General features: G+C 62.0%; 50 protein-coding genes and 13 pseudogenes (2 of these 63 only partly in view). 22 read left to right on the forward strand and 41 right to left on the reverse strand.

The annotated features are described in order from the left end of the window. Both ACVJGD_RS26170 and ACVJGD_RS26175 read right to left on the reverse strand, forming a co-directional pair. A pseudogene (locus tag ACVJGD_RS26170) lies at positions 1 to 369 on the reverse strand (ABC transporter permease) (it extends 435 nt beyond the left edge of the window). Between the two features lie 3 nt (positions 370 to 372). Continuing rightward, positions 373 to 1761 carry an ABC transporter substrate-binding protein gene (locus tag ACVJGD_RS26175; RefSeq protein ID WP_456637003.1) on the reverse strand — a complete coding sequence of 463 codons (1389 nt, stop codon included), beginning with the start codon at positions 1759 to 1761 and terminating at the stop codon, positions 373 to 375. 437 nt (positions 1762 to 2198) lie between these two features. Between ACVJGD_RS26175 and ACVJGD_RS26180 the strand changes: the two genes are divergently transcribed. Next, positions 2199 to 2954 (forward strand): Crp/Fnr family transcriptional regulator, encoded by a 756-nt coding sequence (locus ACVJGD_RS26180; RefSeq protein ID WP_456637004.1) that lies wholly within the window; start codon positions 2199 to 2201, stop codon positions 2952 to 2954. On the opposite strand, the gene ACVJGD_RS26185 is transcribed toward ACVJGD_RS26180, so the two are convergent. The 17 genes and pseudogenes from ACVJGD_RS26185 to ACVJGD_RS26265 form a co-directional block, all read right to left on the reverse strand. Further along, positions 2955 to 3917, reverse strand: a complete 963-nt coding sequence (locus ACVJGD_RS26185; protein WP_456637005.1) for a HEAT repeat domain-containing protein — start codon at positions 3915 to 3917, stop codon at positions 2955 to 2957. A 1-nt stretch (position 3918) separates the two neighbouring features. Continuing rightward, a pseudogene (locus ACVJGD_RS26190) lies at positions 3919 to 4151 on the reverse strand (4Fe-4S dicluster domain-containing protein). A gap of 15 nt (positions 4152 to 4166) precedes the next feature. After that, positions 4167 to 5903, reverse strand: a complete 1737-nt coding sequence (locus ACVJGD_RS26195; RefSeq protein WP_456637006.1) for a fumarate reductase/succinate dehydrogenase flavoprotein subunit — start codon at positions 5901 to 5903, stop codon at positions 4167 to 4169. Between the two features lie 9 nt (positions 5904 to 5912). After that, positions 5913 to 6206, reverse strand: a complete 294-nt coding sequence (locus tag ACVJGD_RS26200) for a gamma-butyrobetaine hydroxylase-like domain-containing protein (RefSeq protein ID WP_456637007.1) — start codon at positions 6204 to 6206, stop codon at positions 5913 to 5915. A gap of 21 nt (positions 6207 to 6227) precedes the next feature. After that, positions 6228 to 6683 carry an ABC transporter permease gene (locus tag ACVJGD_RS26205; protein ID WP_456637008.1) on the reverse strand — a complete coding sequence of 152 codons (456 nt, stop codon included), beginning with the start codon at positions 6681 to 6683 and terminating at the stop codon, positions 6228 to 6230. A gap of 195 nt (positions 6684 to 6878) precedes the next feature. After that, on the reverse strand, positions 6879 to 7040 hold the full coding sequence (locus ACVJGD_RS26210; protein WP_456637009.1) for a hypothetical protein: 162 nt from the start codon (positions 7038 to 7040) through the stop codon (positions 6879 to 6881). A gap of 28 nt (positions 7041 to 7068) precedes the next feature. After that, positions 7069 to 8445: an NtaA/DmoA family FMN-dependent monooxygenase gene (locus ACVJGD_RS26215; protein WP_456637010.1), complete on the reverse strand. Its 1377-nt coding sequence runs from the start codon at positions 8443 to 8445 to the stop codon at positions 7069 to 7071. Further along, entirely contained in the window at positions 8442 to 10199 is a 1758-nt protein-coding gene (locus ACVJGD_RS26220; RefSeq protein WP_456637011.1) for a dipeptide ABC transporter ATP-binding protein, read from the reverse strand. The genes ACVJGD_RS26215 and ACVJGD_RS26220 overlap by 4 nt, the downstream gene beginning before the upstream one ends. Before the next feature lie 37 nt (positions 10200 to 10236). Further along, on the reverse strand, positions 10237 to 11136 hold the full coding sequence (locus ACVJGD_RS26225) for an ABC transporter permease (protein ID WP_456637012.1): 900 nt from the start codon (positions 11134 to 11136) through the stop codon (positions 10237 to 10239). Then, positions 11133 to 12056: an ABC transporter permease gene (locus ACVJGD_RS26230; protein ID WP_456637013.1), complete on the reverse strand. Its 924-nt coding sequence runs from the start codon at positions 12054 to 12056 to the stop codon at positions 11133 to 11135. The genes ACVJGD_RS26225 and ACVJGD_RS26230 overlap by 4 nt, the downstream gene beginning before the upstream one ends. 62 nt (positions 12057 to 12118) lie before the next feature. Then, a complete protein-coding gene (locus ACVJGD_RS26235) occupies positions 12119 to 14227 on the reverse strand; it encodes a UPF0149 family protein (RefSeq protein WP_456637014.1) in 2109 nt (702 codons plus the stop codon). A gap of 29 nt (positions 14228 to 14256) precedes the next feature. Next, positions 14257 to 14409 (reverse strand): annotated as a pseudogene (locus ACVJGD_RS26240) (transposase domain-containing protein); the annotation flags it as partial. A gap of 114 nt (positions 14410 to 14523) precedes the next feature. Next, positions 14524 to 15525, reverse strand: coding sequence for a tyrosine-type recombinase/integrase (locus ACVJGD_RS26245; protein WP_456637015.1), 1002 nt, complete (start codon positions 15523 to 15525; stop codon positions 14524 to 14526). Further along, positions 15522 to 16010: a tyrosine-type recombinase/integrase gene (locus ACVJGD_RS26250; protein ID WP_456640375.1), complete on the reverse strand. Its 489-nt coding sequence runs from the start codon at positions 16008 to 16010 to the stop codon at positions 15522 to 15524. Before ACVJGD_RS26250 ends, ACVJGD_RS26245 begins: the two co-directional genes overlap by 4 nt. Continuing rightward, a complete protein-coding gene (locus tag ACVJGD_RS26255; RefSeq protein ID WP_456637016.1) occupies positions 16000 to 16449 on the reverse strand; it encodes a hypothetical protein in 450 nt (149 codons plus the stop codon). The genes ACVJGD_RS26250 and ACVJGD_RS26255 overlap by 11 nt, the downstream gene beginning before the upstream one ends. Beyond that, positions 16446 to 16874 carry a tyrosine-type recombinase/integrase gene (locus ACVJGD_RS26260; RefSeq protein WP_456640376.1) on the reverse strand — a complete coding sequence of 143 codons (429 nt, stop codon included), beginning with the start codon at positions 16872 to 16874 and terminating at the stop codon, positions 16446 to 16448. Before ACVJGD_RS26260 ends, ACVJGD_RS26255 begins: the two co-directional genes overlap by 4 nt. Continuing rightward, positions 16804 to 17688 (reverse strand): annotated as a pseudogene (locus ACVJGD_RS26265) (tyrosine-type recombinase/integrase); the annotation flags it as partial. The gene ACVJGD_RS26260 and the pseudogene ACVJGD_RS26265, both read right to left, overlap by 71 nt. Before the next feature lie 121 nt (positions 17689 to 17809). Here ACVJGD_RS26265 and ACVJGD_RS26270 point away from each other — a divergent pair. The 4 genes and pseudogenes from ACVJGD_RS26270 to ACVJGD_RS26285 form a co-directional block, all read left to right on the forward strand. Further along, a pseudogene (locus ACVJGD_RS26270) lies at positions 17810 to 17962 on the forward strand (transposase domain-containing protein); the annotation flags it as partial. A gap of 44 nt (positions 17963 to 18006) precedes the next feature. Then, positions 18007 to 18582 carry a YecA/YgfB family protein gene (locus ACVJGD_RS26275; protein ID WP_456640377.1) on the forward strand — a complete coding sequence of 192 codons (576 nt, stop codon included), beginning with the start codon at positions 18007 to 18009 and terminating at the stop codon, positions 18580 to 18582. A 504-nt stretch (positions 18583 to 19086) separates the two neighbouring features. Next, positions 19087 to 19801 (forward strand): annotated as a pseudogene (locus ACVJGD_RS26280) (LuxR family transcriptional regulator). A gap of 411 nt (positions 19802 to 20212) precedes the next feature. Continuing rightward, complete coding sequence (locus ACVJGD_RS26285; RefSeq protein ID WP_456640378.1) at positions 20213 to 21130, forward strand: LysR substrate-binding domain-containing protein; 918 nt, start codon at positions 20213 to 20215, stop codon at positions 21128 to 21130. On the opposite strand, the gene ACVJGD_RS26290 is transcribed toward ACVJGD_RS26285, so the two are convergent. The 12 genes from ACVJGD_RS26290 to ACVJGD_RS26345 all read right to left on the reverse strand — a co-directional run bounded on the left by ACVJGD_RS26290 (position 21094) and on the right by ACVJGD_RS26345 (position 31149). Then, positions 21094 to 21351, reverse strand: coding sequence for a DUF2274 domain-containing protein (locus tag ACVJGD_RS26290; protein WP_456637017.1), 258 nt, complete (start codon positions 21349 to 21351; stop codon positions 21094 to 21096). The two genes, ACVJGD_RS26285 and ACVJGD_RS26290, sit on opposite strands and share 37 nt — an antisense overlap. Continuing rightward, the gene (locus ACVJGD_RS26295; RefSeq protein ID WP_456637018.1) at positions 21348 to 22550 is read right to left on the reverse strand and encodes a TrbI/VirB10 family protein; all 1203 of its coding nucleotides are present in this window, start codon (positions 22548 to 22550) and stop codon (positions 21348 to 21350) included. Before ACVJGD_RS26295 ends, ACVJGD_RS26290 begins: the two co-directional genes overlap by 4 nt. Continuing rightward, positions 22541 to 23620 carry a P-type conjugative transfer protein TrbG gene (gene trbG, locus ACVJGD_RS26300; RefSeq protein ID WP_456637019.1) on the reverse strand — a complete coding sequence of 360 codons (1080 nt, stop codon included), beginning with the start codon at positions 23618 to 23620 and terminating at the stop codon, positions 22541 to 22543. Before trbG ends, ACVJGD_RS26295 begins: the two co-directional genes overlap by 10 nt. Next, the gene (gene trbF, locus ACVJGD_RS26305; RefSeq protein WP_456637020.1) at positions 23620 to 24306 is read right to left on the reverse strand and encodes a conjugal transfer protein TrbF; all 687 of its coding nucleotides are present in this window, start codon (positions 24304 to 24306) and stop codon (positions 23620 to 23622) included. Before trbF ends, trbG begins: the two co-directional genes overlap by 1 nt. Positions 24307 to 24309: 3 nt before the next feature. Then, complete coding sequence (trbL, locus tag ACVJGD_RS26310) at positions 24310 to 25671, reverse strand: P-type conjugative transfer protein TrbL (RefSeq protein ID WP_456637021.1); 1362 nt, start codon at positions 25669 to 25671, stop codon at positions 24310 to 24312. Beyond that, positions 25668 to 25988: a putative entry exclusion protein TrbK-alt gene (trbK-alt, locus tag ACVJGD_RS26315; RefSeq protein ID WP_456637022.1), complete on the reverse strand. Its 321-nt coding sequence runs from the start codon at positions 25986 to 25988 to the stop codon at positions 25668 to 25670. The genes trbL and trbK-alt overlap by 4 nt, the downstream gene beginning before the upstream one ends. A 10-nt stretch (positions 25989 to 25998) precedes the next feature. Then, entirely contained in the window at positions 25999 to 26757 is a 759-nt protein-coding gene (gene trbJ, locus ACVJGD_RS26320) for a P-type conjugative transfer protein TrbJ (protein ID WP_456637023.1), read from the reverse strand. After that, positions 26754 to 29192, reverse strand: a complete 2439-nt coding sequence (gene trbE / locus ACVJGD_RS26325; protein WP_456637024.1) for a conjugal transfer protein TrbE — start codon at positions 29190 to 29192, stop codon at positions 26754 to 26756. Before trbE ends, trbJ begins: the two co-directional genes overlap by 4 nt. A 7-nt stretch (positions 29193 to 29199) precedes the next feature. Next, entirely contained in the window at positions 29200 to 29475 is a 276-nt protein-coding gene (locus ACVJGD_RS26330; protein WP_304486681.1) for a VirB3 family type IV secretion system protein, read from the reverse strand. Then, positions 29475 to 29816: a TrbC/VirB2 family protein gene (locus tag ACVJGD_RS26335; protein ID WP_456637025.1), complete on the reverse strand. Its 342-nt coding sequence runs from the start codon at positions 29814 to 29816 to the stop codon at positions 29475 to 29477. The genes ACVJGD_RS26330 and ACVJGD_RS26335 overlap by 1 nt, the downstream gene beginning before the upstream one ends. Beyond that, the gene (trbB, locus tag ACVJGD_RS26340; protein WP_456637026.1) at positions 29813 to 30811 is read right to left on the reverse strand and encodes a P-type conjugative transfer ATPase TrbB; all 999 of its coding nucleotides are present in this window, start codon (positions 30809 to 30811) and stop codon (positions 29813 to 29815) included. The genes ACVJGD_RS26335 and trbB overlap by 4 nt, the downstream gene beginning before the upstream one ends. Before the next feature lie 182 nt (positions 30812 to 30993). Further along, complete coding sequence (locus tag ACVJGD_RS26345) at positions 30994 to 31149, reverse strand: hypothetical protein (protein ID WP_456637027.1); 156 nt, start codon at positions 31147 to 31149, stop codon at positions 30994 to 30996. A gap of 153 nt (positions 31150 to 31302) precedes the next feature. On the opposite strand from ACVJGD_RS26345, the gene ACVJGD_RS26350 reads away from it, so the two are divergent. Both ACVJGD_RS26350 and ACVJGD_RS26355 read left to right on the forward strand, forming a co-directional pair. Continuing rightward, the gene (locus ACVJGD_RS26350) at positions 31303 to 31575 is read left to right on the forward strand and encodes a hypothetical protein (RefSeq protein ID WP_456637028.1); all 273 of its coding nucleotides are present in this window, start codon (positions 31303 to 31305) and stop codon (positions 31573 to 31575) included. A 185-nt stretch (positions 31576 to 31760) separates the two neighbouring features. Further along, positions 31761 to 32027, forward strand: coding sequence for a hypothetical protein (locus ACVJGD_RS26355; protein WP_456640379.1), 267 nt, complete (start codon positions 31761 to 31763; stop codon positions 32025 to 32027). Between the two features lie 51 nt (positions 32028 to 32078). Here the strand turns inward: ACVJGD_RS26355 and ACVJGD_RS26360 are convergent, their stop codons facing one another. Further along, on the reverse strand, positions 32079 to 32570 hold the full coding sequence (locus ACVJGD_RS26360) for a calcium-binding protein (RefSeq protein WP_456637029.1): 492 nt from the start codon (positions 32568 to 32570) through the stop codon (positions 32079 to 32081). A 490-nt stretch (positions 32571 to 33060) separates the two neighbouring features. Here ACVJGD_RS26360 and ACVJGD_RS26365 point away from each other — a divergent pair, with 490 nt between their 5' ends. Then, entirely contained in the window at positions 33061 to 33660 is a 600-nt protein-coding gene (locus ACVJGD_RS26365) for a hypothetical protein (RefSeq protein ID WP_456637030.1), read from the forward strand. Here the strand turns inward: ACVJGD_RS26365 and ACVJGD_RS26370 are convergent. Next, the gene (locus tag ACVJGD_RS26370; RefSeq protein WP_456637031.1) at positions 33609 to 33902 is read right to left on the reverse strand and encodes a hypothetical protein; all 294 of its coding nucleotides are present in this window, start codon (positions 33900 to 33902) and stop codon (positions 33609 to 33611) included. The genes ACVJGD_RS26365 and ACVJGD_RS26370 overlap by 52 nt on opposite strands. 255 nt (positions 33903 to 34157) lie before the next feature. Here ACVJGD_RS26370 and ACVJGD_RS26375 point away from each other — a divergent pair. From ACVJGD_RS26375 to ACVJGD_RS26385, 3 genes and pseudogenes are all read left to right on the forward strand, one after another. Further along, positions 34158 to 34394 (forward strand): annotated as a pseudogene (locus tag ACVJGD_RS26375) (transposase); the annotation flags it as partial. Continuing rightward, positions 34306 to 35361 (forward strand): IS701 family transposase, encoded by a 1056-nt coding sequence (locus ACVJGD_RS26380; RefSeq protein ID WP_456637032.1) that lies wholly within the window; start codon positions 34306 to 34308, stop codon positions 35359 to 35361. The pseudogene ACVJGD_RS26375 and the gene ACVJGD_RS26380, both read left to right, overlap by 89 nt. Beyond that, positions 35256 to 35750, forward strand: coding sequence for an avidin/streptavidin family protein (locus tag ACVJGD_RS26385; RefSeq protein WP_456637033.1), 495 nt, complete (start codon positions 35256 to 35258; stop codon positions 35748 to 35750). The genes ACVJGD_RS26380 and ACVJGD_RS26385 overlap by 106 nt, the downstream gene beginning before the upstream one ends. Before the next feature lie 18 nt (positions 35751 to 35768). Here the strand turns inward: ACVJGD_RS26385 and ACVJGD_RS26390 are convergent, their stop codons facing one another. The 5 genes and pseudogenes from ACVJGD_RS26390 to ACVJGD_RS26410 all read right to left on the reverse strand — a co-directional run bounded on the left by ACVJGD_RS26390 (position 35769) and on the right by ACVJGD_RS26410 (position 39701). Further along, complete coding sequence (locus ACVJGD_RS26390; RefSeq protein WP_456637034.1) at positions 35769 to 37538, reverse strand: oleate hydratase; 1770 nt, start codon at positions 37536 to 37538, stop codon at positions 35769 to 35771. A 176-nt stretch (positions 37539 to 37714) separates the two neighbouring features. Beyond that, positions 37715 to 38644 carry an oleate hydratase gene (locus ACVJGD_RS26395; protein ID WP_456637035.1) on the reverse strand — a complete coding sequence of 310 codons (930 nt, stop codon included), beginning with the start codon at positions 38642 to 38644 and terminating at the stop codon, positions 37715 to 37717. 64 nt (positions 38645 to 38708) lie between these two features. Continuing rightward, positions 38709 to 38951, reverse strand: a pseudogene (locus tag ACVJGD_RS26400) (recombinase family protein); the annotation flags it as partial. Then, positions 38948 to 39334, reverse strand: coding sequence for a hypothetical protein (locus ACVJGD_RS26405; protein WP_456632667.1), 387 nt, complete (start codon positions 39332 to 39334; stop codon positions 38948 to 38950). The pseudogene ACVJGD_RS26400 and the gene ACVJGD_RS26405, both read right to left, overlap by 4 nt. Continuing rightward, on the reverse strand, positions 39309 to 39701 hold the full coding sequence (locus tag ACVJGD_RS26410; RefSeq protein WP_456637036.1) for a recombinase family protein: 393 nt from the start codon (positions 39699 to 39701) through the stop codon (positions 39309 to 39311). Before ACVJGD_RS26410 ends, ACVJGD_RS26405 begins: the two co-directional genes overlap by 26 nt. 368 nt (positions 39702 to 40069) lie before the next feature. Here ACVJGD_RS26410 and ACVJGD_RS26415 point away from each other — a divergent pair, with 368 nt between their 5' ends. From ACVJGD_RS26415 to tnpC, 9 genes and pseudogenes are all read left to right on the forward strand, one after another. Further along, the gene (locus tag ACVJGD_RS26415; RefSeq protein WP_456637037.1) at positions 40070 to 40288 is read left to right on the forward strand and encodes a hypothetical protein; all 219 of its coding nucleotides are present in this window, start codon (positions 40070 to 40072) and stop codon (positions 40286 to 40288) included. A 63-nt stretch (positions 40289 to 40351) separates the two neighbouring features. Then, positions 40352 to 41020 (forward strand): annotated as a pseudogene (locus tag ACVJGD_RS26420) (reverse transcriptase domain-containing protein); the annotation flags it as partial. A 175-nt stretch (positions 41021 to 41195) separates the two neighbouring features. Continuing rightward, entirely contained in the window at positions 41196 to 41900 is a 705-nt protein-coding gene (locus ACVJGD_RS26425) for a reverse transcriptase domain-containing protein (RefSeq protein WP_456640380.1), read from the forward strand. 1033 nt (positions 41901 to 42933) lie between these two features. Further along, entirely contained in the window at positions 42934 to 43074 is a 141-nt protein-coding gene (locus tag ACVJGD_RS26430) for a hypothetical protein (RefSeq protein ID WP_456637038.1), read from the forward strand. Between the two features lie 9 nt (positions 43075 to 43083). Next, entirely contained in the window at positions 43084 to 43374 is a 291-nt protein-coding gene (locus ACVJGD_RS26435; RefSeq protein ID WP_456640381.1) for an IS3 family transposase, read from the forward strand. A gap of 518 nt (positions 43375 to 43892) precedes the next feature. Next, positions 43893 to 46940, forward strand: coding sequence for a Ulp1 family isopeptidase (locus ACVJGD_RS26440; RefSeq protein ID WP_456637039.1), 3048 nt, complete (start codon positions 43893 to 43895; stop codon positions 46938 to 46940). 461 nt (positions 46941 to 47401) lie between these two features. Continuing rightward, the gene (tnpA, locus tag ACVJGD_RS26445) at positions 47402 to 47848 is read left to right on the forward strand and encodes an IS66-like element accessory protein TnpA (protein WP_456637040.1); all 447 of its coding nucleotides are present in this window, start codon (positions 47402 to 47404) and stop codon (positions 47846 to 47848) included. Then, a complete protein-coding gene (gene tnpB, locus ACVJGD_RS26450; RefSeq protein WP_018270214.1) occupies positions 47829 to 48182 on the forward strand; it encodes an IS66 family insertion sequence element accessory protein TnpB in 354 nt (117 codons plus the stop codon). The genes tnpA and tnpB overlap by 20 nt, the downstream gene beginning before the upstream one ends. A gap of 100 nt (positions 48183 to 48282) precedes the next feature. Continuing rightward, a complete protein-coding gene (gene tnpC, locus ACVJGD_RS26455) occupies positions 48283 to 49881 on the forward strand; it encodes an IS66 family transposase (RefSeq protein ID WP_456637041.1) in 1599 nt (532 codons plus the stop codon). Positions 49882 to 50258: 377 nt separating this feature from the next. Here the strand turns inward: tnpC and ACVJGD_RS26460 are convergent. The 3 pseudogenes from ACVJGD_RS26460 to ACVJGD_RS26470 all read right to left on the reverse strand — a co-directional run. Then, a pseudogene (locus ACVJGD_RS26460) lies at positions 50259 to 50441 on the reverse strand (transposase); the annotation flags it as partial. After that, a pseudogene (locus ACVJGD_RS26465) lies at positions 50423 to 50833 on the reverse strand (ATP-binding protein); the annotation flags it as partial. The pseudogenes ACVJGD_RS26460 and ACVJGD_RS26465, both read right to left, overlap by 19 nt. Then, positions 50830 to 51267: pseudogene (locus tag ACVJGD_RS26470) on the reverse strand (IS21 family transposase); the annotation flags it as partial. The pseudogenes ACVJGD_RS26465 and ACVJGD_RS26470, both read right to left, overlap by 4 nt. 576 nt (positions 51268 to 51843) lie before the next feature. On the opposite strand from ACVJGD_RS26470, the pseudogene ACVJGD_RS26475 reads away from it, so the two are divergent. Continuing rightward, positions 51844 to 52568: pseudogene (locus ACVJGD_RS26475) on the forward strand (IS701 family transposase); the annotation flags it as partial. A gap of 727 nt (positions 52569 to 53295) precedes the next feature. Continuing rightward, a protein-coding gene (locus ACVJGD_RS26480) for a Ulp1 family isopeptidase (RefSeq protein ID WP_456637042.1) crosses the window boundary here: on the forward strand, positions 53296 to 55847 show its 5' portion. It continues 415 nt past the right edge of the window; 2552 of the gene's 2967 nt are visible here — the first part of the coding sequence; its start codon is at positions 53296 to 53298; the stop codon falls past the right edge of the window.

The following is a 55847-nucleotide window of genomic DNA, read 5'->3' on the forward strand; positions in this document are numbered from 1 at the left end:
CAAGGGTATCCAGGCCACCGCCGGGATCGGTCGCAGCAGTTCAAGAGGCGGAAGCAACAGATCGCTGGCGGCGCGTGAACGGCCGATCGCAAAGCCGAAGGCGATCCCGAACACGACCGCCGCGCCGTATCCCGCGAACACCCGCGACAGACTGCTGCCGACATGGGCCAATAGCTTGGGTGATTTGAGCAAAACGATGGCGGACTGCAGGACCTCCGTCGGAGGCGGTACGTTACGGAACGTGACAATGCCCAGGTTCAGATGCTGCGACGAGGCAAACTGCCACAACGCGATGCAGGTGACGATCGACAGGCCGCGAACCAACCAGCGCGCTCCCGGCAACCGGTCGACGGTGCGCCCGATGGTCATTGCTCATCGGCTCGCCACAAGAGATTCGCGGGCACCAGCATAATCGACCACGGTACCGCCGTGCTCCTTCGACCATTTTTCCGCTCCATCCTTGAGGAGGAAAGCGCTGAGCTCACCCTCCGGCGAATGCACGAACCAGGCCTGGCTCGCAAAAAGCTTGATGCCTGTTTCACGGTCCTGGGCATAGACGACGCGAACCACCTTGCCTTCCTTGTCCAGTGTAGCAAGCGCCTTCAAGGCATTCTCAGGAGAGCTATAGTGACGAACGAGCGGCTCATCCTTGACCCAAATCTGCGCGGTCCGGCTGAAGTCCGTGATTTCGGCTCCAGTCGTCGCGTCATTTGCCTTCAAGGCGAGCTGATCGTAATTCTTCAACTGCGCATCATAGTCGCGGCCGGATTCGGCGGACGCGGTGCGGATGTACTTGTCGGTCACGAATTGATTGACATCGAGGTCGCTGTCGGTGCGCTTGAGGAACTTCAATGTCTTGATCGAGGTGGCTACCGCCTGACGATATTCCAGCTTCCACGTTACGTCGCGGGTCTGCAGACCGAGCGGCCCGTGGAACAGATAGACCACCTCTGCTTCGATGCCGGTAACCTTCGCGATCAGCTCGCTGTACTTCTCGGGTTCGGTCGCGATCAGGCGATCGGCCTCGAGCGCGGCACGCAGATAGGCAATGACGATCTCCGGATATTTCTTGGCGTAGTCGGCATCCACGAGCGCGCCGTGGAAGGTCGGCGTATTCGCCTGCGAGCCGTCAAAGATCTTGCGCGCAAAGCCGCGCCAGGGAAACAGCTCGGCAAACGGAACGAAATCTGCGTGAGCCTCGATCTTGTTCGCCTGCAGCGCAGGACCGGCAACTTCGGGCGCCTGCGTAATGATATTGACGTCCGTTTCCGGGTTCCAGCCCTTGCGCTCGATCGCGCGAAGCAGCATGCCATGCGACGTCGACGCAAAGGGGACCGAGATCGTTCTGCCCTTGAGATCGTCGATCGACTGCACCGGCGAATTCAAAGGCACGACAATGCCGTTGCCGCTGCCCTTGGTGCTGCCTGACAGAACGCTGATAAAGAGGCTACGACGGCCGGCCTTCTGGAACGCCACACCGTTGAGCGAGCCGGGGAAATCCGCCATCGCACCAAAATCGAGCTTGCCTGCGACCATCTCGTTGGTCAGTGGCGCGCCGCTGGTGAAATTCTTCCACTGAATGTCGTAAGTGGCATCCTTGTACTTGCCGTCATGCGGCAGGAACTTCTCCAGCAGCTTCAGTTCGCGGATTAGAAGGCCGCCCGTCGCGCAGTTGATGGTGGTGTCCTGCGTTCCAACCGCGACGCGGATCGTTTCAGCATGCGAGCCAACGGCCAGTCCAATCGCGGCAATCGCAGCCATGGCAGTCGTCTTCAGAAAATGAAAAGAGATCATCATGCCTGTCCTTGGCTATCGATCGACGGCGTAGAGCCGCCCACAAATACTGCGGGACTATCCGGCTCATACTACGCAGGCTGAAGCAATTACTTGCATTGCGCCGTACCGATCGCTTGCCGTCGTGATCCCGTCACGATGAGCGACCGCGACGTTGAATGATTTTCTCGCGGCGACCCAATCGACAGATGAATCCTTTCGATGGGATGCCGTTCACGCATCACCTTTCCTAAGTGCATTGTAGGTTTATCAAAGAAGTGGACTTTGCCTTCCCGTCACCCTTAGCTATCGGCTTGGCAGCTTGAGGTGATCCGGCGGCAATGACGATACTGAAGGAAGCATCCGAACCCGATTCACGGAGCCTGTTGGCGCGAGCGGGTGTTACCGTGGACAGGAGCCATCGGATGCGGCAGGCATTTGCAGTGATCCCCGCCCCGCAGGCGACCGGCGACGATTCCGCGCTGTTCATGAGCGAAAGCGTCGACGGGCTCGACGTCGGCGCGCACTTTCTCGATCGTCTGTCGGCAGAACAGAAGGCAGAGGTCCAGGCAGCCGGGCGCACCATCTTGGTTCCGCAAGGCGACATCGTGTTCAGCCAAGGCGAGCACCACAACGGCATCTTCATCATCCGGCGGGGCCAGGTCTGGGTCTATTACACCGCGCCGTCGGGCCGGGAAATCACCCTCGCCTACTCGACGCCTGGCCATTTCATCGGCGGCCCTGAGATTTCCGGTGGCGGACCGCACATGTGGTCCGGTGTCGCGATGGAGGATTGCGAGATCACGGCGTTACCGAGCGCCGCCCTGCAACGGCTGCTGATGCAAATGCCAGCCTTCGCGCTGGCGCTGATCGATGGGTTGATCGCCAAGGGCAAGTGCTATTCGTCGATGGCGCAGATGCTCGGAACCCGTTCGGTGATCGAACGGCTTGCGCAGTATCTTTTGAACCTCGCCGAGCTTTACGGGATTGCCGACGGCGACATTGTGATCGTCAATCGAAAGGTGACGCACGATCAGATTGCCGCCATGGTGGGTTCGACCCGGCAGTGGATCACGATGATGCTGAAGCGATTCCAGACCAAGCACATCATCGCGATCGAGGACGGGGTCATCCGGATCAAGCGGGTCGATCTGCTCGAGAAGATCCTGTTCAGGGAATGATCAGCCCTCCCCGATCTGGCCCAACGCCCAGACCACTGTCTTTCGAACATCGGGATCCTCATCGCCGGCATGCGCAGCGAGCGTGTCGCGGGCGCGCGGATCGGCGATATCGCCGAGCGCCGCAGCGGCATCCTTGCGCAACGAAGGCAACTCGTCATCGAGGAAAGCGAGGATGGCGCCGACAGCGTCCCGGACACGGAGCCTGCCCAGGTTCTGAATCGCCTTCTGACGAACCTGCCAATAGCTGTCGGCGAGCGAGCCGACCAGCGCTGTTGCCGCCGAAGCTTGACCGATCCGCCCGATCGCATCCGCCGCAGCGGCCCTGATCTGCCACTCCCGATCGGAAAGCGCGGCGGCGGCGGCCTGGGCCGCTACGTCGTTCCGCGCAAACGACAACGCATTGACGGCCGCAAGCCTTACCTCGCCAGATTCATCCCGGGTCGCACGGATTAGCGACGGCAGGTTCTCAGTCTTCTTGAGATAGCCGATCACACCGACCGCCTGCACGCGTACAGCTGGATCGCCGTCACCGAGCGCCGCAATCGCGGGGCCGAGCGATGCATCGACCTGGAGCGCCTTGAGCGCACGAAAGATCGCGGCGCGCACAAAGGCCGAGGAATGTGTTGCCAGCGGCTGCAACACATCGCTTGCCGCCGGATCACGGAGTTCGGCAAGACTGTCGGCAGCCGCTTGGGCGACGTCTGCCTCGGGATCGAGGACGGCACCCGTCAGCGCTCTGGCCGCATCGATGCCGTCGAACTCGCCGAGCGCCTGCGCGGCCTGCTGTCGGACCTCCGGTGCAGTGTCTTGGGCGGCCCGCGCTAACAACGGAATCGCCTCCTCACTCGACGTCTCGACAAGGTCGAGCACCGCAAGCCGGCGCACCGACGGGTCCTCGCTCGCCATTCGCTCAGCGATCTCGCCGAGGTCTCCGAACACTTCGAACGGCTCGAACACGGTCATGTCAGCGCAGCAGATAGGGGATGTTGACGGTTACAGCGCCGGTCGGGCAATCCGTCTCGCAAGGCATGCAATACCAGCACTCGTCATACTTCATATAGGCCTTGCCGGTGAGATCGCTGATCCGGAGCACGTCGAGTGGGCAGACGTCGACGCAGACAGTGCATCCCTTATCGGCGATGCATTTGGCGTCATCCACGATGACTGGAACAGTGGTGGCGTATGAGCAATCGGCATGACACATTCACCTGTTCAGGCATGCTGTCGGATGCGCTGGCGATCATAGGCCGAGCGCTCGAACTCATCGATCGGGACGATATAGGGCGCGACCGGCCGCTTCTCCATCGTCATTCGCCCGTCCCGCTTGCGCAGGATACTGTGACAGAACCAATCATCGTCGTTCTTCTCCGGGTATTCCACCCGTTGATGATAGAGGCCCCAGCGGCTTTCGGTACGAAACAGCGAGGCGAACGCCGCCATCTCGGCGCAGTCGACGATCGAGGCGACTTCCAACGAACGCATCAACTCGTGCGCGTCGCGCACCACCATCGCGCTTTCCATATCGTCGCGGATCTCCGCGAAACGCGCCTGACCAAGCTTCATCTTCGCCGACACTTTCGGCGGCTGAAGATAGTCATTCACGAAGCGCCTTGTCTTGTATTCGAGCTGGTTCGGCGGGATGCCGTCGTCGCGCCTGGTAGCTGCCAGTACCCGCTGCTGCTCGCGTACGACGTCGGCCGTATCATAATCCGCTAGGTCGATATTACCGGCCACTTCCGCTGCGTGCTCGCCCGCCACTGCGCCGTTGGTGAAGGCGCCAAGCATGTAATTGTGCGGAACGCTTGCCATGTCGCCAGCCGCATAAAGGCCCGGCACCGTGGTGCGCGCGAATTCGTCGACATAGACACCGGATGCGCTGTGACCGGAGCAGAATCCGATCTCGGAAATATGCATCTCGATCATGCGCTCCCGGTAGTTTGTGCCGCGATTGTCGTGGAATCGTCCCCGCGATGGCCGCTCGACCTGATGCAGGATCGCCTCGATGTTCCTGATCGTGTCGCTATGCAGATGATTGAGCTTCAGGAACACCGGCCCCTTGCCCGATTGCAGCTCGTTATAGAACTCCTGCATCATCTGTCCGGACCAGTAGTCGCATTCGATGAAACGGTTGCCTTCGCTGTTGGTGGTGTAGGCCCCGAACGGACCAGCCACGTAGGCGCAAGCGGGACCGTTGTAATCCTTGATCAGCGGATTGATCTGGTAGCATTCGAGATTCGCGAGCGCGGCGCCGGCGTGAAAGGCCATCGCATAGCCGTCGCCCGCGTTGGTGGCGTTCTCATAGGTACCCCAGAGGTAGCCCGACTGCGGCAGCCCAAGCCGGCCCGCCGCGCCTGCACAAAGGATAACGGTCTTCGCGCGCAGCACCAGGAACTCGGCGCTACGCGTATTGACCGCGATCGTGCCGGCGATCTGCCCGTCACGTCCGGTCAACAGGCGCGTCGCCATATAGCGGTTGGAGATCAACACCTTCTCGCGGCGAAGCTGGCGGTAGAGCGCCTTCTTGACGGTATCGCCGTTCGGCATCGGCAGCACGTAAGAGCCGAGGTGATGAACCTTCTTGACGTCGAAATCGCCGTTTTCGTTCTTCTGGAACTTGATGCCGAAGCGGTCGAGCTCCTGAATGACGTCGAAGCAGCGCGAGGCATATTTGTACACCGGCGCCTGGTCGCAGATGCCGTCATTGGCGATCGTGATTTCCTTGGTGTACTGCTCGGGCGTGGCGTAACCGGGAACGACGGCGTTGTTCAGCCCGTGCATGCCCATTGCGATCGCGCCGGAGCGTTTGACGTTTGCCTTCTCCAGGAGCACGACGCACGCGCCCGGACTGTGGCGCTTGGCCTTGTAGGCCGCCATCGGACCAGCCGTGCCGCCGCCAATCACCAGCACGTCGCAGATGACCTCCGTCAGGCCACTTTTGATCTCATCCATGAGCCGACCTCACGCTGGGTGCTGCCCGGCAAGTTCGCGCAGGTAGGACCACGGATAGATGCCGCGGTCATGGCCGTCAGAGAACGAGAGCCGCAAGGCGTAATTCCCGATCGGCTCGATGGCAACGACGTGGAGCCCCGGTACAATCGGGAGTTCGATGCCGTCAACCAGCCGCCGGATTTCGCTGGCCGCGCGGCTGGCCCGACGTAACGTCTCCGCCGCGAGCAAACGGGTTCCGCAGTCCGGCCAGGTCAACGCCAGCGCCGTGGAATTTTCGCGTAGTTCCACCTGAATTGGTTGCACCGTCACCTCGCATTGATAGCGTCACGCCTTGTAAGCCGATGCCGGTACCTGGCACCCGCAATAAATTGCTTTCGCTACTTCGTGACCAGGCGACCAGAGGCTCGCTCGATCTGCGGGCCCTTCTGTCCGGCCTGCCTCCGCGCCGTACCAGGGCAGCAACCTGCGGACTGCGCGTTCAAACAGGAGATCGGCCGCAAAGCCCATCGCGCCGAGCACCATCAGCCCTACGAACATCTCATCGACCCGAAATACATGTTGCGACATCTGGATTAGGTAGCCGACCCCGAACGCCGCTCCGGCCAATTCCGCCGCCACCAGAACGACCAGCGCAACCGACAGGCTGACGCGAAGCCCGGCGATGATGAACGGCAGCGCGCCGGGTATGACGACGGTTCTACGGATTGGCACGGGATCCGGCTGACGCGGCGCGAGGGCAGCCACGGTCTCGGGCCGGTCGTCGAGAAGATGGGGCGTCATGGGTTTCACGATCGAAGCGAAAGGCGAGCCGAGCGTCTATTGGGCCGGCGATACCGTGTTTTATCCGCCCGTCGAAGAGGCTATTCGAACTACCGGCCCCGATATCGTCATCATTCATCCCTGCGGTGCTGGAACGGTGATCTCATCGCGATGGACGCTGAGCAGGCTATCGCCGTATGCAAGGCGTCTCCTCGTTCAATCGTTGTCGCGACCCATATGGAAGCGCTTGATCATGCGACAGTCAGAAGGGACGATCTTCGGAAGCTTTCGCTGGCGCAGGGCGTCACGCCCGAGCAGCTCCGAATTTCGGACGATGGTGAGCTCCTTGAGCTCGGCGCCAGCGATGTGATCGAGCATTGCGGGCCAAGCCTGGCAAGCGCCCGCTTCACTCGGCTGCCAAGCGATGCGTGAAGCCACCGCGCCAGCGTGCGCCCGGATGCCGCTGGTCGAGCCGGTCGTGCCCGAACAGCTTGCGACGCAAGGTCCCCGCCGCATACTCGCGCTTCGCCAAACCGCGCCGCTGTAGTTCGGGAAGAAGATACGCGTTGAACTCCGAATAGGAGCCCGGGATCACCCAGTTGATCAGGTTGACGCCATCGATGCCGGCGCGTTGCCATTCAGTGAGTGCATCGGCAATTTGCTCCGGCGTGCCGACGATCCGAGGGTGGCGTTTGGCCACGAGGCGGCCGAGATCGCCGACTGTCGGCTCGCGGCCGGGCTCGCGCTTGCGCAGCCACTCGATGTGGCTGCGCCCTCCGTTTGTTTCGATGTCCTTTAGCAGCGTCTCCGGCGGATACGGTCGGCCATCATCCTGGGACACGCCGAGATTGGAATGGGCGAGGAAACCGTCGATGCTGACATAGCTGTCGAGTTCGGCCTCTTTGCGCTTCGCCTCCTCCTCGGTGCTGCCGATGACGAAGGCAAAACCCTGGAAAAACTTGATGTCGTCACGACGCCGCCCGGCGCGCTCGGCAAGGTGGCGGGTCTCCGTGATGAGCTCGGCCGCGGTCCGTGGGTTCGGCGTCGAAATGAACTGCGCCTCGGCGTTGCGTGCTGCGAACGTCCGGCCCGCCGGCGACGATCCCGCCTGGAACAGCAGCGGCGTGCGCTGGGGCGAAGGCGAGGGCAGATGCGGGCCTTCTACGCGGTAGCGCTTGCCGACATGATTGATCCGGTGGATTAGGCCGGCATCGGAGAAGATGCCGCGCTTCCGGTCCCTCAGCAGCGCTCTGTCCTCCCACGAGCCCTCCCACAGCTTGAATACGACCTCGAGATACTCCTCCGCCCACTCATAGCGCTCATCATGGGCGGTCAGCCGGTCGAGCCCGAAATTGCGGGCGGCGCTCTCCTGGGTCGAGGTGACGATGTTCCAGGCCACCCGGCCTTTGCTGATATGGTCGAGTGTCGAGGCGCGGCGTGCGAATTCGAACGGATGGGCTTGCAGAACCGAACTCGTGAAGGCAAGACCGAGATGCTCGGTATTGACGGCGAGCGCGGAGAGCAGCACCGATGGGTCGTTGCTCGGGATCTGGAGGCCTTCGCGCGCATTGACTGTGTAGTCTCCGCCGACCGGTCCGTAGACCCCGACGACGTCGGCGAAGAAGATCGCGTCGAACAGCCCGGCCTCCAATGTCTTGGCAAGATCGATCCAGAGGTTGACGTCCTCGAAATCCGCCCGCCGTGCATCAGGATGGCGCCACAGCCCGTGCTGGATGTGCGAAACCGTGTTCATGACAAAGGCATTGAAATGCAAAGCACTCATGCAGGGCTCCCCTCGACACGGCTGGACGAACGCTTGGCCGCCCCACCGCGCACAAGACGCGGGACGGCGGCAACCAAGCGCTTGGTGTATTCGGCGCGCGGACTGAGGAATATCTCGTCCGCCTCGCCGCTTTCGACGACGCGGCCCTGATGCATTACGAGCACGCGGTCACTGATGTGGTGCACGACACCGAGATCATGCGAAATGAAGAGATAGCTGACGCCGAGCGTCGCCTTGATGTCGCCGAGCAGATCGAGCACCTGCGCCTGGATCGACACATCGAGCGCGGATACCGGCTCGTCGCAGACGATCACGCGCGGCCGCGGCGCCACGGCGCGGGCGATCGCCAGCCGCTGGCGCTGGCCACCGGAAAGTTCGAGCGGCCGTCGGTCTGCGAGCGAGCCGGGAAACCCCACTAGCGCCAACAGCTCGGCTATCCGACCGTGCCGGTCAGGCTCGTCATCGGGAAGCGCGTCGTCCACAACCTGCCCCACGGTCCAGCGCGGATCGAGCGAGCTCAGCGGGTCCTGGTACACGATCGAGATCGCGCGCCGGCGGCCGCGGCGTGCAGCCTCGGGCACCGCGCTCCAGCTCTCGCCGAGCAGCGTCACCGAACCCTCGTCCGGCGTCTCCAGCGCTATGGCAAGGCGCGCTACCGTCGACTTGCCGGAGCCGGATTCGCCGACGATTCCGAGTGTCTCGCCGCGGCGCAATTCGAATGAGACGCCATCCACCGCCGTATGCAAGGCGCCGTCCGGTCCCTTGAAGCGTTTCACCAGACCGTCGGCCAGCAGGAGGATATCTCGCCCCAGTCTTGCAGCGGCACGTTGCACCTCATGGTCCACGTGGCTCGGCTTAAACCGCGGCGTGGATGACGGGGCGAGCCGACTGCCACGCGAATGAGCCGACGGAATCGCATCGATCAGCCGGCAGGTATATTCGTGGCGCGGATTTTCAAAGATCTGCGCCGCCCGACCGCGTTCGACCACCTCGCCGTCACGCATGACCAGAACCTCGTCTGCCATGCGCGAGACCACGGCGAGGTCATGGCTGATCAGAATCAGCGCCTTGCCGCGGGCGCGTGTTTCCTCGAGTAACGACAGCACTTGCGCCTGAATGGTCACGTCGAGCGCTGTTGTCGGTTCGTCAGCAATCAAGAGCCGCGGATCGAGCGAGAGCGCGGACGCGATCAGGGCGCGCTGACGCTGGCCGCCGGAGAGCTGCTGCGGCAATTGACGCGCTTTCAACTCCGGTTCCGGTACGCCGACGAGCTTGAGCAGCTCGATGACGCGGCGCTCGCGCTCGACGCGCGAACCTAACTCGCCATGCAGGCGCAGGCCTTCCGCGATCTCCTCCCCCACCGCGCGGAGCGGATCGAGCGACACCAGTGCATCCTGGAGGACGAAGCCGATGTCCCTTCCCCTGAAGGCCCGCCGCGCCCGGTTGCCCAGGCGGCCAAGCTCGCGGCCGGCAAAAGCCAAGCGGTCGGCGTGCAGGATCGCGCCGGGCCCCGGCAGGCCGACCAGGCTACGCGCGGTCACGCTCTTGCCGGAACCGGACTCGCCGACGATGGCGAGACAACGCCCCTGCTCGAGCTTGAACGAAACTCCTTTCACGACTGCAATCTGATGCGGCCCGCGACCAAACGACACTTTGAGGTTCTCAACCTCCAGCAGCGGCGCAGCACCCAAAGCAACCGGACCATCGGCCGGGATGAATGCGGCCCGCGCGCGGGCCTCGAGGGTGTCCGTCATTGCACTGTCCATTCGACTTCCATCGGGCGGACCGCCGTCATAGCGCCCTCGCCCGTCCCTCGAGCCGCTGCTGGAGGTAGCGGCCAATCGCCGTGATCGACAGTGCAAAGGCGATGATCGCAAGCCCCGGCATCACTTCGAGCCACCACGCTCGCGTGACATATTGACGGCCCGCGTCGAGCAGCGCGCCCCATTCCGGCGACGGCGACGCAACGCCGAGCCCGAGGAACGCCAGGCTCGAGGCCCACACGATCGACTGCCCCAAGCCGAGCGTGATCATCGCGACCAGCGGCCGCATGGCGTTGGGAAAGATGTGACGGCGCACGATGCGCCAGTAGGGGTGACCAAGCGCACGTGCCGCTTCGACGAACCCAGCGTGCTTCACGGTCAGGAACTGGCCGCGGATCATGCGGGCATAGCCGGGTGCGGTGCCGACGCCAACGGCAATGATGAGCGTCGTCGTTGTCGCCTCGAACACAGTGATCAGCAGCAGGCCGAGAAACAAATTGGGAAAGGCGAACAGCACTTCGAGGAAACGGCTGATCGCGCCATCCACTGCGCCGCCGGCGAGCCCTGCCGAAACGCCGAAGATTAAGGCGAGCGTCATGCTAAGTGTGGTGGCGCCGATGCCGATGGCGAGTGACTGGCGTGTGCCTTCAATCACGCGCGAATAGAGATCCCGCCCCGACTGGTCGGTGCCGAACAAATGCGCGAACGAAGGTGACTGAAGCGTTGCCCCAAGATCGGTGCGGAACGGCGCATGCGTCTGAAGCAGGTTCGGCGCTAATGCTGCAAGCACATAGAGGAAGATGATCGCGGCCGCCAGATAGACGCTGACAGGCACGCTGCGGGCGAGCACGGCGGCACTGGCAATACCACGCCATAGCTGGGATGGCAGGAACGCGCGATCGGAAGTGAAGTCACTCGTGCTGGTCATGTCACCTTCAGCCGCGGATCGAGGATGGGATAGGCGAGGTCAACCAGCTGATTGGCGATGATGTACATGCCCGCCGAGGCGACGATGATGCCGGTGACGAGCGGAACATCACGGGCCGAGGTGGCCGTCACCAGCAGTCCACCGAGACCCGACCTGGCAAACACGGTCTCGATCACGGCCGCCCCCGAGAACAGCGCGCCGAGCGCCCAGCCTGACAAGGTGATGCCGGGCAGCACCGCAAGGCGCAGCACATGAAACAATCTGACCTCGAGATCGCTCATGCCGCGCATCCTCGCCGAGACCACGAAGGGCTGGTCGAGAACACGCGAAAATTCCTCCCGGATGATTTGGCCGATGAAGCCGGAGAGCGGGATCGCGAGCGCAAGCGCCGGCAGGACGAGGCCGATCGGACCAGTGCCGCTCTCGACCGGAAGCACCCGCAGCTTCAAGGCGAATACCACGAGGAGGATGGTGCCGATCCAATAGGGAGGCGACACGGCGGCCGCGACCTGAAAGGAAGCAACTGCGCGCGAGAATGGATCGCGACGGCCGGCGGTCGGCACCGTCAAAAGGATTGCGATGATCCAGGCCAAGGCGAGTGCCGCCAATGTCAGCTCGATCGTCGGCGGGACCTGCTCGATGATGATCGACAGGACGGGCCGATGTGTTTGATAGGACTCGCCGAAATCACCCCGCGCCAGGCCGGCGAGATAGCGCAGATATTGCACGGGCACCGGCGCATCGAAGCCATATTTCGCATTGACCTTCGCGAGCTCGGCCGCCGTCGGCTGGGTGAAGGTTCCGGCCGCGACGTTGAGAATGAGCTCGGCGCGGTCACCAGGCAGCAGCGCCTGAATGCAGAACGTGAAGCTTGCCACGGCCCAAAAGACGGCGATGGCGCCGAGCAAACGTCGCGCCACGCGGATTAAATGGCGCCGCCAGGCATTACCAGTGCTTGCTGGGCGTCCGTGGATAGTCGCGTTCATTTCTCGAAATACGCATCGTAAAAGACCGGCTCGCTGACCGGGCTTGAAATCCAGATGTCCTTGAGCTTGGGTTGGCTCGCGATCGACACCGTCAACGGAAACAACCCAACCACCGCGGCATTGTCGACGATGATGCGCTGGGCGGCCTCGTAGAGCGGAAGGCGCGCTTTGTCGTCAAAGGTTCGATCCGCCTGCTCGATCAGTTTCCACAACTCCGGCGGCTGGAAGCGCGACGCATTGTTGGCGTTGATGACGCCATTCTGATCCGGTCGCCAGGAGATCTTGAGTATCTCGGCCGAGGACGCCACCCAATAGGCCGGCTGCGCCTCGTAGTCGTCAATTCCGCGCCCTTTGCCGGCAAACCAGTCTGCCTGCGGGATTGGCTTCAGCACGACATCGAAGCCAGCGGCACGTGCCTGATCCTGGAGGATCTGCAGCACCACAATGCCGTCGCTCGAGATCAGGGAGCCGCCGGCATAGAGTAGCCGCACCGAGAGCCGCTTGCCGTTCTTGGTGCGGATGCCGTCGCGGGCCCGCTCCGTCCAGCCGGCTTGGTCGAGCAGGCGATTGGCGGCATCGGGATCATAGGGATACGAGCCCGCCAGTTCCTTGAGATGTTCTGGCGTGCTGATGCTGAGCGCGCCATTGCCGTTGAACGGGATCGAGCCTTGAAAGGCCACGTCGACGGCCTTGCGACGCTCGGAGACGTAGGCGAAAGCGCGCCGAACGCGCACGTCGTCGAAGGGCGGACGCGCGGTATTGAGCTGGAGCCGCGTCGGCGTACCGCCGGTAATGTCCTGGATCACATTGAAGCGCTTCTGCGCGTCCGCCCAGTCTACCGCCGGAATGTCATAGATCGCGTCGGACTCCCCGTTTGCCAACGAACCATAACGAACGGTGTTGTCCTTCAGGAATTTCCAGACAATGCCGTCGACATAGGCCGGCCCCTGATGCTTCGCCGTGGCCGGGGCGGAGTTGTAGTTCGGATTGCGCTTGAGGATGACGTTCTGGCCGCGGTTCCAGGTCGCGACGTAGAATGGGCCCGAGCCGACCGGCGTCTCGCACAACGCCTGCGGTCCAAGTTCAAGCGCGGTTGGCGACAGGATGCCGAAGAAGTAGGTCGACAGCACCGTCAGGAACGGCTGATACGGCCGACTGAGCTCGATTTTCAACGTGAGCGGCTCCGGCGCGGTGACGCTGCGGATATATTCCCCGACATAGAGCTTGCCATTACGATTGACCTTGTCGGGATCGTTCGAAAGCCAGCGGTCGAAATTGTAAACGATCGCTTTCGCGTCAAGGATGGTGCCATCGTGGAAAGTCACGCCTGGCTTGATCTTGAAGAAGTAGGTGAGATTGTCTTCTGAGATCGTCCAGTCCGTCGCGAGCCACGGCACGATACGACCGTCATGGGTGCGCGCCACCAGATTATCTGCATATTGGCGCTGGATGTAGCCGGCCTGCACCCAGCCAGCATAAAGACAGCCCGGCTCCTGATAGTGACCGTAGCGGATGATGCGGGCGCGTGGGTAGCGGATCGGCATCCAGTATTGGCGCATGGCCTCGACGGCCGCTGGAATATCGAGGTGGGCATTGCGGAGAAAGTCCTCGGTCTCGCGGCCGCTTCGCGGCGGTCCGAGCAGCGGACGGTCCTGATCGTCGCGACTGTGCAGCAGGATGGGCAGCAGCAGGCCGTGATTGACGTTACTGGCGTCCAGCAACGCCGCCCATGTCGATGGCCTGAGCCGCATAGCGGTATAAAAACCCTGGCACCAGGGATGCGGATCGACGTCGCCATTGGGTTCGCGCCGGTGTATCGGCTCGAACCGATCGGGCGCAGTCGAGAGGGTGTTGCTGATGTCGTTGTGGCGCAGCGCGACGGCCGAGATCGCGGCGAACTCCGGCGTGCCACCGTGGTTGAAAGCATCTGCATCGATAGCGAGCAGCGGGCAGATCCAGTCAACCGGGCTCATCGACACCGGTCCAGCCACGATCGCGGCGACATAGCCATCGAGCATGGGAATGCTGGTGGCGGCAGGATGCCGATCGACGCGAGCCTGCAGCCATTGCCCGAGCTCCTCAAGCGGCATCGCGGTTGTCGCCATCGACGACGCGGCTTTATGACGACGCGGGCTCATGCCGCGGCCCGAGCGGTGCGCTGGCGCGCCGCCTTCCAGTTCCAGGCGAGCAGCTCGTGCAGCTGATGGCTCTTGGTTTGTCCGGACACGATGCGCTCCAGCACGTCGGCCAGATAGGCCTGCGGATCGAGTTCATGGAGCTTTGCCGTTAATGCCGACCGCCGAACTATGCCGAATGGTTTTGAGAGGAGCCGATCGTTCGCGCGGACTTGCCGCTGGTCGAGCGATCGTCGTCCTGCTTCCATTCGGCATAGTCTGGCATCTTACAGCGCCTCAAGGAAGGCGAGCAGGCGGTCGCTTGCCTGGAAGCGGGTTCGCTTGCGGTGCTCGTACGGCTTGAGCTTAGCGAGGGCCGCTTCCTTGAGTGCGAGATGGGCATGCAGGTAGGTCTGCGTTGTTTCGATCGATTCATGACCGAGCCACAGCGCAATTACGGAGCAATCGACGCCGGCTTCCAGCAGCTCCATCGCAGCGCTGTGCCTGAGCACGTGCGGCGATACCCGCTTGGACGCCAGTGACGGACAGCTCTCGCTGGCGACACGCACATACTTGGCCAGAAGCGACTGGACGCTGTCGGCGCTAAGCCGACCACCGTGCATATTGGGGAACAGCGCGTTTCCGCCGTGGCGCACCGGTTCCTTGAGCCATGCCTGGAGGGCGCCGCGCGCGTGCGCGGTTAGTGGCGTGCATCGCTCCTTTCGACCCTTTCCGACGCATCGCACATGCGCGCCGGTGCCGAGGTGGACGGCACCCCTGTCGAGGCTGATCAGCTCAGACAGGCGCAAGCCGGTCTGGGCCGCAAGCAGCAGCAAGGTATAATCGCGACGTCCGAGCCAAGTCGTGCGATCAGGAGCGGCAAGAATCGCCTCGATCTCGGACCGTGCCAGGAAATGCACCTGGCGTCTGTCGTGACGCTTGCTTGGTATCGCCAAGACGCGCTGGATCAGGGCGCTGTGAGCCGGCTCCTCGAAAGACACGAACCGGAAGAAGGAGCGAATCGCTGTCAGGCGCAAGTTGCGCGTCCTGACGCTGGCGCCCCGCTTCGTCTCGAGATCAGCGAGAAACGCGCTGATGAAGGGCACGTCCAGGTCGTCGAGAGCCAAGGTCGACGGCGACTTGCGTAGCTGCGCCTGTGCGCACGTGAACAGCAGCCGGAACGTGTCTCGATAGGATGCGATCGTGTTGGCGCTGACATTGCGCTGGTGCATGAGCCGCACGGTGAAGTGACGCTCGATGAGCGCGGCGAGATTGCTTCTCGGCCTCATGGCTTGGCCTCCCAGCGCCGGTCGAGACGGCGGGCGGCCTCTTCCATCAGCTCCGGACAGGCCGAAAGATACCAATAGGTGTCGCGCACGCAGGTGTGGCCGAGGTAGGTGGAAAGCGCCGGAAGCTGCTGCTCGACATCGGTCCCGTCGCGATACCAGCCGAGAAGTGTGCGGATGGCGAAGCGATGCCGGAAATCGTGTATGCGTGGCCCGCTCTGGTCGCTCGGGCGCCGTAGGCCGATCTCGCGGGACAAGCACAAGAAGGCATGGTGAACATACTGGTGCCGCAATCGACCGCCGCGCTCGGCCACGAAAAAGTGCGTACCGCAGCGCGACCCGAGGTGAGCATCTCGCCGTTTGGCGTAGCTGCGGAGAGCTGCACGGGTCGTTGGATGCAAGGGCACGAGGCGCGATTTGCCAAACTTGCTCTCTCGGACTGTGAGCAAACCTTCCTTGAGATCGACATCGCCACGCTCAAGCCACATCGCCTCCGACACGCGTATACCCGTCACCGCGATCAGTCCGAACAGATAATGATAAGTCCAGCGTCGCAGTCCATTTGCAGGAGGGCAAGGCAAGTGCCGCCTTCAATAACGCCTCGATCTCCGCATCGCTATAGACATAGGGCTTAGCACGCTTCAGGGATGGCAAGATCCCGGCGCGTGGCACCTCCGTCTCAGGATTGATGTTTGCGACGTGGCGCGCGAAACCGCGTACATCGGTCAATCGCAAGACCCAGGATGCGTGACGATCGGGTGGCAGAGTCGCCCAGCCTACGGCGAGCTTCGTGGTGATGGTCGTGGCCTTGCGCTCCTCCATGAAGGAGACGAAATTGGCGAGCCGCCGGGCCTGCTGCTGATATTTGTATCCAAGCCCTTGGCGCATGCTTACATATTGCTCGAGTGCGGATCGCAGAGTGGTCATTGCGCGCCTCCTGGCCACGGCAGGCTCAATGTGCGGAGTCTCTGGACATCCACCTTCGCATAGATGCGCGTGGTGTCATGGCTCTCGTGTCGCAGCAACTGGCCGATCTCTGACAAGGTCGCGCCGGATCGGAGAAGCTCGGTGGCAAGACTGTGCCGGAAGATGTGGGCGCCGTGGTGGGCGTAGCCACGGACGCCGGCGCGCTCCAGGGCGGTCTTGGCGATCACCGTAATCGCGCAACCGGATGCAAAGCCGACGTGAGGCGCCGGAGTGCGCAGAAAACAGCCGGCGACACGACGACGTCGAACGGCGATCCCGCAGGTAAGCAACGATGGCCGCGCCGACGTCTGGAGGCATCGGCATTCGTGCTCGCTGCCGACCCTTGGCGCGAACGAGCATCTCGCCAGATCGCCAGTCGATATCATCCAGGGTGAGGGTCGCGACCTCGCCAGCCCGTAAACCGAGCTTGGCCAGCAGCATCAGGATGGCATAATCCCGCCGTCCCATCGCCGTGGCCCGATCACAACCATCGAGGACCTTCTGGACCTGCGCTGCGGACAGATAGGTCGGCAGGCTTGCGAGCTTCCATTGCCTGATCGACGGTACGCAATCCGCCAGTGCAAGCCGGATCAACCCTTTATGATGGAGGTATCGTAGAAATGCGCGCAGCGACCAGCACAGCCGCTTCCCGGATTCCGCGCTCCCATCCCGGGCGTGGCGCTCAATGTAGCGTGTGACGCGCTCTTGGCCGATGTTGCCGAGATCGCTGGCACCAGCAGGGCATACCTCGCGCAGGAAGCGGCGAATAGATGGCAGGTGGCAAATGATGGACCTCGGCGCCAGCCCGCGTTCCTGTCGCAGATAATCACTAAACCCCTCGAATATCTGGTGCTCCGGAGTGATCGGCGGCGTCGGCGCAGGTGCTATCATGCCCGCCTCGCGCAACACCGATAGCAACCGCTTCAGCGCCGCCCGGTCGCCTGCCTGGATGTACTGCTTCCCTGCTCGGTACTTAAGGTACCGTTCGGCCACGCGCTCATCGAGATCAGTCAACTTCAGACCGCATCTTTTGATCCAGCTGAAGAAACCGCTGACCAAGTTCAAGCATCGCCACGTGCCGTGGCCAGCGAGCTCATCCTTGACGAGACGCGCCGCGTAGAGTTCGACGAGCTGTCCGTGCGGTCCACTCGTCAGGCGCCGGAATAGTCGGCTCGTGCCCAAATACTCTTCTGCAATCATATCCTGGCCTCCGCAGTTGAAAGCGGAGACACAAGACAGACTATGCCGAGCCGATTACACGCCGCTCACGGTGAATCTCGGGGAAAACAAGTCATTCGGCATAGTTCGGCGGTCGGCATTAACGGCAAAGCTCCATGAACTCGATCCGCAGGCCTATCTGGCCGACGTGCTGGAGCGCATCGTGTCCGGACAAACCAAGAGCCATCAGCTGCACGAGCTGCTCGCCTGGAACTGGAAGGCGGCGCGCCAGCGCACCGCTCGGGCCGCGGCATGAGCCCGCGTCGTCATAAAGCCGCGTCGTCGATGGCGACAACCGCGATGCCGCTTGAGGAGCTCGGGCAATGGCTGCAGGCTCGCGTCGATCGGCATCCTGCCGCCACCAGCATTCCCATGCTCGATGGCTATGTCGCCGCGATCGTGGCTGGACCGGTGTCGATGAGCCCGGTTGACTGGATCTGCCCGCTGCTCGCTATCGATGCAGATGCTTTCAACCACGGTGGCACGCCGGAGTTCGCCGCGATCTCGGCCGTCGCGCTGCGCCACAACGACATCAGCAACACCCTCTCGACTGCGCCCGATCGGTTCGAGCCGATACACCGGCGCGAACCCAATGGCGACGTCGATCCGCATCCCTGGTGCCAGGGTTTTTATACCGCTATGCGGCTCAGGCCATCGACATGGGCGGCGTTGCTGGACGCCAGTAACGTCAATCACGGCCTGCTGCTGCCCATCCTGCTGCACAGTCGCGACGATCAGGACCGTCCGCTGCTCGGACCGCCGCGAAGCGGCCGCGAGACCGAGGACTTTCTCCGCAATGCCCACCTCGATATTCCAGCGGCCGTCGAGGCCATGCGCCAATACTGGATGCCGATCCGCTACCCACGCGCCCGCTGATCACCGCAGACGTGGGAGCTCATACCGGTTACGGTTGATCGCTTCGGTCTTGCTGGCGTCCCGAGAGGCTCTCCTGCAGCTTTCATGTTGATGATTGCGGCCAGCCGCGAGCGCAGAAGATCAGGTCTAACCCGCGTCTAGTCGGTCCGTTAGTCGCATCGTATTCCTCCGATGCCACCACGGAATCACGGCTTGTGATTCGAAGGAAACGCGAAAACGAAATTGCAAGCCGTTGGAGCCTTCCCCCGGAAAACTTGTCTCATAACTGCGGGAGAAATCGAAAACCAACGGTCTGATGCGCCTTAGCTCGAGGGGAAAGCGGGCTCGCGCGGCGGCAGAAAAAATACCGTGCTCTTGCTTTCGCCGCATTGTCGGAGAACGCTCAACAGCCAGTCTCTTCGAAAAAGGGCTTTTCTCTGCGCTGATTAGGTCTGCAGATGACAGGCCTCACCAAGTGGCCCTAGCTCGGCGCGTTGGTTAGCGATGCAAATCTGAAGTCCAAGGATGTATCGTGTTTTTCAAAAATTTATTGATCGGCTGACCGAAAGCGCCGACCGAGATACCGATCGGAAGATCATGGCGGATGTCGCCGATGCACTGAACTTGTCGATATCTTGCTCTATCGCAGGAGCCGGGCGGTATCGCCGACATTATTTCAACGTATCCCGACTCATGGACCACAATCTATCTCCGCCAGCACTACGAAGACTTTGACCCTGTGGTTCGTCAGGTCGTCCGCCACGATCGATCATTTCGATGGGGGCTGGAATTCGGTACGCCAATTCGGTCAACATCTGAGCTCAAATTCTTTGAAGAGGCCGCCTCTTTCGGGATTCGCTGTGGATTCACGATTCCGATCCACGATAACAGCGGCGCAATCGCCGCTGTAAGCTTCGCAACCGACAAGCGGCGAATTGGCTTTGAGCGATCAATAAGAGAGCGCCCGGACGCTCTGCAGTTGATAGCGAGGTATTTCCACGCGCACGTTAAGCCGAAGTTGCAGCTAGATCGGTTAATTGGTGGCACGCTGCTGTCTCCACGGGAACTCGAGTGCCTCCAATGGTCTTCTAGAGGCAAATCTGCCGGCGATATTGGAACTATCCTCGGCATTTCTCAGCGAACAGTTGCCTTTCATCTGGATAATGCACGGGCGAAGCTTGGCGTTCGCACCATCCGCCAAGCCGCCGTGTTGCTTGCCGAAGCAAACTCTCGAAGATAATCGAGAGGCATCCGATAAACACCTGTGTATCTGCACAGGTGTTTTTGCCTCAGCTTCTCTATTGACTGCCATAAAAGGTAGGGAGGCAGAAATGATGCAGCTAATCAGTTTCCCTTGCTTAACGCGATCAACCTCTTCCAGTAGCCGGCGGTCAAGCTTCTGCTAATCCTCGCGTTACCTTCGCGGAGCAGATCTCGGTATAACTGCGTAGTTTGGTTGTTTAAGGACGCCCCGTGCTAAGTACCGACCAAACCAGTAAATGGGTGCGGGACGGCGAACCCCCAAATCGAAGTGAGGTCGACGACCGCTTCAGGGCTGAATCGAGTGGGGTTTTGAAGCAGTGCAAGAAGAATGGAGTGACCCATTCAAGAAAAAACCTGGTCACCGGTGAGTCGCCATAGAGCTTTGACCGTGCCAGTGGAATTTCGAGATCTACGCTGGGCGATCGTCGCGTCCCAGCACCGAAGCCTCCGCCAAGCGGCAGAGACGCTGAGAATCAAGCAGTCGACTCTTAGTCGCCGCCTGCGTAATCTCGAATACAAGTTGGGCGGCGCTCTCTTCGAGCGCACCAACGGCGGCACGCGACCGACCATGGAAGGTCAGGAATTCCTCGATGATGCCCGGCGCATCGTAGGCGAAACTGAAGCAATGACCGATCGCCTCAAGACCCGCTGGCGAGGCGAGTGCGGCCGATTGGCCATCGGCGTCCACACCTCCCTGTCAGCGGGCAATCTCCGGGCCACCCTCCTCGACCACCGGCACCGCTTCCCCGATGTCGATACGCATCTGGTCGATGGATCGAGCGACCATCTGATTTCCGACCTCGCCAGTTCCGCCATTGACGTCGCCGTCGTGGCCGAGCCCAATCCAAGGTGGAGCGACAGGTCATTATTGCTCTGGAGCGAACGTATCGTCGCCGCCCTTCCCGCGAACCATCCGCTGACAGGCCGTGACGTGGTTCACTGGGGCGAACTGAGGCGCGAACCGCTTTTGATGTCACAGCGTGGCCCGGGACCGGAATTCCTGAAGCTCCTCATGAGCAAATTGGGGTCTTCTGATCCCTGCCCTCTGCTTCGCCATGATGTGGGGCTCGACCGGCTTCTCTCCCTGGTCGGCGTGGACTGGGGTATCCTGCTGGTACTGGAAAGTGCGACTGGCGCAGCCTATCCGGGTGTCACCTTCCGCGAGGTGCATGATGCCGAGGGGCCGACGCGGCTGAGCTTCCGCGCTTATTGGCGGCAGGCCAACCGCAATCCATCGCTGCGTCCGTTCCTCGACTTGCTTCGCGAGCGCTATCCAGACCTCTCGGCCGATCCAGGAACGAACTGAGCAGCATTTCGCCGCGCCTTAGCAAATGCGCGGTCGGTTGCCATGAAACGTTGGATCATCGGCGCGATCAATTTGGCAGGCTCGGTCGGCGTCGTCGCGCCTCCGCTACGCGTCAAAATCTCGGCGTAGCTTTTGAGATCCCTGAAGACCGCCGCCGGCAGTTCGATCGTGAGCTTTACCGGCTTATTGTCTTCGAGCGGCCCAAGCTTGAGCTTCGTCATGGCTTTCCTCCCTTTCCGTAGGGCGCCAGCACCAAATCGCGCGTGACGATGACCCGGACCGGGAAACCTGGCCGGATGGTCAGCGTCGGCTGGATGTTGAGCTGGCGCTGCACGATCTGTTGGCCGGTCTGGCTGATGCTGTTAGACGCGCCGCTGCGGATCGCTTGAACAAGGTTGTTCTCGTCCTGGCTCGTGCCCGCTTCGGCTCCGACGCTGAGCAGGGTCGAGAGGACGGCGGCCTTGAACAGCATGCCCCAATGGTTGTCGACCTCGTCCTCGAGCCCCGCATAACCACCGGCGTCGGCCCCCGGCTGGCGCTCGAGCACGATCGAGTTGCCGTCTGGCATGATGATGCGGGTCCAGACCAAGAGGATACGGGACTGGCCGAACGCGACGGAGCTGTCGTATTGGGCGATCAGCTTGGCGCCCTGCGGGACCAGAAGATATTTGCCGGACGGGCTATCATAGACCGCCTCCGTCACCTGGGCGGTGACTTGGCCGGGCAGATCGGAACGAATGCCCGTGATGAGCGCAGCCGGAATCACGGTGCCGGCCTGCACGACATAAGACGAGACCTTGGCTTCGAGCCGGTCCGGACTGACCGTCCGCTTGTCCGTCGAAGCGTTGAGGAAGGCCGTCTTGCGGTCCTGCATGTTCTGGGCGGATCCGGCATCGACGGGTGGCGTCGCCGCCGGGGTCGTCGCAGTCGCGGCCGAGGCATTCGGGAGGAGTTGGCCGACGTTCTGCGGTTGCTGAACAGTCTGCGCGAAGAGGCGGCTGACCCGCGCCGCCTCAATTTCCTGGGCCCTGCACTGCGTCTCCGGATCAGGGGTCGCTGCCATGGTGTTCGGTGCAGCTCCGGCGTTGAGGATCGGCTTGCCGAGATCGCCTGGCAGCGACGGCCCGAGCGGCGGCGCTTGACGCGGCAGACCGGTATAGTCTTTCGGCAATCCGGCCAGGCCCTCGGCCGAAGGCCGATTCTGGGTGCTGAGCAATTCTTGGCCGGTCTGCGCCTTGTTGCGGGTCTGCAGGGCGTAGCCGAGTGCGCCCGCGACTGCGAGGGCAGACACCGCGCCAACGCCGATAAGGATCTTGCGCGAGAGGCGTGTGACGCGCGGCCGCTCGCCGCGGAGCCGAAGGTCCGGCGGCGCGCCGGGCGGGAGGTCACGCTGGTGTTCGGGTTCGTCACCTATCGCCATGAGCGCGGCCTTCCGTCGGTGCGGACAATGCGCACGCGCCGCTCGCTATCCTTGTCGCCAAGACGCAGTTCGGCGGCGGCGAACAGACGGTCGACGATGTAGTAGTTACGGTTCACTCGGTAGTTCACCAGTTCGGACCCGCCGGCCGGACCGATCACGAACAGCGGCGGCATTTCGCCTTGTGCGATACCGTTGGGAAACTCGATGTAGACCTTATTCCCGTCGTCGAAGGCGCGCTGCGGACGCCAGGCCGGATTATCGCCCTCGATCGCGTAGCGGAAGTTGATCGAGCCAAGATCGACGCCGGCCGCGATCGGCGCGGCCGCCTCAGCCGTCGCATTCTGCCGCCGAAGTGCGATGAGCTGGTCCTCGGGATACTGCCAGGAGACCGAGGCCATGTAGGTCTTCTCCGTCGAGCGCAGCTCGAGGAGGTAAGTCCGCCGGTCGGTGTTGATGACGAGATTGGTGACCAATTCCGGTCGCGTCGGCTTGGCCAGGATGTGGATCTTCTTGGTTGCGCCCGCGCCGCTCTCGGTATCGCCGATGATCCAGCGCACGGTGTCGCCGGCGGCGACCGGGCCGGAACCGACGAGTTGCTCGCCGTCCTGGAGAGCGATGTCGGTGACCTGGCCGGGCGCCGTATAGACCTGGTAGAGGGCTCCGCCGGAGAAGGGATAGACCTGTACCGCATTGATGAAGCCATTGCGGACCGGCTGCACCCGTGCCGCGGCGTTGGCCTGTTTGACGCGGACAGTCGGGTCAGCGGCTTCCGGCATGCGTTTGCCCGCGGCGAGCGGTTTCAACTGCCCGGGCAGAGGCAATGGCTTGGGCAATTCCACGATCTTGACGGGAGCCGGCGGATCGACCGTGAGCGTCGCGGGCTCCGCGCTATCGTAGTTGATGTCGGGCGGGATGAAATTGTGCGCGCAGCCGCCAAACGCCGAGACGAACATCAGCAAAGCCGCAAAAGCGGATCTACGTAAGCACGTATCGCTGTCTTTCCGGCTTTCGTGAACGATGGAGAAACGCGAAGCCGGACCGCCGGCTCTTGAGAAAATCGGCGGGGTCATTATCCCAGCTCCTTCGACCAGTTGATGGCGTTGACGTAGATGCCGAGTGGATTCTTGCGCAACCGATCGGCGTCAGTGGGCGGCTGAATCGCGATGGTGAGGATCGCTGTCCAACGTGTGGTGCCGGCGAGCGCCCCGTCTTGGTAGCGGTGCTCGACCCAGGCGATGCGGAAGCTGTCGGGCGAGGCGCGGATGACGCTGGAGACGTCGATGGCAACCTGCTGCTTGCCGAGATTGGCGAAGGGGTCATTGGCGCGGGCGTAGTCGTTCAGCGCCATTGCGCCCGCCGTGGTCGTGAAATCGTAGGCCTGCAGCCAGTTGTGCCGCACGATGATCGGGTCGGCCGGAAGCGAGCGAACGATTTGGATGAAGTGGGCGAGATACCAGGCAATCTGCGGGTCGTTCGGCCTGTAGTCGGCCGCAGCCGGCGCCACGGCTTGCGCCTCGCCGAACTTGTCGACCTGCACCACCCAGGGAACGACGGTGCCGTGCGTAGATTGCCAGACGAGGCCGCCGGCGAGGCTGCAGGAGAGGATCAGCGAACCGAAGGCCATCAGCCGCCAGTTCTTGGCCTGCACGCGCGCGGAGCCGATGCGTTCGTCCCAAACTTGAGCCGCGCGCTGGTACGGGGTTGCGGGTTCGGGCGTGCGGCCGTAGCGGACCGACGACCGGCGGAAGATCGACATTGGTTATTCTCCTTGCCTGAGATCGACGGTGTGGCCGCCGCCATGGCTGTCGCCGGATTTGAGGGCTTGCGCAGCTGTCTGAGCGCCGTGAACAACCGCTTGGTTGCGCTTGACGCGCTGGGCCCAAGCGGGCGGACCGTTCTCGCTCGCCGATTTGGAAGCGGCTCCATCGTTTACGGCCTCGCCACCCTCAACCGTTCCCATCGTCGAGGAGCCACCCGTGTTTGCGAAACTGGCGCGGGCGCCCGAGGCGAAGCTCTCGTTCATTGCGCGGGCGGCCTGCGCAACGACGCGTCTGACGGGAGCTGCGACAGCGCCGGCCGCAGCACGGCCCGCGGCGCTGAGACCGGACGCGACGCCGCCAGCACTGGGCCGACCGACTGATGCGAGGCTGTAGGCGGAGGACATGCCGCCCGCCATCGCCGCACCACCACGCGCGGCCGCCGCCGCGCCGGAGGCAGCTGCCATCGCTCCCCTTCCGGCCAGACCGAGCGCCGCGCCGCCCGCCATTGCCGTGCCGGCGACGGCAAGGCCAGTGCCGACCGCGGCGCCCGCACCAAGCTGCGGCGCGCCGGAAACAAGACCGGTTGCGATGCCGGGCCCGAAGATGCCGAGGCCGAGCATCGCGAGCGCCGCGAGCACCACAGAGAGCGCCTGCTCGACCGTCGGCTGGCCGCCGGCATAGGCGGTGGTGAACTGGGAGAAGAGCCCGGTGCCGATTCCGATGATGACAGCGAGCACCATCACCTTGATGCCCGAGGCGACGACGTTGCCCAGCACCTTTTCCGCGAGGAAGGCAGTCTTGTTGAAGAAAGCGAAGGGAATGAGGATGAAGCCAGCGAGCGTCGTCAACTTGAACTCGATCAACGTGACGAACAGCTGCACCGCCAGAATGAAGAAGGCGATCAGCACCAAGAGCCAGGACACCATCAGCACGGCAATCTGGACGAAGTTCGCGAAGAAGCTGGTGAAGCCCATCATTTGGCTCGCTGCGTCTAGCAGCGGCTGCCCGGCGTCGAGGCCGACCTGTGCGAGCCGGCCAGGCCGCAGGAAATCCGCCGTCGAGATCGACGAGCCGCCGGCCTTCAGGCCGAGGCCGGCGAAACTATTGAAGATGACGCCTGAGAGATTGTTGAAATTGGTGATGATGAAGGCAAAGAACCCGATGTAGAGAGTCTTCTTCACCAGCCGCTGGAGGATCTCTTCGTCTGCGCCCCAGGCCCAGAACAGGCCGGCCAACGTGATGTCGATGACGATCAACGTCGACGACAAATACGTGACCTCACCTTTGATCAGGCCGAAACCTGAATCGATGTAGGTGGTGAAGGTGTTGAGGAAGGTGTCGATGACGCCGACGTTGTTCATGGCTTGTCTTCCTGCGGAGCGTTCATCGTCGGCGGTGTGGCCGGCGCGGCCTTTGGCAGCAGGGGCCGCGCCGGCCTGCCGAAGAAGCGCGCGCGGTTCTCCTCCCAAACCGCCTGGCAATGCGGATCTTCGGCATCCTGGGGTCTGAGCGCGCGGCAGCGGCGCAGCTCGGCCGACAGATCATCGGGAGCGGAGACGGAGGGGGCGTCGGATATGGGCCGCGGCGCCGGACGCCGATGGATAACGGACAGCGTGGCGAAGAAGACAGCGAAAAGAATGATCATCGCGCCTGCGCGAAGGATATCCGAGCGCTCCATGATTGGTGCCTCAGTTGCCGCTGAACATGGTGACGTTGCCGGGCTGATAGCCGCTGCGTGTCGAGAAGATCTTGTACTGCTGCTGGCCCTGCGACTCAGTCGCCGTCACGCGCGCCTGCTCCAGCGCGTCCGCTCGCCCCTTTGCGGCGATAACCGCGACAAGATCGGAAAGCTGCTGGGATTGCAGGGCGAGGAGCTGGTTGCCGGCCTGAGCGGCCTGCAGGGCGCCGCTTGCCGACTGGCTGGCGGTGACCAGCGAGGTCATTGCGCTGGAGTTGGTCGAGATATTGCCGACCACGCCGGCCTGCACCTTCAGCGAGTCTTCGAAAGCGCCGACCGAGTTCTGCCAACGGCTTTGAGCCGCGGCAAACAACGTCGCATTGGAGCTCGTGGTCGGTGCTGCGCCGTATGTGCTGGAGTACGCCATTTGGATGCGCTGGACGTTGAAGGCGATGTTCTGGGCCTGGCTCAGCAGCGACTGGGTCTGGGCGATCGATGCCTGCAGCTGGGTCAGCGTCGACATCGGCAGGTTGGCGAGGTTCTTTCCCTGGTTCACCAGGCTCTGGGCCTGATTGGTCAGCATCTGGATCTGATTGTTGATCTGCTGCAGCTCGCGCGCCGCTGTCAGTACGTTCTGGCTGAAGTTGGAGGGGTCGTAGACGATCCACTGCGCGCAAGCCTGCGTCGTCAAAAGCGGCGAGATCGGCAGGGCGAGCGAGAAAACGGTCGCGGCGACCAGGCCTGCGCGCCGCATCTTAAGGGCGGTCATGATGGCACCTCCAGGTTTGTCAGGTCAGGGATGAGATCGGCGGCCCAGAGCAGCTCCCGATCGGCGAGCCAGGCGGGCGTGAAGTCGTCGCGGCCGTGCTCGGCGACCAGCCGTTCAATCGCGGCATGGTCGGCCTTGGAGGACGCGGCGCAGAAGGCGAGCGCGACCGGTCCGAGGCCAAGCTCGAACAGCCGATTGCCGCGGCGGGACTGGCAGTAATAGTCCCGCTTCGGCGTCGCCCGCGCGATGATCTCGATCTGGCGATCGTTCAAACCGAACCGCTGGTAGATGGCGGTGATTTGCGGTTCGATCGCGCGTTCGTTCGGCAGGAAGATGCGCGTCGGGCAGCTCTCGACGATCGCGGGCGCGATGTTGCTGCCGTCGATGTCGGCGAGCGATTGGGTGGCGAAGACGACAGACGCGTTCTTCTTCCGCAGCGTCTTCAGCCATTCCCTCAGCTGTTGCGCGAAGGCGGGATCGTCGAGGACGAGCCAACCCTCGTCGATGATGAGGAGAGTCGGCCGGCCGTCGAGCCGTCCCTCGATGCGGTGAAAGAGATAGGTGAGGACAGCAGGCGCCGCGCCAGCGCCAATCAGGCCCTCGGTCTCGAACGCCTGCACGGATGCGAAGCCGAGCTGCTCGGCCTCCGCGTCGAGCAGGCGGCCGGAGGCGCCGCCGACGCAATAGGGTTGCAGCGCCTGCTTGAGGGCGGTCGATTGCAACAGAACCGTCAAGCCGGTAATCGTGCGTTCCTCGACCGGCGATGAAGCCAGTGAGGTCAACGCTGACCAGACGTACTCCTTCACGGTCGGATCGATGGTGACGCCCTCCTTGGCGAGGATCGCGGTCACCCATTCGGCAGCCCAGGCGCGCTCCGCGGCATCTCCGATACGCGCGAGCGGTTGAAGAGAGACGGAGTCCTCAGTGCTGTTCGACAGACTTCCACCGAGGTCGTGCCAGTCCCCGCCCATGGCAAGCGCAGCTGTGCGGATCGAACCGCCGAAATCGAAGGCGAAGATCTGGCTCCGGCGGTAGCGCCGGAACTGAAGCGCCATCAGCGCCAGCAGCACGGACTTGCCGGCGCCGGTCGGGCCGACGATCAGGGTGTGGCCGACGTCGCCGACATGCAGCGAGAAGCGGAACGGCGTCGAGCCTTCGGTCTTACCGAAGAACAGCGGGGCGCTGCGGAAATGCTCATCGCGGTCTGGCCCGGCCCAGACTGCCGACAGCGGAATCATATGGGCCAGGTTCAATGTCGAGAGCGGCGGCTGGCGGACGTTGGCGTAAGCGTGCCCCGGCAGAGAGCCAAGCCAGGCTTCGAGCGCGTTCACCCCTTCCGGCATGCAGGTGAAGTCGCGACCCTGGATCACCTTCTCGACGAGGCGAAGTTTCTCAGCGGCGAGACCTCCGTCCTCGTCCCAGACGGTGACGGTCGCGGTGATATAGGCCTGGCCGACATCGTCGGTGCCCAGTTCCTGCAAGGCGAGATCGGCGTCAGTGGCCTTGTTCGCCGCGTCGCTATCGACCAGTGTCGAGGCCTCGTTGGTCATGACCTCCTTGACGATGGCGGCGATCGACTTGCGCTTGGCGAACCACTGTCGGCGGATCTTAGTGAGCAGCTTCACTGCCTCGGTCTTGTCGAGGAGGATCGCGCGAGTGGACCAGCGGTAGGGGAAGGCAAGGCGGTTCAGCTCGTCGAGAATTCCGGGATGGGTCGTGGTCGGAAAGCCGACCACGGTAAGCGTGCGAAGGTGATGGCTGCCAAGGCGCGGCTCGAGGCCGCCGGCAAGCGGCTCGTCCGCGAGCAGCGAGTCCAGATGCATTGGTGTCTCCGGGACGCGGACGCGCTGCTGCCGAGTCGAGATGGTCGAATGCAGGTAGGTCAAGGTCTCGCCGTCGTCGAGCCACGCCACCTCAGGCATGAACCCCTCGACCAGCTGCAGGACGCGGTTGGTGCGATCGACGAAGCCGCGCAGCAGTTCCTGCGGATCGACGCCGCTCTGCGCGCGGCCCTCATAAAGCCAGCCCTCGATGCGCGAGGCGTCCTCGGCCGGCGGGAGCCAGACGAAGGTGAGGAAATAGCGGCTCTCGAAATGAGCGCCCGCCTCCTCGAAAGCGTCCCGTCGCTCCAGATCGACCAGCGCGGATGCCGCGTCAGGAAAGCTGTTGTGCGGATAGGTCTGGGCGGCGATGCGCTGGGCCTCAACGGAGATCGCCCAGCCCGAGCCGAGACGGCGGAGCGCGTTGTTGAGACGGGCCGTCACGCCGACGAGCTCGGCAGCAGTTGCGCTGTCGAGGTCCGGACCGCGGAAGCGCGCGGTGCGCTGGAACGCGCCGTCCTTGTTGAGGACGACGCCCTTTGCGACCAAAGCGGCCCAGGGCAGGAAGTCGGCGAGACTGGCGAGGCGGTTGCGGTATTCGGCGAGGTTCAGCATGGAGGCCTCACACACCGAGATAGGAGGGATAACGGAGGTGACGTCGAACGACGTCCACGAACTGCGGGTCGCGTTTGGCCGCCCAGACCGCCGCGGCGTGACCCACGGCCCAAATCAGGGCTCCGGGAATCCAGAGGTGGAGACCGAGCGCGATGGCCGCCGCCAACGTGCCGTTGGCGATTGCAACCGTGCGGGGCGCGCCGCCCATCAGGATCGGATCGGTGAGCGCGCGATGGACCGGCGCGAAGAAGCCCGGCACCTCGGGATCGACGATGCCGGCCATCACACCAAGGCTCCGCCGGAGAAGCTGAAGAAGGTCAGGAAAAAGCTCGAGGCCGCGAAGGCGATCGACAGTCCGAAGACGATCTGGATCAGCCGGCGGAAGCCGCCGGACGTATCGCCGAATGCGAGGGTCAGGCCGGTCACGGTGATGATGATGACCGACATGATCTTGGCGACCGGACCTTGGACCGACTCCAGGATCTGATTGAGCGGCGTCTCCCACGGCATCGAGGAGCCGGAGGCGTAGGCTGCGGGCGCAAATGCGATGGAGATGAAAGCAATGGCCGCGAGGTCGGTGAAGCGGCGGCGAACGTGAAGGATCGCGGGAGAGAACGGGATCATGATAGGTCCTTGGCAAGTGAGGATTGGCCGCCCGCCGCGGCCGAGTGGACGCGGTAATCGCCGGTGGCGGGATCGAGGCCGGCAACGAGAGTAAGTTCAGCGAGGCGGCGTTCGCTGCCGCGGCCGCGCAGCACCGCGACGAGATCGATGGTCTCGGCGATCAGCGCCTTGGGAACGGTGAGGACGGCTTCCTGGATGAGCTGCTCAAGGCGGCGAAGCGCGCCGAGCGCGGAGCCTGCGTGAATCGTTCCGACACCACCGGGGTGGCCCGTGCCCCAGGCTTTGAGCAGCTCCAGGGCTTCGCTGCCGCGAACCTCTCCGATCGGAATTCGGTCGGGGCGTAGACGTAAGGAAGAGCGAACTAGGTCAGACAGGGACGCCACGCCGTCCTTGGTGCGCAGCGCGACCAGATTCGGGGCGCGACACTGCAGCTCCCGCGTATCCTCGATCAGGACCACGCGATCGGTGGTGCCGGCGATCTCGGCCAGCAGCGCGTTCGTCAGCGTGGTCTTGCCGGTCGAGGTGCCGCCGGCGACCAGGATGTTCTTGCGGGTGGCGACCGCTTCGCGGAGCACGATCGCCTGACCGGCCGTCATGATGCCGGCCGCAGCGTAGTCATCCAAGGTGAACACGGCCACAGCGGGCTTGCGGATCGCAAAGGCTGGCGCCGCAACGACGGGCGGAAGAAGCCCCTCGAACCTCTCCCCCGTCTCGGGAAGCTCGGCCGAGACGCGCGGCTTCTCGGAATGCACCTCAGCGCCAACATGGTGCGCGACCAGGCGCACGATCCGCTCGCCGTCGGCGGCGGACATCGTTCGTCCGCTATCCTCCAGCCCGCCGGACAGCCGGTCGATCCAGAGCCGGCCGTCGGGGTTGAGCATCACCTCGACGATCGAGGCGTCTTCGAGAAAGGTTGCGATCGCAGGGCCCAGCGCGGTGCGCAGCATGCGCGCGCCACGCGAGAACGCTTCCGAATGGAGTGGAGTGCCCGCCACGATCGTCCCCCGTCGAAGGCCAATCGCGGCAAGCGATCGGCGATGGGGATGGATAAAAAAGGCAGGAAATGGCGTCGTTCAACAAGTATTCAGCCGTCGTAGGCGTGCAGCGTAGCGCGGAGAAAAAATACTTGCTGTATGGAAGGCGACATCCCAACCGGGATGCGGTGGAAGGCTGCTGATCACTTTTTCAGAATTGGAATGGGCAAACCTAATCCTGCATTTGTCGGCATTCGGCGGCTTTGATCATCCGGCTCGCTCGCAGGGTCCGCAACGACGACCTTGGCCTTCTCGTCGGCCGCCGCACGTCGCTCCTGGGCATAAATGGCCTTGAGCATGCGGATGGCCTCCGGCTGTCTTGGCTAAAGTCCGCTTGGATTGACAGCGGCACTCAGTGAGCCGGTGGCACCGACCCCGCCAGTTGGTATCCGGCAATCAGCTATGTCTTATCCGCATTGCAGCGGCCATACTTTCGCTTCACGAATAACAACATGTTCGAACAGCGCTGCAATCTGCCGTCAGGCTGCACCGGCATATCCGCCGATAGACGCATCATCGTCGATTTTCAGAGTATTCCAATATCGATCGCGAAGAAAGCCGACGAATACGTTGATGGAACCATTGACGCCACCGCTGGCAGAATTGTCTATAACCAAAATGGTCTTTGTGGATGCCTCTTGAATGGCGACACTGCCGTTGGAGGCAACGCTTCGGCCGGAAACGCAACAACGGTCGACGTTTGCTACGCAGCCAACCCTGCCTGAAGCAACGAGCGCCTAGCCTCTTTTTTCGTCGGACACGTGGGCAGCTGCTCGCGCCCACATTCCCGATCAGCCTGACATCGGCCGAGGTTTTAGCGACACTCAGGTCACGCCCGCAGCAGCGGCAAATACCGGCATGACTACGGCAATGCAATAGCTGTGTCAGCCGAACAGCGTCCGCTGGTGCCCTGCTCAGCGACTTTGCTGGGGGACCTGTTGCCCCCGCGTGCGCCACTTCGGTCAACCACTTCGCCCGGACGCGAGATCTCGGCTGGCTCCAGCGCCACTTCGAACGCTGCGCGGGCCTAGAGCGTATGGTCTATCTGGGCTTCATGCAACTCTGCGGCCTCTTGGCGATGAACCCGCACCGCCATGTCTCTGCCCCATTGAGAGATGTTCAATCATCCCGTCGAGGGCGACGGCGACTCGCCGCAGGCAAAGAGGATGTGCCATAGCGATCGCCGTGCCCGGCCGCGTTTCTCGGCCGAAAGGTATGGCCGAGAAAGTCAGATGAATAGATCGGTGGTATGCATGATGGAGAAAAAATTTTCCGGGTGATGCTGAACGTCGTTAGCACTTACTTCGGAGAGCGTGATCGAATTACCCTTTCCGAGGTCAACGACCGTGGTGTCCGGGCCAACCGCCTCGACGTGAGCGATAAGATCGGCAACCGTATGAATATTAGTGCCATTGATCCCTTCTGCGATGTGCAGCTTGTCCCCCACCGCGAAGTCCATCACGGCATCCTTGCCGCCTCCGCTCGTGAACAAGAAGTTGTCGTTGCCCTGATTGCCGAACAGAGTATCGTTGCCCTCATCGCCGTACAGAAAATCGTCACCCGCACCACCAGAGAGCGTGTCGTTACCCTTATTGCCTTCCAGATCATCGGCGCCCGCACTACCAGAGAGCCAGTCGTTCCCGCCCATGCCGCCGATATAGTCCCTATCGGGCGTCCCAGACAAGCGATCGTCGGACTCTGTGCCGTGGATTACAGCCATGTCTTTCTCCTGTGTTGTGTCTGCCAGGCGTGTCGATGGCTTTCGAGAACCGCGTAAATCTGGCGACATCGTGCGCGCGGCGAGATTGAGCGGGCAGCTACTTCGTCACGGATGGCGGAAGACGGTGTTTCCCCACGACGGGCTGGTAGCCGAGGCGGGGCGCGGAGCTGTCCCCGGGTTGCGCAGCGCCCCGCCTCGGCGGATAGGGAACGGGTCGCTGAAGAGACCACAGGCGCGGCGCCGTCGTAACCCTGGAAAGTGAAGCCGGAGCCGCGCCTGTACAAGGCGAGCGGTCACGGAAGTGATTAGCTCTCGCTGCCAAACCGGACGCGATGGGTCGTCTAATCGTGGACCGTTGTGCAAGTGGTTCTTCAAAACCGTCCGACTCAACACCGGGATCGGTACTGTCAAATTGATGCCCCAAATGGCGAATGAGCGTCAAGAAATGCCTTGATCCATTGAAGGAGGGTCGGAGCAATTTTTCCATCAAGTGACCCAACGACATCCTTCGCGACGGCAACAGATCCGCGGAATTCTCCACGAGAGCGAAGGCGCTGGCCAATCAGGTCAATCGGCCTTCATCGTGGTCGGCATCAGCATCAACGTCGACCATCACCCGACGACCGACGCTCTCTATCCCACGACAAGCCGGCGGAACAAGGGATCCGGGATCGGAGGGGATGCGGTGATCACCGAGCTCACGCGCATCTGCGTCGAGATCCTATCGCTGTGGAGTTCGTCGGGCTACTCGGCGCTCCAGGACGATCTCACGAAATCCATGCTGGGCATCAGCGAGCACATTACGGTGTGGAAAGGCGTCGATCCGGCGCAGCACCACTCCGGGCTCTTCAAGGGACTGGACGATAACGGCCATCTGATACTCGAGACAAAGCCACGCAGGACCGGCCTTCGCGATGGACGCTACCCGACCCGCGAGCGCGCCCATTACAACATTGCGCGGACATTAGCGCCTCTCAGTCGCGCGATCCGAACTTTCGCCCCGCGTCCCTGGGCGGGTTCCATTCGCATCTCGCTGCTCTATCGACCGCGCGCGATGCGGAACACGGGATCGTTCTCTACGATCTCGTGAGCGCTGGTCAACATGAGTTTCATGCGCCCGATGTTGCCGAAGGGCGTCCAACGATCTTTGACGTTCGACCAATAAAAGAGCTCGAAGCGGTCGGTATCTGGGATCGGTCGCAGCCGGGCAATCGGATTTGAGCTGCGGCGATCGAGAATCGTATAGGCGCTGCCGCGCTTTTCCGCGTTGTGATGCGTGAACTGGGCCGCGATCTGGGCAAGGACGGGGGCGGGCTTGGACATGACGGTCAATGTGCGCGACGATCGATGGGCATGCCAAGATGCATGAACCTGCCGATTCAATTTGTCGCACACCGGCAAGATTGCCGCGATTCACCGCGCCGACTCTACGGATGCGATGCAACCGTCCCGTCTTCTCCCCAGTTCTTCTGATCCGCTCCCACCTCGCTTTGTGGCCCGGCTGGCCGGCTTTGCCGACGTGTTCACGCGCCCAACCTGGTCGCACGTGCTGCTGGCCGGCGCACCGTCGCGGCGGCTCTGCGCATTCTGGGGCGAGATCGCGAGCCCGACTTCTGCACCTTTCACCGCATCCTCAACCGTGCGGCATGGTCGTCGCGGGCGGCCGCAGGACGTCTCCTTCTCGTGCTGGTCCGCAGCCTGGTGCCCGCGCACGGCCCGGTGGTGATCGGGCTCGATGACACCATCGAGCGGCGCTGGGGCACCAAGATCAGCGCCCGTGGCATCTATCGTGATCCGGTCCGCTCCTCCAAGGGGCATTTCGTCAAGGCCAGCGGTTTGCGCCGGCTGTCCGCCATGCTGTTGGTGCGCGTGCCATGGGCCGACCGCATCATGGCGCTCCCCTTTTCTGACCCTGCTGGCCCCGTCCAAACGCTTCTATGCCGGCAGACCGAGACAGCCCAAGGCCCTGCTCGACCGGGCCCGCCAAGCCGTCTTGCAGATCAGTCGCTGGCTTCCTGGACGCTCTATCGTGCTCGTCGCTGACAGTGCGTTTGCGGCCGTCGAATTCCTCGCCGCCATTCTCAGCCGTGTCTGCGTCGTCACCCGCTTGCGGATGGACGCCAACCTGTTCGACTTCCCGCCGCCAAAACCCAAGGGCCGCGGTCGGCCGCCGATCAAAGGCAAGGCGCAGAAGAAGCTGTCCGCCGTCGTCAAGGATCGCAAGGTCCGCTGGCGGGGCTGCCACATCAGCCTCTGGAATGGCCGAACCAATCGCCTCGTCGAGATCGCTACCGGTACCGCCCTCTGGTATCGAAGCGGCGTCAAGCCGCTGCCCATCCGTTGGCTCCTCGTCCGTGATCCGATCGGGGAACTCGAACCGCAAGCATTCCTCGCCACCGACCTCAACGCCAAGCCGCACGACATCCTCGCCTGGTTCGTCAGCCGCTGGCAGCTTGAAGTCACCTTCGAGGAAGCTCGCGCTCACCTCGGTGTCGAGACCCAGCGCCAGTGGTCGGACAAGGCCATTCTGCGGACCACGCCGATCTTGCTCGGCCTGTATTCCCTCGTCACACTATGGACGCACGACCTCGCAAAGGCGCGCAAGCTCAAGCCCAGAACCACCGCCTGGTATCCGAAATCAGTCCTCACCTTCGGCGATGCGATCGCGGCGGTCCGACGCGAAATATGGGCTCATCAAATTTCCTTCATGTCCCGGCCTCACCGAGATGCCATAGAAATTCCCCGCCATATCTGGCACCGCATGCAGGACGCTCTCGCCCACGCTGCCTAATTCGGCCAAAGTCAAGCTTTGCCGTCGTATCGCTGCCGGCTCACGCGCAGTTATCAGCCCCGTCTATATGGGTGAACCAAAGAGGCTCGGTCCTTTCGATCCAAACGCTGGACGCATTGACAGGCAATTTCACAGGAACGTATGTGAATAACGCGGCTGGATTTTCTTGCCGAGGACAGCCTTACGCTATGGCGGGTAAGGTCGCGACGAGCAAAATAGATTTCTACGTCAATTGGACATCACCCACAGCGCCGAACTGCAGAACAATCACGATCTGGAATGGCCGTATAGCCGGTGACACAATTCCAACGCGCTGGAAGCTGTACTATGTAGGGTCGGACTGGAACTTCCACAGAATGATCGGCGGGGACCTCTTTACGAAGAGGTAGACCAACAGCGAACCGGCACTATGATGGCGGGGGCTTAAGGCGCGTTGGCTGGCCCGTGACAGCTCGGTTGCCTTCGATCTTCTTCAGCAATAGTTTGCGCAGGAACGCCGGTTCGGCAATTTGAATTTCCTTGCCATCACGCAGTCTGCCGATCGCGGCAAACAGCTTGCGAATATCATACGTCGAGTTGAACACCTCCGGTACACCGCGTTCGATTGGGAGAAGTGTGTAGGCAGCCTCCATCGCCGTGCGAACCGAATATTCGGTCGTGAAGACGCAATCTCGCTCGGCTGATTCCGCGAATTGCCCGATGAAGGCGAAATTGACGGCCCCCTTAGGCACAACATCTGGCCGGTCACCCGCCCGCCGCGGCATGAAAAGCGAGGTGACGTAGGGCATCATCACCGGCACCGTGTTTGCACCCGTCGCGGCGAGTTCCGGTACGTCCTCAACAGGCACACCGAGGTGATAGAGCCATTCCTGCGTGATCTCCTCGCCTGTGCAGGCTTGCATCGGTTTCTTCGCGAAATCGCCGGCTTTGTAGACGAAGAGGCCATAGAGCCAGACGACGATCTGGTCGCTGGGCTGGTGCTTGAAGTGCGGCTGGCGGTTTACAGTCCAACTAAGCAGCCAGCTCGAATCTTTCGCGGTAACGATCCCTCCCGTGACGACCTTGCCACTGAACGGATCGCGTTTGGCGACCTTGGCGATATATTTCGGAATGCGCGCGTCCAGGGTCGTGACCGTCGCCGATTCCCATTTGGTTGCAGGAATATTGCCGCCGAACACGTCGGGGCGGCCGAAGGCGACGTCCTTGGCCGCAATACGCCGCCACAGATCCCAGGCGGGCGCCGGGCCTTCGTCGAGCCTGGCAGGCGTGTGATGGTCGCCGTTGTCCGAGTTTTCGGTCAGCGACCCGATCGTCATGAATACAAGATCGTCGGTGCCGAGATCGACTCCGCCCGCGACGCCACCCTCCAGCCAGTGGATGCGTGTGGCCTGCTTGCATCCGGGCTGTATCTCGAAATCGACATCGCTGACTTCGACCCCGTAGCGGAAGGCGACGCCCTGCTCCTCCAGCCATTTGCAGAGCGGCAGAACGAGCGATTCGTATGGGTTGTACTTGGTGAACTTCAGTGCGCTGAAATCTGGCAGGCCGCCGATATGGTGGATGAACCGGTGCAGGTAGAGCTTCATTTCCAGGGCGGAATGCCATTCCTCAAAAGCGAACATCGTCCGCCAGTAGAGCCAAAAATTACTGCTCAGAAACTCCTTCCCGAACACTTCGTCGATGCGCTTGTTCTCCATCTCCTCACGGCTAGCCAAAAAGATGGCGAGCAGCTCCTTCTGGGCCTTGTCCGTCAGCGTGAAGAGGCCGTCGGTATGCGCATCCTGTCCCCGGCTCACCGTCGCCCTCTGCAGCGAGTAGTTCGGATCATCCTTGTTCAACCAGTATAATTCGTCGAACACGCTGGCGCCTTCGATTTCCAGCGAGGGGATCGACCGCAACAAATCCCATAGACACTCGAAATGATCCTCGATCTCGCGGCCGCCTCGGATCACGAAGCCCCTTTCCGGCTCCTGGCTACCATCGAGCGCCCCGCCTGGTCGTTTCAGCCGTTCGAGGATGGTGATCCGGTCCCCACGTATATGCCCGTCGCGGATCAGGAAGGCCGCGCCGGCAAGCGCCGCCAGGCCCGCACCGATGAACCACGCCGTCTTGTTGTCCGCACTGTTGGGTTTGCGGGGGCGGGCAAAAGCTTCGTAATTTCCGCTGCTGTAATACATGGCAACAATCTATCCGATTGGATTGGACGATCTCCCGGTGACATAACTGAACTTGTCGCCCTCTCGGCGACCAGTAGGCAAGCGTGAGCCGCACCCATCCCGCGAGCCCCGCCAGTCGGCAGAATGACTTTTTCGTTCACGCGTCCCATGACACGGTCCTTGTTTTGTGTCGTCGATCAGCGGCGGTACAGCGTGTTCCAGGCATCCAAGAAGACACGAGGGTCATGCTGGCCCTTGTAGAATGGTGAGATGGGACGCTTGACGCCGCGCAATCCGAATACGGCGATCTGGGCCGCGCGGACGGAATATTCGACGGTAAAGACAACGTCGTCGGGAATCTCGCAGAACTGGCCGATGAAGGCGAGGTTGCGTGATCCGATGGGAATGACCTTCGGGCGGTCTCCTTCCGTGCGCGGCATGAACTGGGCCGTGACATAGGGCATCATCGCCGTCACGACGCGCGAAGTGTCCAGAACGTGCGCAATGCTCTCTGCGAATCGCAGGTGCATCAGCAGCTCGATCAAGATCTCGCGGCCCGTGCACTCCGACATCGGCTTGTGCACGAAGTTGCCCGGCCTGTCCGGGAAGAGACCATAACCCCACCAGACCCAAACATGCTTCGGCTGCTCGTAATAGTGCGGTTGATGATTGAGGACGACGGTCAGCAGCCAACTGGAATCCTTGATCGTTACCAGGCCGCCCTTGCCAGCCTTGCTGCCGGAGAAGATTTCAAGCCGATCGAAGAAGGTCGGGTCGTCGGCCGTGACCGTGAAGGATTCCCATTTCGACTGGGCGATATTGGAGACGAAGGCGGCGGGGCGACCGAAGTCCGGACTTTTGGCAGCCAAGCGTTCCCACAACTTCCACGAACCGCCGCTTCGCTTAGTCCTCAGCAGTGAGACCGTCTCCATTGACCCATAGCTGGTATCCGAGGTCATTGAACCGTTGGTGACGAACACCAAATCCTGTTCCGCCAGGTCGATGGCGCGGTCCTCGCCGCCTTGCCGGTAGTACAGACGCGTCGCGGTCTTCTGGCCGCCTTCGATGGTGACATCGATGTCGGTCACTTCCGCGCTCATCTCTAGCCGCACGCCCTGCGCCGTCAACAGAGCAGTTGCGCGCGAGACGCGTCACCTCATAGGAGAGAATGATTCCGATTTCACCCAACGTGACGCGGGCGATAACGTCCTTGAAGCCCTCGCGATGCGCTGCTGTCGATCCACTCAATCCAAGGTCGGCATCAACGACATCAATATTGGTATCATCCCAACCGAGATCGGTGGCTCGCTGTCGCAGTGCATACTGCAGTCGCAGGCTCTCCTGGTTGGTTATCACCTGATGAGGCGTCGACTGCCGAATGTAAATTACGGCTCTGCGACAAAGGTGGCTCCCCGTCACAAGATCCGACCTCATGGCTCTTCTCCCAGCGAACCACGCGAGCTTGCCAATTTTGATTCGGAGCCGTGCCTTAAAGAATCATTTGTCGGCTGATTCGCCAAGCTCGTCAGCACCACGTCTCTTGAAAGCCGGAGCAAGTCTCGAATGCTTTCGAGCGAAAGCTTGCTTGACGGGACAGACAGCCGCTCGCCATAGAGGTTGGTTGCTGCAGCTCGAATTCTCAGCAAAATGCCGTCGCGATAATGAACGAGAACGCAGCCGCGGAGCGAGCTTCCGGCCGATACCAAATCAAAGCGCCGTCCGTATAGTGGATGGGTTGGGTCGGTTACGGTAATCTGCTCTAATTGATCAGATGGCTCCCGAATAGGGGCATCATGCTGTGTGGTCGTAAATCCCATCTCCATCACCGATGAGCGTGTGGGTCAGGCCACATAGATCGAGCAGACGGTACCAATCAGCATTATTGCGCGCTAGTCGCGAGACTTCCAAGCCGAGCACGATGCCCACCTGGCCGAGGCCGACCTCCGCGGTCATACGCGCGAAGCCGGTGCGCTCGGAAAGGCCGGAACCGGAAATACCGAGGTCCTCATCGATGACCTTCACCTGATCGCGTCGCCAACCAAGCCGCGCGGCGCGTTCGGCTAACTCGTACTGACGGGCAGTGGACTCGCGATTATGCTCGACCTGCGTCGTACTGGACTGACGCACGTAGACGATTGCGCATCGGCGTAGGTGCTCAGCGGTGATCTTGCTCAGTTCGTTCATCGTTGTGATCTCCGGCAGTGGCGATTGCTCGGGCGATTAGTCGGGCGAGTCGCAGCACGAGATGTGCGCGCTGCTCTTTATCGAGGGCCTCCCATACGGGTACGGCCCCGCGCTGAGGTGGTGGGTCGAGAAAGCTTAGCTGCTGCATGGCTGTCCTCCGATTGCGGTGGCAGGACAGTATGCGCGGCATCCAACTGCCGCAGCAAAGCGTCGACGATCGTCCGGGCGTGCAGCAGCTCGGCGTGCGAAGCCAGGAATGCCGCTTGAGCGCATTGCGGGCTTGCACGCGGTAAATGTTGTGCGATAGGCAGATCTGTCCACGCAGCCGGTACAAGGGCACGGGTACCATCGGGCAGTACAAGCGTCAGATGAAGTTCGCCGCGTCGATGACACCAGCCAAGCACATTAAGCGCAGATCCCTCAAAGGGATGGCGCGACCGAACGATGGTTACCTGATCGGGATAGTCGTCGAGATGATGAGCGCGGTGGTGGGTAGTCTGTCGAGTAGTCTTTCACCCGCATTGATCATCAGTGGTTACGCCGGATGGTGGCCCACCGGATTGCCGACCCGATTATCCTTCAGCTGATATCAAAATGGCTGAAGGCCGGGGCACTGCAAGACGGGATCTTCCTTCCAGCCAGGGGAAGGGACCCCGCAAGGGGGCCCGATATCGCCTGTGCTCAGTAATCTGTACTTGCACTTTACGCTCGATCTCTGGTTTGCGAGGAAATTCAAACCACTGTGTCGAGGCGAGGCATACTTGGTGCGTTTTGCTGATGACTTCGTGGGGTGCTTCCAGTTTCAAGACGACGCGCAGAACTTCCAGCGCCAGTTGCGGGAGCGGTTCGCGCAGTTCAATCTGGAGCTGGCCGAGGACAAGACTCGGCTGCTACTCTTTGGACGCTTTGCTGCCACCATGCGGGGCAAGCACGGACAGAGGCCGGAGACATTTGAATTCCTCGGCTTCAAGCATGTCTGTGGGGTGGATCGGAGCGGGCGGTTCGCCCTGATCCGTATCCCCAGCACCAAGAGCTGCAGAAAGTTCCTCGCTCGTACCCGCGAGTGGCTGCTCGAGCATCGGCACTGGAAGAGACGCGAACAGCAACAACACCTAACGGTGATGCTGCGCGGCTTTTACCAGTACTTCGCTCTGCACCACTGCGACCGTAGGCTGAGCTGGATCCGCCTTGAAACCCAGCGACAGTGGAAGCAAGCCCTACAACGCCGTGGCCAACGCCGTCGGCTGAGTTGGGCACAATTGGGCGACCGCCCGTGGTTCGAGCTTCCGTTCGCTCGAAACTTGCATCCGACGGTGTGATGAGGCGCTCTTCGCGAATGTCATCTGGGGAGCCCGGTGCGGGAAATCTGCACGCCGGGTTCTGCTTGGGGAGGCGAGTTCAAGAAGCCATGCCGGCTCGGTGAGGGCACTGACGTGAAAACGCCAGCAACAGTGAGGCTCCGCAAAGGCTACCGCTTCAAGGCTCGTCTCTACCATCCCCTTCGATCTCTGGGCCGAGCGCTGGCGACGGCGCGAGGCCACGGGCGACATGATCATAGTGCGATATGCCGACGATCTGGTCGTGGGCTTTGAGCATGAGAGTGACGCCCGCCGCTTCTGGGAAGCCATGCGCGAGCGGTTGCAGGAGTTCTCGCTGTCGCTGCATCCGGACAAGACCCGACTGATTGAGTTTGGCCGCCATGCGGCGACCAAGCGAAAGCAGCGCGGGCTTGGCAAACCGGAGACCTTCAGCTTCTTGGGCTTCACGCTGATCTGCGGCAAGTCGCGCCGAGGAACATTCCTGATCCATCGGAAGACCCAACGCGATCGCATGAAGGCGAAACTCAAGGAGGTCAAAGGAGAATTGCGACGGCGTATGCACAGGCCGATCCCCGAACAGGGGAAGTGGCTCAAGCAGGTCACCACGGGCTTCTTTGCCTACCATGCAGTGCCGACAAATTTTCGAGCTCTGCTGAGGTTCCGCTCCCATATCAGGGACCTTTGGCTGCGAACGCTACGGCGACGCGGTCAGAAGGACCACACGAGCGGGGAGCGGATACTGAAGCTTGCTGACGACTACCTCCCACAACCTCGGATCCTTCACCCCTGGCCCAATCAGCGATTTGCCGTCACTCACCCAAGGTGGACGCCGTATGCGGGAAAGCCGCACGTACGGTGTTGTGCGGGGGGCGCTCAGTAATGAGCGTCCCTACCGCGAACGATCCAAGAAAAGTGGGTACTAGCTAGCTCTTCAGTCAAGGCTCGCGCCGAAATGGGCCGCACCTTCTTGTTATTCGTCGGCCCTTTCGACATCACCGGGCACGAGATGATTGTCGGCCTGACACTGCCGAGAGCTTTGAGAGCATTATCGATCCGGCATTTAACGATTAGATATTCCGCCAGTGGTGCCTTGAGTACGGCTCAGATGAGAGGTATGGCTTAGATGAGTGGTATGACTCAGATGAGGTTGCCGGCGAGCTGTTCTGCGATACGTCGCGCTCAAAGTCAGGACCGTCGCGCAACGCGGACTCATTATACGGAAGGTTGATGCGAGACTCTGGGTGACCTGTCTCCATTCCCGACAGCAACCGGTCGGGCGGCGTGCTAAGCTCCAGCGACGGGAAATCCTGCGACGCGGCGCGCACGAAGTCAGGGCCGTCGTGTATAGTCGCGGACTCGCCATGAGCAAAGTTCACGCGAGATACCGGACGGTCTGTCGCTATCCCGGACATCAAGAGGTGGGGTGGGGTGTCGTATTCCAGTGAATCGAAGTCCCCCGGCGAGGCGCGCATAAGGTAAGGATCGTCGCACAATGCGGACTCGCCCATACGGAATATTCAGGCGAGCCTGCGGGCGAGGTGTCTGCGCTCGGGCCGGTGACGGATTGCCCCGCGAATTGCCCGTCTCAGCGGGCATTCCCGCCGCCCTCCTTTGTGCATTTAGCTGCTGCTGAAAGTCCCTTGGATTGTCGATTGCCACCTCTTCGGGAAGAGGTGGCAAAGCGCGTCCGATGCTGTTGGAATGCATGATTCCTCCTGTTGAGAGCCGTCACCATTGGATAGCAGAGTTAACTTGCGAGAAGCTGACGAGACTCCATGTCGTGCAGAGAAGCTCGGGCAGAATATTGCTGGGATGGAATAGCGAGGAAACGCGCAAACGCGAGATCGAGAAGCTGCACGCCAAGATCGGGCAACTGACAGTCGATCGCGATTTTTCGCGCGGAGGTCCGGAAGATGAGCACGCCGGACCATCGAGGAATGCTCGATCGCGCCGACCAGGCGCTGCCGGTCCGCCGGCAATGCATGTTGCTTGGCATTGCCCGTCTGGGGTCTACCGGCCGCCACGGCCGGCCGACGACAACGACCTTGCCCTGATGCCAGCGGATCGACGAGCTGTTCACCGCCTGGCCATTCCTGGGCTCGCGGCACATGACCGCGATGCTGAAGGCTGAGGGGCTTCAGGTCAATCGCAAGCTCGTGCAGCGGTTGATGCACGATCGATTTCAGCGAGAGCGGTCTGCTCTCTTTTTTATCGCAACTCTCCGCTGCTACGAGCGCCAGTCGGACCGAAGTGACGAGCGGACAGCGAACACAATCGCGACTCCGGGATGCCCACGAATTCCGCTGTGCGCAGGTCAGGTTTACGTCAGGTGCGGGGGATATGATCGATACTAGAGGGCGTACGATTGTGAAAAAAGCCCGAGCCGCGCTTGCCGGTTGTGGCGAGTAGCCGAGCCAGCGGCACCATCGCCAGCGAGGTCCTGAAATGGACCCGCGGAGCGGGACCGCTTGAACCGGTTTGTTAGTTGGAAACTGACCGCTCCTGATCCCTTTCTATCACGCTGCCAGAGACTCTGTCTGCTGCAGTTGCTGTGGGCATGGTCAACGCGTCAGCGTTGTCCACCATGTCCACAGCCTTCGCGGCCTGCATCCGTTCTCGCCAGACCGCCATCGGCGTGCGATAGCCGTGCGCCTGATCTAAGCCTCGTTAGGCTGCCGCCGAAGGGCTTGAAGCGTCCGTGGCGTCAGGTTGTACAATTCGAGTAATAGCGACAGCCTTCACCGCGTGACTGCGAAAGTTGGTGCATCCCAAGATGCAGCGATCGGCTTTTGCAAGCTGGATTCTCTTCGGCGGAGCATCCGAGCATCCCTCTGAGGCGGCTACAAGGACTTACCTATCTAGGGAGAGTGGTGTGGAACCGGACTACAGCAGATGGTTTGATACGAACACTTGGATGGACCAATACTCTGCCTTGCAAGAGCAGCAGCGGGCGAGGCAAGAGTCGGACCACATGCCAGCGGATCAAGCTGGCTTTGAGCGGCAATTGTGCGACCTGCAACTCAATTCCTCTGATGAGGGCGCCCCTCAGGCCGGTTCGCCTGATGCTCGTCCCTCCGAGGCTAGCTCGCCCGAAACTCACCTGGCAGAAGCGCATGGCAGTATCCAGCGCACTGACGTCGCCGGTTCGATGCGGATGCCGCCACGGTCCAACCTTCGGGATAACTCTTTCAGCAGCATGCGCTACACCGCGCCATCGGAAGTGCAGCCTGCGGCACGGACGAAGGATAGCAAAAGCCGTGGACTGTTTTCGCGTGTTAGGACAGGGCTCGTCAAAGCCTTTGGCGGAAGCCGTCGCGAAAAGTCGTCCGGCGCCGCAGCGTCTGACGTGGTCTATTCAGAGCTTCGCATCGATTTCGCCAAGCACAATAGCGCGTCGAGTGGCGACGAAAAACTTTTCTCCGAGTTCAGGCGCAAGCTGCTCTCCCGCGGCTATACAAATAGAGGCACAGCCGGGCACTGGGTGAAAGATCTGCGCGATTTCAGTAAATGGCTTGAATCGAAAGGGTTGACGGTGGGCGGCCTGGTCGATGACGAGGTTCGGTTGCGGGCTGAGGGGAGGAAGTTTAACGCCAATACTGGCTTCAAACGGGCATTGAATGCATTGTTGCAGTACCGCGCCGGCAACGTTCAGGGGCCCCCCTTGGCTGTCGAGGACCAGAAGCTCTTTTCCGAGTTCGAGAAGCAGGCTCTCCGTCGCAATTATTCCCTCGGAACCACTCAGGGACGGCTATCCGCTCTACGTGAGTTTGGCCGCTGGCTTCGGCTAGAGCCCAGGCGCTTGACGCTGGCCCGCCTGCTTGACGTCCCAAAGGAATTGGCTGACCGTGCTGCGGACGAGTTTTTGGCGGAAGGAGGCTCGAGGGACATCAAATTGGCGTTGGGAGCGCTCCGCGATTTCCGCGCGGAGGACGCCCAACTGTGTGCCCCCTCTCAATTGAGAGGACCGCGCCAGCATAAACCTGGTTATTCCGAAGACGTCGCCCTCATCAAGGAGTTCGTGGCAACAGCCAAGAGACTGGGAGTTGTCGAAGGAACTGCCGACCGAAATGCCGGGCATCTTAGAGGGCTAGCTGAGTGGCTTCGAGAAACGGGCAAGCCGTCGATCGCTTCTCGGTTTCAAACCCCTGCAGAGACCCAGTCGCTGGCCGACGACATTGTGGAGTACACTAGACTAGGTAAGGATCCTCATGAGCGTCTAGATACGGCGCTGTCCCATCTCCGAAGGTTAGCGCCTTCGCGGGAAGAGTTTGCATCCGGGGCCGGGCCCAAGGTCATGGGACGCCGTAGCCTGTATGCCTATCCTGACGATGCCGAACTTATCGACCTCGTGACCGCAGAAAAATTGCGCAACCTTGGACCCCAGTCGGCTCAAAGCACGAGGAACCGAATCCTGACAATGGCGAGCTTCCAGCGCAGCTTCAGTGATTGGCTCCAAAGGGAGAACAAAGGAAGCATAGTGAGTCGCCTCCGGGGCGACAAGCGGCAAATAGACGAATTGAAGAGCGATTTTAAGCAGTTCAACAAACCGGGCGGCGTGGACTTGAAGTCCCTTCGGCAATACCTACAAATCGTCGAGGCAAACAAGGCGCTGGGTGTGGACTCCCCTGAGCAGGCGGATTGGGAGCCGGGGGCTGCCGGGTCGAGCTCAACGTGGCCGCCGCGAGTGCCGTCCGACTTTGACCCGAGTGAGTGGCCAGCGCCGGAAGGCCCGTCAGGGCTGGCCGGATGGCAGGAAGCAGCCGGCTCCGGATCGACTTGGTCTCTGCCGACGCCGCCCTCCTACTTTGACCCGAGTGAGTGGCCAACGCCGGAAGGCCCGTCAGGGCTGGCCGGATGGCAGGAAACAGCCGGCTCCGGATCAACCTGGTCTCTGCCGACGCCGCCCTCCGACTTTGACCCGAGTGAGTGGCCAACGCCGGAAGGCCCGTCAGGGCAGGCCGGATGGCAGGAAACAGCCGGCTCCGGATCGACCTGGTCTCTGCCGACGCCGCCCTCCTACTTTGATGCGAGTGAGTGGCCAACTCCAGAGAGAGCGCCAGCTCTGTCGTCAGACATCTATCGTGGTCTCGACCCTTTGGTTGATTTGCCGTCCTCATCGTACGAGACGCCCGACGATGCTCAGTCAGCGCCGGTGCTTAGCCCCGCCGGCAGATCGCCATTTTTCATCGGGCCATCAGGCGCGTCTCAGGAGCTAGAGGATATCGGATATCTCGTCGGCGATGATTGGCAGCATGGCTCCCAGCCGATCTCGGACTTGCTGCTTGATGTGCTGGACAACAAAATGCTCTTGCCGAGTTCGCGCATGGTCCCACAGGCTGTCTCTATCAACGGTGAGACCTATTCGATCACGTTGGGGCCGCAAGGGCGCCGCGATGCTCAATTTATCCATCATCCTCGCCCACCCTCGGCTCCGGATGCTCAGATCGGCGCTTTGGCTACGAGTGCCCTGTCCCGTGACCGCAGCGGACGGGTACTCGACGCTAGGGAATGGCTGGGTGACGAGCATATCCACAGGGATTATGAGCTGTTGGCGCAGGAGTTGCTGGGAAACAATCCGGATCTGGCCTCCCGGACGCGGTTCGTAGATCCCCTCATAGCCCAACAGTTGCGCGCCGGCCCGGAGAGGGACGTGCTAGGCGTACTCCAGCTCCTCGTCTTTCGGAACGGTTACGATTCAGCCGATTTCCTGTTCCTGCCAGTGAGCGATGCCCATGCTACGGATCCTAATCTCCGCGGCAATCATTGGTCGCTGCTGCTCGTTGATCGCCGCGACCGGGAACGGCCGGTTGCCTATCACTACGACCTCCCTCGGGGGACACAACGACCAGCCTGCAGCAGATCTCGCAGGACGGCTGCACGCCGCCTTGAGGCCAGCCCGCATGGCCCGACAGCGGAATGATTTTGATTGCGGCGTCTTCGTAGTGGATGGCACCCGGGCGCTGGTTCGGCGACTGGCAGAGAGACGGCAGGCAGACCTGCGGAACCTTGACAACCTCGTCGTCGATCGGCGAGCCCTGCAAAACCGTCTGAGGGGCTGAGCGCGGTAGGACACGCGCCCAGCAACTCGGCGCGTCCCATCTCGGCCTTTCTCATAGAGCTGGTGATGCGGCTTCTCGCCGACGAATAGCTTAAGCAGCGCCCTCGCAGAGCATTGCGACGGCTCACGACCTAACTGAATTCTTATCCAGTAGCGGTTAGACTCTTGGGCTTGTGCAGCGAGACTGAGTTTTGGACCATCAGAACTAGAATTTTGCGCCTCTGATCACGCTGGCGGGCTGTAAGCGCTCCTTTCTACGCACCTATGCAGTTGAGCGCGGGGATGGGATGAGGTGTCCACCATGAACGAGGTGGACACCATCGATGATCACTCCAGAAGAACTTTTGAGACTTGAGACGGTCGGCGTGTTGCGCAATGGGCGGCGTCGCTATGATCCGGCCAGCAAACAGCGGCTGGTCGAGGCCTGTCTGCAGCCTGGCGTGTCGCTGGCGGGGCTGGCGTTGCAACACGGCGTGAACGCGAACCTGCTGCGCAAGTGGGTGGCCAAGCGACAACGTCGGAACGGGGATGGCCAGCCGGAGGCGCGGGCGCCGATTGCGCCAGCCTTTGTTCCGGTTCGCGCGCCGTCGCCGTCGCCAACTCGATCTGCTGGCGCGATCGCGGTTTGCGCGACGGAGCGATCCTGTGCAGGGCGGCTGACGGCATCGATGCCCAACGGCGTGACGCTTTCGCTGGAAGGCGGCGACGCGCAGTTGCTGTCGGCGGTGATTGAAGCGCTGAGGCGTTGCGATGTTCCGGCTGGCGTCTGATCTTCGGGTCTACCTTCACCGCGAACCGATTGACTTCCGGGCGGGCATCAACAGCCTGGCGATCGTGGTCGAGCAGTCGATGGGGCTGGATCCGTTCCAGCGCGCGGTGTTCGCGTTCTGCAATCGTCGCCGCGACCGGATCAAGCTGCTGATTTATGACCGGTCAGGATTTTGGATGCTGCTGAAGCGGCTGGAGGCCGACAGATTCCACTGGCCCCGAAGTCAGGAGGCGGTGCTGACGCTGACGACGGAGGAGCTGCACTGGCTGCTTGACGGCATCAACATCGCGGCGGTGCGTCGTCATCCGGTGCGGCAATATCACAGCGTGGGCTGAGCGTGTTCGATGCGGGCGGCGGCGTCAACGCTATCGGATGACGCCGCCCACCGCATGGAACTCGGTTGACGCGGCGGCATGACTTCGATTCAAGACTACGATGAGTCGCAGGCCCACGACGCACGAGCTGGAAGCCTTGATCGCGGCGCACGCGGCCGAGCTCGCGGCGCTGAAGGCGGAGAACGAGAAACTCGCGCAACGCGTCCTGCATCTTGAGGAGCAGTTGCGCCTGGAGCGCTTGCGCGGCTACGCGCCGAAGAGCGAAAAGCTCAAGGAGCGCATCTTCAACGAAGCCGAGCAGGCCGCCGCTGAAAGCCGGGACGACGGCGATGTCGAGGCGGTCGCCGTGCCGGACACGGGATTGCCGGAGGCTCCAAAGCCGGCGCCGAAGACACGCGGCCGCAAGCCGCTGCCTGACGATCTGCCGCGCCAACGCGTCGAACATGATCTGGGTGAGGATCAAAAGGACTGTCCGTGCTGCCATAATCGGATGCATCGGATGGGCGAGACCGTCACCGAGCAGTTGCACGTCGAGGTGAAGGCGTCGGTGCTGCAACATGTGCGGTTCAAATATGCCTGCCGTCACTGCGAGCGCACCGCGCTGAACACCCCGATCGTGACCGCGCCGATGCCGGCGCAGCCGCTGCCGGGTAGCGTCGCCACGCCATCGACGCTGGCGCTGGTGCTCGCCAACAAATACGTCGACGGCACGCCGCTGTACCGTGTGGCGGACGCGCTGAGGCGCGCCGACGTCAGCATCAGCCGCGGGACGCTGGGCAACTGGGTGATCCGGGCGAGCGAGTTGCATCTGCATCGGGTCTATCACGCGCTACAGCAAAAGCTCAGGTCGCAGCCCCTGGTCCACGGCGACGAAACCTGGGTCCAGGTTCTGAAAGAGGACGGCCGGGATGCGCAGGCCAAATCCTTCATGTGGGCCTATCGCAGCGGCCAGGACTGCGCGCAGCCGGTCGTGCTGTTCGATTACCAGCCCGGTCGCGGCCAGGAACATCCTCAGGCCTTCCTGGCCGGCTATCGCGGCTTGTTGATGAGCGACGGCTATGACGCCTGGGGCACGCTGACAGGCGCGACCCATCTTGGCTGTATGGCGCATGCGCGCAGGAAATTTACCGATGCGCTCAAGGCCAGGAAGACGCCCGGCGGTCCGCCATTGCAGGCGCTCAAGTTCTTCGAGGCGTTGTATGAGGTCGAGAGGGTGGCGCGCCAGACGCCGCCCGACGACGAAACGCGCGCCGCATACACCTTGCGGCTGCGCCAGCAGCATAGCCTGCCGGTATTGGCCGCCTTCCGGACCTGGCTCGACGACCAGGCGCCGAAGGTCCTCCCCGAAAGCTTGACCGGCAAGGCGATCGCCTATGCGCGCAACCAATGGGATTATCTGACCCGTTACACCAGTGACGGTCTCGCCCCGATCGATAACAATGTTCTGGAGCGCGACATCAGGCCGTTTTGCACCGGACGAAAAAGTTGGCTGTTCAGCGACACCGTTGCCGGCGCCAAGGCAAGCGCCGTGATCTACAGTTTGGTGCTGACATGCCGGGCATGCGACGTCGATCCCTATGCATGGCTACGTCACGCGCTCACCGAATTGCCCCAGCGCGCGCCAGACGCCGATATTGAAGATCTGTTGCCGTTCAACTGCACCGCTCAAAAAAAACTGCCAGCTGAGAATAGCGGCTGACGTTCGAACGCTCAGGTCAACCAAGCCGTTCCGATGACACTGCTGGGGCCCGGCGTCACGCGACGCCGCGGCCAGCCGCGCGCGTAGCCTGTGCGGTAAAATACGCGCTTACAGTGGAGTAACTCGTGGCTGTACGACACGTTGAGGTTGTTCAACAACTACCGGGTAAAGTATCCACGATGAAAGTTGCCCAGCATGATACGGCGACATAAACCTTGATGCGAAGCAAGTGGGTGCGCGGAGTGCGGGAAATCCGCACGCTCCGTGCGAGGTGGCGGGGGCTGGAAACGCACTCGACAAAGATACTTGTCGTGTGGCGCGCCAGTCCTCGACCCTACCGCAACGACCGGCCTCCCCGTACCGGAGGGCGGGCGCGGTCACCGTACGACCTGTGTCGCGTCGATCTGCGCCGCATGATCCGCCGATCCAAACAGCAGCGCGCTTGCCTGCTCGCTGCGCCAGGATTTGAGGCGGCGCTGAAGCGTTCGCAGCAGCTTGTCCGGGTACGCGCCCGGATATTCCGCCTGTAACCTCGTCAGGAGCTCGGCGCCGGTTCGCCACTGGTGACGTAGGCGAGGTCATCAAGGATCAGTAGATCGAAGCGATCGAGGCGGTTGATGGCAGCCTCGAGGTTGAGCTCGCGCCGCGCCACCTGGAGCTTCTGCACGAGATCGGCGGTCCGGGTGAAGAGGACGCGCCATCCGTTCTCGATCAGGGCCAGGCCGATGGCTGCCGCCAAATGACTCTTGCCGCCGCCGGGCGGACCGAACAGCAGCAAATTGGCGCCCTTGCCGAGCCAACTATCGCCAGCGGCGAGCGCGGTCATCTGCGCCTTGGAGATCATCGGCACGGCCTCGAAGTCGAAGCTGTCGAAGGTCTTTCCGGCGGGGAGCCGCAACTCGTTGAGCAACAGATTGAGGCGCGCGGTGTCGACGGTGTTGGCCGTGTTCATGCGGCGTCTCCGATCTGGCTGGTGCCGATGAGGCACTCATAGCTGGCGAGCGGGGCAAGCAGCACCGTGACCTGCGGCGGCATGCAGGCGGGATCGGGCGCGAAGCGGGCGCGCAGCTGTCCGAGGTCGGGCAGTTGGCCGGCGTCCAGGTCGGCGGCGAGCCAACCGGCGAGTTCGGCCTCGCAGCCGCGTTCATGCGCCAGCGCAAGTAGATCGACCATGAGACGGCAGGCATTCCTGTCCGGCAGCCGTTCACGCAAGCGATCGAAGGTTCGGCGATAGGCATCGCGCGGGAATAGCCGATCACGGTAGACGAGATTGAGCAGCGCCATTGGCTTGCGCCGCAAGGAATGGATCACGTGCCGATAATCGACGACCTGGTCGTGCTTGCCGTTGGGATGCGGCCGCCCACGCGGCAGGGTGACGAGATGGGTGGCTGATGATCCCAACGAGACGGGTCCACTGCCGAATATATCCTTATATCTTCCCCTGGACTGGCGGCACGGTGCGCAGTGGGCGCCGGATGACCTTAAGAAGGGAATGTGCTTCCACCGCGTGCTGCCAAGCGCGTCTCAACCGGAGACAAATCTCACTCTTAAGGGCGTGAATTACACGGCCGTCATTGGGCCGCCAGGTCATGGGGATCAGGTTTTTCTGCGCCCAACCTGAAAAAGGGGATAGCTATCTTCGAAAGTGGCGCGCGTTCAATGACCGCTATCCGTTGCAAACGGCGTGCGGCATTGGTCGTGGTCGCTTTGCTCAACGAAACCACCCAGCGACGCGTCGCCCGACTTCTCGCCGAACGGCGCAGGCGGGCGTGGGCGGCTCGTTCGATAGCGTGCTCGCCGATGACGCCTCCGTCATCCAGCAAGTCGAACCCGTCCTATTCGTAAGAGTGCGGCTTTTTTGGCCCGATTGATGCGGCCGCACATCTGCTCTGACGAGGCGCACAGGCGGGGTGAGCTGCTGGCCGGCAAACATCCGCAGCTCGCGAGCGTCCTCTAGCTGCCAAAGGACTGCACGGAAGACCCGCTCGCGTGAAGGTAGCGCCTGTCCCGAGCAATGTGGGCTTTGCGACGAAGCCCACGATCGCGCGTCGAATGATCGCTCGCGCGATTGCCGCCAAGGTGCCGTTCTCGTTCGTGGCCGCGGACAGCGTGTATGGTACGGGAGAGGTCAAAACCCTGCTGCGCAAGGCGGGCAAGGGCTATGTTCTGGGTGTTGCTTCCAATCATGTGTTCCGTTCCTGGGGCAAGCAGCAGCCTGTCGCCGGCACCGCCTCTGCGATCGCGCAGAGCCTTCCCAAGAAGGCCTGGCGCCACCCGCCGTCCGGCGAAGGGACCAAAGGTCCGCGCTGGCACGACTGGGCCTATTCTGAGCTGGCCGATCTTGACGCCAGTGAATACAACGACGCCCTTGCCGAGGAATAGACGCGGGGCCTTCTGATCCGCCGCAACATCGCCGACGGTAGCTTGGCCTTCTTCTCCACATGGTGCCCCAAGGGCACCTCCATGCAGAAGCTGGCGTCGGTGGAAGGCCATCGCTGGCCCATGGAGGACGACTTCGAAACCGCCAAGAACGAGCTCGGCCTTGATCACAACGAAAGCCGCTCCTGGTATTGGCTGGCATCGCAATGTCTCACCCGTCATGCTGGCCTTCGCCATGATGGCCGGGCTAACACTGGGCCATTGCTCAAAGAACGCGACCGCAGCCTCGACCGAAGCATCGTCCTTGATCCGCTGGCGATCCAGGAAATCCGCCGCATCGCCACGAAGCTTGCCCGGCGGCGCATCTCGCACGCCCATACGCGCACACAACCGTAACCGACCTCGCTACGACGGCCGCCAGAAAGTGCTTGAAGTCCACGTGGCGTCAGGTTGTACAGTCTAAATCGTGCAGGCGGCCATCGACCCAGAAGCTTCATGATCATTAAAGAGAGGCTTCAATGTCTCGAGTTCCAAGATGTGTTCGCGAGGCTGTCGCTGCGTCGGCCTCACTCGAACTTGGCTCGGACCGAATGTGTGGGCGTCAAATTGAAAAATTGAAGCTGAAGCAGGACGTGCAGTTCGAGATCAAGGCGCAGCGTCTTCCCGTTTTCGACGGGACGGCCCAAGTTCAATCCAGATGTGCCGCTGGAGCGTTTCCGCCCAGGATGGCGCCAACGCTGTTGCCTTCGGATGGGGCAACATCTGTCCTACGGTGTCTTGCGGATTGCTTTCAGTGCAGAACCGCTAAGTGGCTCCGACCTTTTGAAGAGCGGGATCGTCGCATGGTTGCGCGTTTGGCGCGCTTCGCGCAGCCACCTTGTGGCCGGAAGGCCAGCGAGTTGTGCTGCGGCAGCTAAGGCGCGGAGCTGGTGAGTGCACCGCACGAGCTCGAAGACGGCACGCGACGAGTGTCCTCTTGCTCAGATTGCCGATCTTGGCAATCGCTGAGACAGCGTCTCAACTATGGAGAGCGGTGTGGAATCGAACTATAACGATCCGAACTATTGGATGCGTTGGTACGCCGAGCAGCAAGAGCTGCAGCGTGCGCGGCAAGAATCGGACAACCAGCCTGCGGATCAATCTGGCTTTGAGCAGCAGTTGAGCGAGCTGCAACTCGGCCCCTCAGAGGAAAGCTCCGCTGAGCTGAGTTCGCCCGATACTCGACCCACAGAGCCGCACGGAAGCATCCGGCGCACTGACGTCGGCGGTTCGATGCGGATGCCGCCCCGGTCCAGCCTGCGGGACGATGGGTTCGGTGGGACCCGCCATAGCGTTGACCTGCCCCACGCTGACTTTCGCGGTTCGGCTGCGGGGGCATCGAGCTCTGATCTGCGTGACAGGTTATTCAGCAGCACGCGCTATACGGCACCGTCGGAGCGGGAGCCTGTCTCGCGGACAAGGGACAAGAAAAGCGGAGGATTGTGGTCACGGGTCAAGAAAGGGTTCGGCAAGGCGTTCGGGGGCAAGAAATCGTCCGACCGCTGGGAGGTGATCAGTTCAGAGATTCATGTTGATCTCGTCAAGCGCAGCCGCCCATCGGATGCGGACGTCGCACTCTTTTCCAACCTTGAGAGCTGGGCCCTCAAGAGCTATTCGCCTGAGATTCTTAGGCGCTATACGATCGCTCTCAAACAGTTCAGCGACTTCCTTGCATCGAAGGGTTTGACACTGGTCGGCCTGCTTGACAAACCTTCAGAATTGGACGCGCGTGTGGAAGAATTCGCGAAACTGAGGCGCGTCAATCGAGATTTCGCTGCGGCCTTGAAGGTGCTACGGCGTTTCCACGCCGGGGAGCTCCCGCGGGGCGCGTCCGCGGAGGACGAGAAGCTTATCTCCGAGTTCAGAGCGGCGGCCCTCGAGCATTATGCGTCCAACACCGTTACGACGTGGGCATCGGCTCTCAGAGATTTCGGCAAGTTCCTTTTCTCAGAGGGATTGACACTAAGCAGCCTGCTTGGCGCTCCTGCTCAGTTGACCGATCTTGAGAACAGATTTGTAAATGAGGGGCACAGCAAGCCACAGTTCCGTCCGGCATTGGAGAAACTCCGGGCTTCCCGCGAGGGAAGCCTCGTACGGTACATCCGGTCGTCCGAGGATGAGAAACTCATTTCCGGGTTCGGCAACACGATGTCCGAGTTTTGGAGCAGGGACCCCGACAACAGTTACCCCCCCAGAACGATTGCGACTTGGCTGAGCGAACTGCGCGCTTTCGCCGACTGGCTTCAGGATCATCGCAACAACTTGGCGCTGACTAGCCTGCTTGCGGACCCTGATCGGTTGGCGGCTTGTGTGGCGGACTATGTGTCGGATCATCCCAACCGCAATCCCTATAATGAATTGGCAGCGCTCCAAGAGGTTCTCGCCGGCAACGTCATCGCTCGTCACGACGCGCAGTCGACTGCCCATGGGGAGGAGTCTTGGAGGGATGGTGGCGGACGCCATCCTCGGGCTAATCGTCGGAGGCTCGCGCCTGGAGGGCAAGGATTCGAAGAAATCGAAACCGGACGCCGTACCCTGCTTCCTTATCGAGACGACGCCGTCATGATCGATGGCATGGCCAACGAAGAAGTGCGCAACCTTGGGCGGACACCCGAACGGAGACGCCGTGTGAGCAACACCGCTAGCGCGCAACGCGCGTTTAGTGATTGGCTCCAAAGGAAGGGTAGGCCGAACATAGTGAGCCGCCTGAACGGCACTAAGCAGCAGAAAAGTGAGTTGAGCAAAGATTTGAAGGACTTCGAGCGAGCCAGGGGATATGTCGTTGACGTGCGTTTAGACAGGTTTCGGCAGTACGTACAGGTCGTTGAGGCGAACAGAGCGCTGGGTGCGGCCTCCCCTGGGCAGGCGGGTTGGGGGGCTGCCGGGTCGAGCTCAACGTGGTCACCGCAAGTGCCGTCCGACTTTGACCCGAATGAGTGGCCGACGCCGGAGGGCGCGCCAGCCCGCTCGTCAGACATCTACCGCGGTCTCGGTTCTCTGGTCGATCTGCCGTCCAGCTCGTACGAGTCGGGTGACGATGCGCAGTCAGCGCCGGTGCTTAGCCCTGCCGGCAGACCGCCGTTTTTCATCGGGCCATCAGGCGTGCCCCAGGAGCTGGAGGATATCGGATATCTCGTCGGTGATGATTGGCAACATGGCTCCCAGCCGGTCTCGGATGTCCTGTTTGATGTGCTGGACAACAGAATGCTGTTGCCAAGTTCGCGCATGGCTCCGCAGCCGGTCGCCATCAAGGGTGAGACCTACTCGATTGCGTGGGGGCCGCGCGGACGCCGCGATGCTCAATTGATCCACCATCCTCGCCCATCCTCGGCTCCGTTCGCGCAGATCGGCGCGTCGTCTTCAAGTGCCCTTTCCCGCAACCGCAGCGGACGGGTGCTCGACGCCGACGAATGGCTGGGTGACGAGCATATCCAGCGGGATTACGAGCTTTTGGCGCAGGAGTTGCAGGAGCGCAATCCGGAACTTGCCGCCCGGACGCGGTTCGTGGATCCGCTGATCGCCTTTCAGATGAGCCACAGCGCCCACAG

The organism is Bradyrhizobium sp. USDA 10063 (assembly GCF_054063735.1).

Bases quoted from the DNA above. Each gene is read 5' to 3' on its own strand.
- ACVJGD_RS26175 (WP_456637003.1), bottom strand. From the start codon at position 1,761: ATGGCTGCGATTGCCGCGATTGGACTGGCCGTTGGCTCGCATGCTGAA.
- ACVJGD_RS26180 (WP_456637004.1), top strand. From the start codon at position 2,199: ATGCGGCAGGCATTTGCAGTGATCCCCGCCCCGCAGGCGACCGGCGAC.
- ACVJGD_RS26185 (WP_456637005.1), bottom strand. From the start codon at position 3,917: ATGACCGTGTTCGAGCCGTTCGAAGTGTTCGGAGACCTCGGCGAGATC.
- ACVJGD_RS26195 (WP_456637006.1), bottom strand. From the start codon at position 5,903: ATGGATGAGATCAAAAGTGGCCTGACGGAGGTCATCTGCGACGTGCTG.
- ACVJGD_RS26205 (WP_456637008.1), bottom strand. From the start codon at position 6,683: ATGACGCCCCATCTTCTCGACGACCGGCCCGAGACCGTGGCTGCCCTC.
- ACVJGD_RS26210 (WP_456637009.1), bottom strand. From the start codon at position 7,040: ATGCTCGATCACATCGCTGGCGCCGAGCTCAAGGAGCTCACCATCGTC.
- ACVJGD_RS26215 (WP_456637010.1), bottom strand. From the start codon at position 8,445: ATGAGTGCTTTGCATTTCAATGCCTTTGTCATGAACACGGTTTCGCAC.
- ACVJGD_RS26220 (WP_456637011.1), bottom strand. From the start codon at position 10,199: ATGACGGACACCCTCGAGGCCCGCGCGCGGGCCGCATTCATCCCGGCC.
- ACVJGD_RS26225 (WP_456637012.1), bottom strand. From the start codon at position 11,136: ATGACCAGCACGAGTGACTTCACTTCCGATCGCGCGTTCCTGCCATCC.
- ACVJGD_RS26235 (WP_456637014.1), bottom strand. From the start codon at position 14,227: ATGGCGACAACCGCGATGCCGCTTGAGGAGCTCGGGCAATGGCTGCAG.
- ACVJGD_RS26245 (WP_456637015.1), bottom strand. From the start codon at position 15,525: ATGAGGCCGAGAAGCAATCTCGCCGCGCTCATCGAGCGTCACTTCACC.
- ACVJGD_RS26250 (WP_456640375.1), bottom strand. From the start codon at position 16,010: ATGTGGCTTGAGCGTGGCGATGTCGATCTCAAGGAAGGTTTGCTCACA.
- ACVJGD_RS26255 (WP_456637016.1), bottom strand. From the start codon at position 16,449: ATGACCACTCTGCGATCCGCACTCGAGCAATATGTAAGCATGCGCCAA.
- ACVJGD_RS26260 (WP_456640376.1), bottom strand. From the start codon at position 16,874: ATGATATCGACTGGCGATCTGGCGAGATGCTCGTTCGCGCCAAGGGTC.
- ACVJGD_RS26275 (WP_456640377.1), top strand. From the start codon at position 18,007: ATGCCGCTTGAGGAGCTCGGGCAATGGCTGCAGGCTCGCGTCGATCGG.
- ACVJGD_RS26290 (WP_456637017.1), bottom strand. From the start codon at position 21,351: ATGACGAAGCTCAAGCTTGGGCCGCTCGAAGACAATAAGCCGGTAAAG.
- ACVJGD_RS26295 (WP_456637018.1), bottom strand. From the start codon at position 22,550: ATGGCGATAGGTGACGAACCCGAACACCAGCGTGACCTCCCGCCCGGC.
- trbG (WP_456637019.1), bottom strand. From the start codon at position 23,620: ATGACCCCGCCGATTTTCTCAAGAGCCGGCGGTCCGGCTTCGCGTTTC.
- trbF (WP_456637020.1), bottom strand. From the start codon at position 24,306: ATGTCGATCTTCCGCCGGTCGTCGGTCCGCTACGGCCGCACGCCCGAA.
- trbL (WP_456637021.1), bottom strand. From the start codon at position 25,671: ATGAACAACGTCGGCGTCATCGACACCTTCCTCAACACCTTCACCACC.
- trbK-alt (WP_456637022.1), bottom strand. From the start codon at position 25,988: ATGGAGCGCTCGGATATCCTTCGCGCAGGCGCGATGATCATTCTTTTC.
- trbJ (WP_456637023.1), bottom strand. From the start codon at position 26,757: ATGACCGCCCTTAAGATGCGGCGCGCAGGCCTGGTCGCCGCGACCGTT.
- trbE (WP_456637024.1), bottom strand. From the start codon at position 29,192: ATGCTGAACCTCGCCGAATACCGCAACCGCCTCGCCAGTCTCGCCGAC.
- ACVJGD_RS26330 (WP_304486681.1), bottom strand. From the start codon at position 29,475: ATGGCCGGCATCGTCGATCCCGAGGTGCCGGGCTTCTTCGCGCCGGTC.
- ACVJGD_RS26335 (WP_456637025.1), bottom strand. From the start codon at position 29,816: ATGATCCCGTTCTCTCCCGCGATCCTTCACGTTCGCCGCCGCTTCACC.
- ACVJGD_RS26345 (WP_456637027.1), bottom strand. From the start codon at position 31,149: ATGCTCAAGGCCATTTATGCCCAGGAGCGACGTGCGGCGGCCGACGAG.
- ACVJGD_RS26350 (WP_456637028.1), top strand. From the start codon at position 31,303: ATGTTCGAACAGCGCTGCAATCTGCCGTCAGGCTGCACCGGCATATCC.
- ACVJGD_RS26360 (WP_456637029.1), bottom strand. From the start codon at position 32,570: ATGGCTGTAATCCACGGCACAGAGTCCGACGATCGCTTGTCTGGGACG.
- ACVJGD_RS26380 (WP_456637032.1), top strand. From the start codon at position 34,306: ATGACACCATCGAGCGGCGCTGGGGCACCAAGATCAGCGCCCGTGGCA.
- ACVJGD_RS26385 (WP_456637033.1), top strand. From the start codon at position 35,256: ATGGGCTCATCAAATTTCCTTCATGTCCCGGCCTCACCGAGATGCCAT.
- ACVJGD_RS26390 (WP_456637034.1), bottom strand. From the start codon at position 37,538: ATGTATTACAGCAGCGGAAATTACGAAGCTTTTGCCCGCCCCCGCAAA.
- ACVJGD_RS26405 (WP_456632667.1), bottom strand. From the start codon at position 39,334: ATGGGATTTACGACCACACAGCATGATGCCCCTATTCGGGAGCCATCT.
- ACVJGD_RS26410 (WP_456637036.1), bottom strand. From the start codon at position 39,701: ATGAACGAACTGAGCAAGATCACCGCTGAGCACCTACGCCGATGCGCA.
- ACVJGD_RS26415 (WP_456637037.1), top strand. From the start codon at position 40,070: ATGAAGTTCGCCGCGTCGATGACACCAGCCAAGCACATTAAGCGCAGA.
- ACVJGD_RS26430 (WP_456637038.1), top strand. From the start codon at position 42,934: ATGAGCACGCCGGACCATCGAGGAATGCTCGATCGCGCCGACCAGGCG.
- tnpA (WP_456637040.1), top strand. From the start codon at position 47,402: ATGATCACTCCAGAAGAACTTTTGAGACTTGAGACGGTCGGCGTGTTG.
- tnpB (WP_018270214.1), top strand. From the start codon at position 47,829: ATGTTCCGGCTGGCGTCTGATCTTCGGGTCTACCTTCACCGCGAACCG.
- tnpC (WP_456637041.1), top strand. From the start codon at position 48,283: ATGAGTCGCAGGCCCACGACGCACGAGCTGGAAGCCTTGATCGCGGCG.